This window comes from Rhodococcus sp. WS3 (assembly GCF_003797085.1).
GTDB classification, from domain to species: Bacteria; Actinomycetota; Actinomycetes; order Mycobacteriales; family Mycobacteriaceae; genus Rhodococcus_F; species Rhodococcus_F globerula.
The window spans coordinates 2,289,317-2,346,987 of sequence record NZ_RKMA01000001.1 but is presented as its reverse complement, the minus strand read 5'-3'; the positions used below and the strand labels follow the sequence as shown (position 1 = coordinate 2,346,987).

Sequence of the window (57,671 nt, the reverse complement as noted above, 5' to 3'; positions counted from 1 at the left end):
CGCACACCGTGTCTGTCGATGCTGCCGTTGGGATAACGACAGGTATAAGCGCAATCGACAGGGCTCGGACCGCGAGGGTGCTGGCTGATCCAGGTTCCACTCCCGCCGACTTCACGCGCCCTGGGCACCTCATGCCTGTCGTCGCTTCCGACGGGGGTGTTGTTGTCAATCCGGGGCGCATCGAAGCTGCGGTGGAACTTTGTCGCTTGGCAGGTCTGCCACCGGTCGCCCTTGCTGGGCAACTTGTACGAGACGACGGAGAAATTGTTCGTGAGGCAGACATAACGGATCTCGGTGATAGTCACGGCCATCCGATCGTCGATATCGCTGATCTCGTGACGCACCGCCTGTTTGTCGGTGAAGGTGCCCGAGGCCGAGTCACCCGCGCTGTCGGAACGCCATGGCATGCCATCCGCAGCGCCCTCGACGTCGTGGGCTTCGTCGATGAGATCACCGGCGCCGAGCACATTGTGGTGCGCGGTCCGGGTACACCTGTGCGCCCCGTTGTGTCAGTGCATGTGGAGTGCACGATGGGCGGCATCCTCGAGTCGGAGTCATGTTTCTGCGGGCGTGAACTTGCCAAGGCAACCGAGCGAATCGCGGTGGACGGAGGTTTGCTCGTCTACCTCAGGCGCCCCCATGGTCGCGGCGCTGTGCTACCGGTTGCACACGCTTGGACAGAGGCCGATGATGGTGCGCTCGCGGCTATTCTGCATAGTCTCGGTGCCACGTCCATAAGCCTGCTCGACGGGCCCGCCAGCCCGGATCGGCTTTCGTGGGCCGGTGTCACGTCACAGGATGCTACGCGAGTCGCAGCTGGGAATGACGAATTCTGAGATTTTCTGAACCATGATCGCACTGGTTGGTCGTTGGAATACTTTAATTACGTTGTGAAGCAACGGAACCGAGATTGTACGGGATGACGCACTGCGCATAACCCGCCGCATCATCACGATGCAAGGTGGTCGAAAATTGTTTCGCAACTACAACATTCACGAGTATGTAGACGTGCTGTTCGAAGTGGTCGAGTATCCGATCGATCGGCATGCACGTTTGCGTACCGGTGTGGAGAACACCCTGTCCGGGGCGATTCTGTGAACAGTTTTGCGGCGTACGGCCGAAAGTTGCGAATTACTCCTTCTTACTCCTGAATACGAGGCACCTCCTATGGCTGTTACTGCAACTCCGGCGCAGATCCGGGTCGGGCGTGCGCGCTGGTACCGAATTGGCTTGATGCTGTTCGTGATTTACCTCATCACGTTCGTGGACCAGACCAGTTTTCCGATTGCTACACCGCTTATCTCTACGGACTTGCAGCTCGCCGCGACAGCAACCGGGGTTCTGCTCAGCGCGTTCTTCTGGGGATACATCATCACCCAAATCCCGGGTGGCGTCCTGGCAGCGAGATTCGGACCGAAACGCGTAATGCTTGCGACCCTGGCGATCTGGGGGTTATGCGCCGTTCTCTGCGCCACTATCCCGAATTACGGTGCGCTCATAGCGATTCGTTTCGCCATGGGCCTTGCGGCAGGAGCCTTGTGGTCGACATTTGCCGTGATCGTTGCGAACTGGTATCCGACATGGGAGCGCGGACGGGCAGCCACGTTCACCGTGATCTCGATCCCGCTGGCCGCAGTCATAGCGAGCCTGTCCAGTGGATGGCTGACCCAGGCACTGACCTGGCACTGGGTGTTCATCAGCCTGGGACTGGCTGCATTCGTGATGGCAGCACTGTTCGCGGTTTTCGGAGCTGACTCACCCGACACCGATCGGCGACTCACCGAAGGGGAGCGCAACTACATTCTGGCGGGTAGGCGCTCCGAATCGACGCCAGGATCGTTCGCTCGGGGAGTTTTGCGGCGTCCGATGGCGTGGATACTCGGCGGCACCTTCCTCCTGTGGCAGTCCGCCTTCTACGGCATGGCTTTGTGGCTACCGAGCTTGGTCGCGCAGGCATTTGAAATCAGCGTCGCAACGGTCAGCCTTGTCTCCATCGTGCCTTTCGTAGTTGCCGTTCTTGTGATGCTGCTCAATTCTCTTCTGTCGGACAAGTCTCCGTGGAGTCGGGGATGGAACGCTGCAGTCCCACTGCTGATAGGCGGCGCAGCTCTGCTCGCGGGGGGATACGTCCACGGGGCATTCGGTGTCGAGTTACTTCTTCTCTACATCGCAGTTGCTGGGCTTTATGCCGGGCTCGGTCCCTGGTGGGCTTGGGTCATCGACAACTTCTCGCGAAGTTTGTCCGGCGGCGCCACGGGATTCGTCAACTTCTGCGGCAACCTAGGTCTCATTGTCGGACCGATCTTGGTCACTTCCGGGGGCGTCTCCGCCCAGCCTTCGTCAAGTCTGTCCATACTCGGCGGTTGTGCCCTGATATCGGCCATCGTGATCATCGTGCTGTCGACCAGGCGCAACATCAAACGAACAGCGGACGCGCCGGCGCGGAACGTACTCGCCGAACCTCGAGAGTCGGATCCCTCGGATGCCAACGCGTAGTGGGCAATGAGTGAACCACTGAGGCCGTGACCGAAGGCGCACAACTCTTCGCTCGAACACGTTGCTCAACGACGTGAACAACTAACCGAACCGGACCACAAACGATTGGAGTACACCGATGTGCGAGACGCATACGACCAGTACCCTGCCCGTCATCTGGCAATGCCCTTCTGCTGCTGGCGATCCCACCACGATCAGTGCGAAGCAGTGGCAAATCGAGGTCGGTCGATGACGCGCCGGAGCGCCGCAGAGATGAGGGATCTGGTCATCGATCAGGGATCGTGGCGGTGCTGGGACGAATCTCCGCGTGACGCTGTCGCCGATGACGAGTATTCAGCCGAATTGGGCCGTGCCCGTGCTACAACGGGAATGGACGAGGCCGTCACGACTGGTCAGGCTACCGTGCATGGCAGGCGCGTCGCTCTCGTATTCGGTGAGTTCGGATTCATGGGCGGCTCGATCGGTGTCGCGACGGGGGAGCGGATCGTCGCGGCAATCCGCCGCGCGACCGCCGCGCGACTTCCACTAGTCGCACTGCCGGCCTCGGGTGGCACTCGAATGCAAGAGGGCACCAGTGCTTTCCTTCAGATGATTCGGATTACCGCCGCTGTCAACCAACATAAGGCCGCACATCTGCCTTATCTGGTGTACCTGCGTCACCCCACTACAGGTGGTGTCTTCGCCTCTTGGGCATCGCTCGGGCATATCACGTTCGCCGAACCTGGAGCGCTACTCGGATTCCTCGGACCCCGCGTGTACGAATCCCTCTACGGTGAGTCCTTTCCGGCGGATGTGCAGGTGGCCGAAAACTTGTTCCGGCATGGACTGGTCGATGCCGTTGTGCCACCGCAAGAGTTGAGTCAGCTCATCGCCCGCGCCTTGTCGATCATCTCGTTGCCGAGACCTCCTCGGCTTGAACCTGCAGGCGGAGACGACCTACGTGCGCCCGTTTCGGATGAGGATGGTGACGCATGGGCGTCGGTGATTGCGTCGCGATCGACCAAGCGTCCCGGTGTGCGAGAACTACTCGAGCATGCCGCAACGGAGTCATTGGCGCTCAACGGCACCGGCCAAGGCGAGAATGATCCGGCACTGTTGCTTGCCCTAGTTCGCTTCGGTGACGTTTCGTGCGTGCTTCTGGGCCAGGATCGCCGCGGTCAAACAGTGTCGAATCCGTTGGGTCCGGCTGCCTTACGTGAGGCACGCCGGGGTATGAAACTCGCCAAGGAACTCCAGCTACCCTTGGTGTCGGTGATCGACACTTCGGGTGCAGCGCTGAGCAAGGCCGCCGAAGAGGGCGGCCTCGCCGGCGAAATCGCCCGTTGTATCTCCGACCTGATTGCCTTGGATGTCCCGACCGTATCGGTATTACTCGGACAAGGTACCGGCGGTGCTGCTGTGGCGCTACTTCCGGCCGATGCTGTCATTGCCGCACAACATGGTTGGTTGTCTCCTCTACCTCCGGAGGGGGCGAGTGCGATTCTGTTCCACGACATTTCCCACGCACCGGAGATGGCAGCGCGCCAACGTATCGACTCCACAAACCTTCGCGCGGTCGGTTTGGTCGATGTGATCGTGCCGGAGTATCCGGATGCGGCTACCGAGCCGGATTTCTTCAGCGTGCGGATGGGCGCCGCGATCGCGGCAGAACTCCGCCGATTGACCGCCATGGAAGACGGGTTGAGATGTCAACGCAGGATGGAACGATTCGACACCGTGGGAATCCTGAGCGAGAACGCAACACTCACCTGACCCTCATCTGAAGGCTCTGGGGCGCCGGAATATTCGATCTGATCTGACTGGCGCCACCTGGAGGAATCGAGCGGCGTGGACAGTACGGCGCCGCCGTCAAGGCGAAATTAATTCGACGATCATGAATCTATTGGCAGGGAATTCCCGTTCCTAACCTTGACAGAACCGCACTGTCTTCGATTATTATAAAATCATCAAATTAATTTCGCTGGTTCTGCACCTCGACGTATCCGTAACGCTCAGAGTTTCGCGTTACCAACGGCCGCTGCGAGGACGCACAACTGCATCGGTTCACCGTGGCTGACGCTCACTTTGCGGCCCAGCCAAATTGAAGCAGCAGTTGGCGCCCGCAGTGCGCGAGTTGATCTTTCACGACCACGAAAATCCATCCATCAGCTCTCCTAGGGGTCCACTTTGACCGAAGTACATGCCGTCGAATCCGCAGTAACTCCCATGGCGACCGAAGTACCTGTAGTCACGTCGATCTTCATCAACGGAAATTGGAGTCCCGCTCGGACAGAGCGAACTTTCACGGTGACCGACCCCTCTAGTGGACGGTCGATCGCAAATGTCGGCGACGCGGGTGTCGAGGAGGTTCGCTCAGCGATCGACGCGGCTCATGATGCCCTGGACTCGTGGAGCGCGCGGACAGCTTACGAACGCTCCGCCATTCTCTATCGTGCGCACCAGCTGATGTTGGAGCGCGCGGACGAATTGGCGACGCTGATGACAACGGAGCAGGGCAAACCGCTTCGTGCGGCGAGGACCGAAGTCCAGTATGCCGCAGACTTTCTCATCTGGTTCGCCGAGGAAGCCAAGCGAATTTACGGTCGAACGATCCCGTCGGCGCGACCTGATCAGCGTTTCGTGGTGCAGCACCAGCCCGTAGGTGTGGTCGGCGCGGTAACGCCGTGGAACTATCCGATCTCCATGATCACGCGCAAAGTCGCGCCCGCTCTTGCGGCGGGATGCACCGTCGTACTCAAGCCGGCCGAGGCTACGCCGCTCTGCGCGGTGGAGGTATTTCGGATCCTCGAAGAAGCCGGTGTTCCCCCGGGCGTGATGAATCTTGTGACGACATCCGACCCTCGGATGGTCGGCGAGGAGTTCACGAACAACGAGAAAGTTGCGAAGGTGACATTCACGGGTTCGACGGCGGTCGGCCGGAAATTGGCCGAGGGTGCCGGTCGTTCGTTGAAGCGCATTTCGCTCGAGCTTGGCGGGCATGCACCGTTCATCGTGTTCAGCGATGCCGATCCGGTGCATGCAGCAAAGGGTGCAGCGGCAATCAAGATGCTCAATACCGGCCAAGCCTGCATCGTTCCCAACCGGTACTTCGTACATTCGTCCATCGTCGACGAGTTCTGCGAAGTGCTGACGTCCAGGCTTGGCCGGATGAGTGTCGGTCACGGTCTCCAAGAAGGTGTTTCGGTCGGCCCCCTCATCAACGAGGCTGCGGTGGAGCGGATGGAACGGCACGTGTCGGACGCGGTGAACCATGGCGCGAAGTTGCGACTCGGCGGCCACCGTTTGACAGAGGGCGAGTTGGCCGCGGGCAATTTCTACGCGCCGACGGTGCTGTCCGGGGTGACACCCGACATGCTGATCTACCGCGAGGAAACCTTCGGGCCGATTGCTCCGGTGATCGCCTTCGACGACGACGACGACGTGATCGCGATGGCTAACGACACCAGCTACGGACTCGCGTCGTACATCTATTCCCGTGACATCAGTCGGGCGATGCGGACGGCAGAGCGTCTGAAGTTCGGCATGGTCGGAGTCAACGACATCAATCCCACTTCGGCGGCAGCTCCCTTCGGAGGGGTCGGCGACAGCGGACTCGGTCGCGAAGGCGCGCAAGAGGGACTTCTCGAGTACCTGGAGACGCGACTTCTGGGAATAAGCGTGTAACCGCACGTTTGTCGAAATTAGATGCAACAGAATGTAATTAGGCGATTCGTAGCAGATTAGAAAGGCACAGCGGTGACGCAGACCGATAATTACCTTACGGCGACTACAGGGGCGGACAAGACACTTCACAGGGTCCTGAAGCCGCGCTCCGTTGCCTTCGTCGGGGTCTCCGAGACCTCGACGTTCGCCCACAGCGTGCGCCGGACGATGCAGGGCGCGGCAGAAGTCCTTTTCGTGCATCCAAAACACGACACACTGTTCGGGCAGCCGTGCGTCCCTTCGGTTGCGGACCTCGGGCGCCCTGTCGACGCAGTCTTCAGCGCAGTCGCGGCGGCTCACACGGTAGGCATCGTCGAGCAGGCCGCAACAATCGGCGCTGGAGGATTGGTACTTGTTGCCGGAGGGTTCGCTGAGGCAGGTGATACCGGTGCCAAGCTTCAACAGCAAATAACGACCATCGCGAACGATGCCGGGATGCATCTGGTGGGCCCCAACGGAATTGGCATGATCAATGTACCGGACCAAGTCGACTTGACCGTGCTCGAAGAGTTCGGGCGCCGGCCGGGTGGACTTTCCGCTGTTACACACAGCGGCGCCATGATCGAGGCGATCGCAGCATCGGCATGCCGCCCGGGCGGCGCCGGCCTGAATCTCCTCATCTCGGCAGGCAATGAGGCCGTCACGGATTTGGCTGACTACCTGGATTTCTTGGTCGACGACGAGCAAACTACGGTCATCGCCCTTGCGTTGGAAAAGATCCGCCGACCAGATGCATTTTTCGCCGCAGCCGCTCGCGCACAAGAAGCGGGTAAACCGATCGTTGCGATCAAGATGGGCAGATCGGCACGAGGCCAACGGATGGCAGCATCGCACACCGGCAGTCTTGTCGGTGACGCCTGGGTCTACGAAGTGGGCCTACGCCAGGCTGGAATCGAGCTTGCCCACGAGATCGACGAGCTCGTGGATCGGGTCCAGTTTCTCGAACAACTGACCCCGCAGCGTTGGACTGAGGTCCGTGGTCTGGCTGTACTTACGGCCACCGGCGGGTTTGCCCAACTCGCAAGTGATTTGGCAGAAGATACAGGCATCGATATCCCGGCGCTCGAGCAGCTTCAGCCCTTCATCGACGAGAACATTCCCGGAAAGCCGTTGGCGAATCCGCTGGACGCTACCGGGTTCGTCGGTTCGGTTCCAGGGTTGTGGGAGTCCATTGTCGATCGATATGCCGCCGATCCGGAAGTCGACGCGCTGCTCTACACAAGTCAGCACGCAGGCTGGGACACGTACGGTCGGCAGCCGGCCGAGGAATTCGCCGAGCGCGCACAGCGTTGGCAGGGTAAGCCGTTCCTATTGGCTCCTCTTGCCGGAATCGGGGGCCAGTGGTTGGGGGACCTGCGGAGAGACGGTGTCGGGGTCGGAAACGGGCTGTTGGGATGCCTCCGTGGGCTACAAACCATGGGTAGATTCGTACGATCCCGCAACCAAGGCCCACGCACAGTCTCGCCAGCCGACTTACCTGTCCTGCGGATAAGCGATGAAGAAGTCCTGGAGGTCGCGGAAGGGCGCATGCTGTCCTTCGGTGCCACCATGCGACTGCTTACCGACGCCGGCATCCCGGTTGCGCGCTGGGCCGTTTTCGATGGCGCCGTCGAACCTGTTCCCTTTGCTGGCCCCTACGTCGTGAAGTTGGCTGATGTTGCGCACCGCACAGAACACAATGCGGTGCGGGTGAACGTGGCAGAGAAGGATCTGCAGGCTGTGACGACCGAGTTGCGGGAGATCGCGCGCCGCGACGATCTGCCGACAACCGTTGCGGTGCAGGAAATGGTCTCCGGTCACGGCGAGATCTTCATCGGACTGCAAGGGGCGTCGGAGCTTGGACCGTTGACCGTATTCGGTCTCGGCGGAGTGTTCGTGGAGATCATGAAGAAGGTCGGAGGGCGCCTGGCGCCCTTCGATCGCAGGGTTGCTCTCGAGCTGGTTGGTGAAGTCGACGACACCGGAATAATGGACGGATTCCGCGGTGCGCCGGCCTGGGACCGCGAACGTCTGGCAGAAATTCTCTGCGCTGCAGGCGATCTGGCCGCACGAGGTCGCGAATCGATCGACTCACTCGATATCAATCCACTGATCATCACGGCCGATGGCCCCGTCGCCGTCGACGGGCTATGCCTGTTGCAGCGGCCACAATAATCGCTTCCGGAAACCGGGTTCCATCTGCTCACGGATACAAAACTCGCGGCCGCGTGCCCATTACTTCAGCAGACCTAGCGCTGGCACCTGGCGAGTAGGTACGCGGCCGACCTTTGATTTGTCATGAGAGGAAACAACAAGTGATTCAGCGGAATCGGCCAGCGGTGATAGCTGGCATTCACCTCACAGAACAAGGTGACTTGTCCGACCGAGTCCAGTCGGAAGTGTGGTGGGAAGCGGTAGCGGGAGCCTGCGCGGACGCAGGCCTCGAGGTAGGCGATATTGATGGTCTGGTGGGGGAGGCCCCGCAGGGTACCGGCATCCGTGCCGCACTTCCCGGCGCTTCGCTCGGATACGACACGCTCGGAAAACCGTTGCGGTTTCATGCAACCGCAGCAATTGGCGCGGCATCCGCCGCCGCCAACGTGCACCTGGCTGTCTACGCCGTGTCAGCTGGTTTGGCGGATGTAGTGGTGATCGCGACGGCGGCGGCCGGGAAGGCTCCCGGCTTTGCAAGTGTGAACCGTGACGAAGCAGTCAAGACGATGGCGAAGCTAAGCGGCCCGTACGAGTATGTTTACGGAACGACGCGCGTATCCGATTATTCGGTATTGGCGATGCGGCATATGTATGAATTCGGCACGACGCCTGAGCAACTCGCAGAGATCGCTGTCGCACAGCGCCAAGGCGCTGTCTTGCATCCGCTTTCCGTATACGGGTCGCGAGGTGAACTCACAGTCGATGACGTCCTCAGCTCGCGGATGATCGCGGATCCGCTACACCTACTGGATTGCTGTGCGATCAACCAGGGTGGTGGTGCGATCGTGGTGACGAGTCTGGACCGTGCTCGCGACTTGAAGCATCGTCCAGTGCAGTTGATGGGCTACGGAGAAGGTCACAGTCACATCGATCCCAATGCCAGTCCGGATTTGGCCACCTTTCCCGCGGCGAAGTTGGCTGCCGACACGGCATTCAATATGGCAGGCGTTGCGCGTACCGATATCGATGTTGCCGGGATTGCCGATCACTTCACGATCAACGTTGTGTTCGGCCTGGAGTCGGCAGGGTTTTGCGCTGTCGGTGAGGGCGGCACCTTCGCGGAATCTGGAGCACTGCGCTTGGACGGCTCATTGCCCACCAACACCGCGGGTGGCTTCCTGTCGTTCAGCCATGCGGGATCCTGCAGTCTGTTTACCTTGATCGAGCTCGTCGAACAGCTCCGCGGCGACGCGGGAGGGCGCCAGGTGCAGAGTGCCGAGCTGGCGTATCTCAGCGGAGTCGGCGGCGCAATGCAGAATAATTTCTCCGCAATCTTAGGAAGGTCGTAGCGGCGATGAACACTTATGACAAGTTCCTACCCGACGATATCCCGGACTGGCAGACACCGTTCTGGCAGTCACTCAGATCGAACAAGGTTGCGGTGCAACGGTGTGAGGCGTGCGGTACCTACCGCTACGTGCCCAAAGAGCTCTGCCCGTCATGCCAGTCTGTCGCGGCGGTTTGGGCGCCGGTAGCTGGCGTAGGCACCATCTATACGTACTCGGTGATCCGTCGTGGGCCCACCGAAGCGTTTCAAGCCGATGTGCCATATGTGATCGTTCACGTCGAGATGGCTGAAGGATTCCGCATGGTGGGCGGATTGCTCGGTGTCGACCCAGAGGAAGTCAAGATCGGCGCCCCGGTCCGGGTGCGCTACGTCCACGCTACCGATGATTGGACGCTGCTGGCGTTCGAACCCGCCTGATTCGGTTCTTGCCCTTGCCATGTTCTCTTCCCCTCACATGGGAGGAAGAGAACATGGCAAGTCGTTTCGGATAGGGCTGGGGAACGTTACGGAGACTCTATGTGCGCGACGATGCCTTGGCCGTCGTCGCGAGTCCACCCCTTCTTGGTTGCGTAGTCCATCATTGCAGCCCAACGTCGTTCCCAATCCGGCGTCGAGTCGGTGCAGCGTGATCGTAGTGCTTCGGCATCGAGAACCACGTTGTTCTCTTCGCCCATGTGACCAAGCCCGGAGTTGCGCAGTGCGGTGTCGACAGCGGTGTGGTCGGAGTCGGATTCTACGTGCATGCGGTTGAGGTCGTCGCTCTCCTGAACTGTGACCTCTAGGTCTGAGATACGAATGATCATGTCGAACTCCTTTGTAATGGCGCCCGGTGTTGTCATCGGGTGCCGAGCTGCAAATTGGCCGGAATTGATGTGTAGTAAGAAATTCAAGCGAGCTGTTCGACAAAGGCGCCTAGTTGTCTGAGGTTTCGGCACTCGAAGACTCCACTGCAATGCTCACGGTATTGGCCGATGATTGAATCACCGGTGTCCCACATGGTCTTTGATTCCGGGTTGAGCCAGAATACATCGGCCGCGCGGCGACGTATGTCACCGACGATGCCCGTACGGGCAGCGTGATAGTTAGTCCGCGCGTCGCCCAGTATCAGCACGATAGAGCGCGAATTGATCTGATCCCCGAACCGTTGCCAGAACGTGTCGAGTGCGTTGCCGTAGTCACTGTGACCGTTGAGCCAAATGCCCAGTCCTTCTTCGTTTATTCGCTGGGTCGCACGCGAGATCGTCTCCGACTCCGCGAGGATCGAGGTTACTTCATCGAGTCCGTCCATGAAGACGAAGCTTCGCACCCGGCTGAACTCGGAGCGGAGGGTGTAGGTCAGTTGAAGTGCGAAGGCCGCGAACGTAGCGACTGAGCCGGAAATATCAGCGAGCACGTACAACTCGGGCTTGGCGAGTCGGGGGCGGCGAAATACGGGTTCGATCGGTGTCCCGCCAACCGACATCGACCGCCGGACGGTTCGCCGGATGTCCAGCGCGCCGCTGCGGCGACCGTGGCGCGCTAGCCGATCGGTGAGTTTTCTACTCATCGGAGTGATCACCGGTTGTAGCTCTTCGATGAGCTTGCTTGATGCGGTGAGGAACTCGACGTCCTCAGGCAGTGGCCGGCGCAGAGTCTTGGCGATGGCGTCGGCACCGCGGTCGGCTACGAGGAAGCGGCGAATCTCCGCCCCGATCTCCTGCTCGAAGGTTGTCACTCTCTGTTGGAACGTGTCGCGGCGTAGCCGATTCAGCAACCGATTATCGATGTTTGCGCAGTCGCGCGCGATCAACTCGGCCAGCAGGCGATTCGGGTCGACCGCCCGAAGGGTTCGGAACACGTAGTACGTGCCGGCAACTGCACGTCCGGGCTGGATGCCCGCATGCCGACTGATCATCTCTGCAGCAATCAACCTCAGTAGCAACGACGGCTGTGCCTCATGCTCGAGTGCGTCTAGCAGAATTTGTCGGAGGTCCGCTTCCACGACGTCCTCGAACGGCCTACTCCTTGTAGCCGATTCGTTGGAGAGTTTCGCGTCGCGCACGCCGAAATATATATCAAAGACCGTCGAGAATGCGGACTCGTGTGCGTTGCTCTTGACGAGAACACTTGCGAGCGAGAACTTTACTGCTGTCGGGTTCCCTAAATCGATGTGGCGTAGTACGCGCACCGCGTCGATGTGTTCGGACACAGAAACAGGTAGGCCAATGTTGCGCAACTCCCAGACCAGCCCTTCGACTGCCGTAATCATGAGATGCTCACTACCGTATAGGTTTCGGATATGCTGATTCTATGCCTCATGAACCGGTTTTGATGGTCCACGGTGTCGGATCGTCCTTCGACCACAACTGGCGGGCCACTGGATGGGTCGACATCTTGGAAGGGGAGGGCCGCAACGTCATTGGTGTCACGCTTCCCGGGCACGGAGTTGGCTCTGTACCGGCATCGGAAGATCCGGCGGATACTGTACTGCGAGGCTGTCCATCCAGTGGTAAACAGGTTGACGCGGTGGGCTTCTCGGCTGGTGGACATGCGCTGCTGAGGGCTGCTGCGCGGTGTCCTGCCGCGTTCCGGAGAATCGCTGTTCTGGGCGTTGGGGATCCGAATGAAGGCGACAACGGCGCGCAGCTCGGGGACATCGTAGATGGCCTCGAGGCAGACGACGAGCCTTCGTCGGGGACAGCTCGGACTATTCGCCGACTTGCTGCGGGCGTGGGCAATGACCGCTTCGCAGTGGCGCGCTTCCTGCGCGCGGAACGTCCGCCGCTGAGTGCCGAAGAGTTGGCCGAGATCAGATTGCCGACGCTTGTTGTGCTGGGCGAGAACGACTTTGCGCAGACTGCTGTAGGTCTGGTTGGTGCTCTGCCGGCCGCAACCCTGGTGACGCTGCCCAGAACCGATCATTTCGCCACACCGACGAATTTTCACGCGATCGAGGCGGTGGTGCGTTTTCTTGTAGAGTGAGCTGTGCTGGCGGTTCATCGAGGTGTCTCGGCGAGTTCTTTGGCCGCCAGTACGATGTCAGCCTGATTCTTCAGCAGCACAGGCAGAGTGTCGATAAGGATATCCACGTTGACCAGATCGACGTTGAGTATCGTCAAAGTGCGGGCCCAATCGAGCGTCTCGGAAATTGATGGTTTCTTCGAGAGGTTCATTGCGCGCAAGGAACGGATCACCTCGGAAACGGCGTCAGCGAGCTGCAGCGAGATCCCGGGGACTCGAGCGGCGATGATATCTCTTTCTCGCTCAGCACTCGGGTAGTCGATGTTCAAGTACAGACAGCGTCGTTTGAGGGCGTCTGACAGATCGCGACTGTTGTTGGACGTCAGAAACACCGCGGGGATGCGTGTTGCAGTGACCGTACCCAGTTCGGGTATCGATACCTGGTAATCGGATAGCAGCTCGAGTAGAAGCGCCTCTGTCTGGACGTCGATTCGATCGACCTCGTCGATAAGTAAGACGACTGAATCGGTGCTCCTGATGGCTTCGAGTAGTGGGCGCGTCAGTAGGAATCGTTCGTCGAACAGGTTTCGCTCGGATTCGGTCGGGATCGACTCCGATTCCTTCTGCCCGTGGGATTGGAGGTGCAGTAGCTGTTTGCGATAGTCCCACTCGTAGAGGGCCTTGGACTCGTCAAGTCCTTCATAGCACTGGAGTCGAATCAGTCGTGAATTAGTTGCCAGGGCAGTAGATTTGGCTAGTTCTGTCTTTCCGGTTCCGGCTGGACCTTCGACGAGAACCGGTTTTTGCAGCCGGTAGCTGAGATGAACGGCTTGTGCAATCCGAGGATCGGCGAGGTACCCGACAGTGCGCAGTGCATCGCTCACCTCTTCGGCGCTGTCGAACACGTTGTCGGTATCAACCTCGGGTGCCTTCATTACTCACCTTTCAGTCCGCAGCTTTGTCCAATAATTCAGGAAGTATCAAACTATGTGGCTCCCGAACTCTGGTCAAGTGGCAGTTTTTGGGTCTTGACGGCAGTGGGCACCCTCCATATATTGATGATATTCGAACATTCGATGCATCGTGTCGAGAGTGCTCGAATAGGTGTCACTTCCACACGCCGCGCTCGATAAACCCCCGACAATGCGAATGCGCTACTGGCCTAGGCCCCACAGCGGAGACGAAGAGATCTCTGTCGCAACAGTTTTTCAGGGGCTTTCGCGGCGGCAAGTGACAGGCGCTCGATGGCCGTACCGGCGAAGCCCGGACGGGTAGGCATTTAGGAGGAGACTCGGTGGAGTTCGAACTAACCCCGGATCAGCAACTGTTCCGCGGGACGACAAAGGATTTCCTGGAAAAGGAATCATCGCTGGAGAAGGTTCGTGAGCTGGCCGAAAACGACAAAGGCTTCGACCGTGACTGGTGGCAGCGGGGTGCCGATCTCGGCTGGATGTCGATGTTGGTGAGTGAGAAGTCCGGAGGCGACAGCATTTCGGGCGCTGGTCTGCTCGACATGGCGATCGTCGCGGAGGAGATGGGCCGCCTTGTATCGCCCGGGCCACTCGTTGTGGCAAACGTCGTGGCTGCCGCACTGTCGGAATCAGGCAACGTATCGGCACACGAGAAGATAATCGAACAGTTGATGTCGGGGGAGGTGGTCGCTACGTATGCCATGTGCGAGATCGACCGAGGCTGGGATCCCGCTGGTACTCAGCTGGTAGCCGTTTCGGACGGCGACGAAGTCGTGTTGACCGGTGTCAAAGATCGGGTCGAGTCTGCCGAGCAATCGGAGTACATGCTCGTGACTGCGCGTCGCGACGACGGACTTGCCCAGTATCTCGTGCCTGCCGACCTGCCAGGATTGACGATCACCCCTCTGACGGGTATCGATCTGGTTCGCCGGTACTCGCAGGTCAGCTTCGATGGCGTGCGGATTCCCACCTCGGCGCTGGTCTTTTCGGGTGATGAGACCGATCAGGCAATCGAAAGACAACTGCAAATCGCGGTTGTGCTTCAGTGCGCTGAACTGGTTGGCGTCATCGATCGCGTGCTCGAAGATACTCTTCAGTGGATGTTCGACCGGTATTCGTTCGGTCGTCCGCTCGCCTCGTATCAGGCGCTCAAGCATCGTGTCGCCGATATGAAGATGTGGCTCGAGGCTTCGCACGGTACTACTGCGGCCGCGGCGCGAGCGGTAGAAAACCGATCACCTGAGGCTGCCGAACTGGTGAGCATCGCGAAGTCCTACATCGGGCAGGTGGCAACCGACATCATTCAGGACTGCGTCCAGCTGCATGGCGGGATTGGAATTACCTGGGAACACGACATCCATCTATACCTGCGTCGCGCGACGGTGAATCGCGTCAGCTGGGGCACACCATCCGAGCATCGTGAGCGTCTTGCCACGATCATCGGCGTTTGACACAAGGGGAGAATTTCTAATGGGATCACCGACTGAGATTGACGCTATCGAGGATGTGGAGTCCTTCCGATCGCGAGCCAGGACATGGATCGTCGCCAACCTACCTCTGGCAAAGCCGGTTACCGGCGACGAGCAGGAGAGCGAAGACTACGACGAAGCCGCGTGGGAACGTGCGCGCGAGCTGCAGAAGTTGTTGTACAGCGGTGGTTTTGCGGGTTTGTGCTATCCGAAGGAATACGGTGGCCAGGGGCTCACTCCGGAGCACCAGAATGCCTTCAACGAAGAGGTCGTCGGCTACGAGATGCCGCGGTTGCTCAACTCGCCGACGTTGAGCATTTGTGGCCCGACCATCCTCGATATGGGTACTGAAGAGCAGAAGAAAAAGCACTTGCCGGCGATGATCCGTGGAGAGGTAGCGCTGGTGCAGTTTCTCTCCGAGCCCAGTTGTGGATCTGACCTCGCCGGGGTGGCCACACGCGCTACTCGTGACGGTGACGTCTTTATTCTCAATGGTTCGAAGATCTGGAGTTCGTGGGCCTATGCCGCGGATTACGCACTCTGCCTGACTCGTACGGACTGGGATGCCCCTAAGCATCGAGGCTTGACGATGTTCCTCCTCAAGGTGCACCAGCCTGGCATCGAGATCCGTCGCATCAGGCAGGTGAACGGAAATGAGGAGTTCTGTCAGGAATTCTTCGAAAATGTCGAGATTCCTGTCGAGAACGTGGTTGGCGAAATCAACGGCGGTTGGGCCGTGGCATCGCGTCAGATGTTCCATGAGCGCAACTCCGTGGGCGGTGGCTCGCAGTACGTAAGCGGAGAGCAGGTAGGGCCGAAGCGGCGTCCGCCAACCGAAGGAATGATCGATATCGCTCGCCGAACGGGTCGCGCGGAGGACCGTCACGTGCGGGAGCTGATCGCAGAGGCGCATGCGATGGCCAAGGTGCAGCAGCATCTGGTCGAGCGCGTTGTCGCGGGCATGCGAACCGAGAACCTGCCGGCGTCGTCCGCTTCGATCATTCGTTTGTTCCACGGTATGGGGCACCTTCGCGAAACCGAGATCGCATTCGAGATCGGTGGCTCGCACGGGATCGTTTCCCCGGTGGGCACAATCGGTGACCGCGCGATCGGCGAAACGTTCATCACGCGACAGGCAGCCTGTATGGGTGGCGGCACCACCGAGATCGCCCGCAATATCATCGCGGAGCGAGTACTCGGGATGCCGCGTGAGTACTCGGCCGACCGGGATCTCCCGTACAAGGATGTCCGTCGCGGTCGCTGAGGGTGCAGACATCACGGGCATTTCGGGCTTCCCAGACCGAACGGCACGACCATCGCCGGTACTAACCTTGTCGGCGAACTCTTGTAAAACGTTAGCCCCCAGTGGATCTGCCAATTTCTCATCGATATTGGGCAAGTTTCCCAGAGCGACTCTGTTCAGCCGGACACAGTCGGCCAATTTTTGACCCATGAGGAGTGAACATGAGCAATCAAACCATCGACCCGACAGCGGACGCTGAGAAGTTCATCGATGCCTACAACAGCGGAGATCTTGGCCGCCTCGAAGCAGTGTTCGGTGAGGATGCTGAGCTGACCCACCACAATCGAGGGGGGACGTTGGCGGGACGACCGGCGATCATGGCGATGTTTGAGGCGTCCGGGCAGATGATGCCGGGCAAGACCTTCGTAGACCGCCAATCACTGGACGTCCTCGGTCCCGACCGGGTCGTCGTTCGTCACACCTGGACAGTCACCCCGACAGTGGACGTTCCCGGCATGGCTGCTGCGGGCGAAAAAATCAGCCTCGATTTGGCCACATTTCTGACTTTCCGTGACGGTGTGGTCGTGGACTACCACGACTTCGGATGATCTGTTCGGTTCAGGGCTCGGCGCATGGCGTCCCGGCCCTGAACCGGATTTCCGTAGAAGATGGACTGGCAATGCCGTACGATCGAATAGCCTTGCAGCGCAGAAATTCCCGTAGAATTTGCCGTGGATGCACTTCCAGGACGGCAAACCCGATCACATCAACGCCGATGTGTTCCCCGACGGCCTCGAATCCATATCTCTGGTACTGAGTGGGCACTTCGAATCATCAATACCGAGATATCCGGTCGCCACCGGATGAACTCGAGATCGTTCCGTAGCCGCCAAATCAGCGCTGTAAGGGGCCCTCTTCAATACTGTCCCCCTGCAGATCTCGAGACTTTTCGTGGCTCGACAGGAAAAGGATAAGCAGAAAATGGATGGATCACCGGTGCCGACTACTTCGTCTGAGTCCCGTAGAAAGCCGTACTTGCTTGTTCTCATGGCGATGGTTGCCGCAGAGTCGACCGGCGCGTTCGAGGCAGGCATGCTTATCGCAGTAGTGCCGAAATTGATCGCTGACTTCAACGTCACGACAGCTGATATCGGATGGGCGTTTACCGGATTCTATTTGATGGTCGGAGCTTCCGCCGCGATCGGGGGCAGGCTTGGCGACCTCTTCGGTCGTAAGAAGGTTCTGATTATCGTCCTGCTGCTGTCCATTGTCGGCTCGGTCGTGAGCGTCGCCGTAGGAACCTTCGCGGCAGTGGTTGTCGGTCGCACACTTCAAGGAGTTTCTGGTGCGGTGCTTCCGCTCGTCCTCGGGATAGCGCGTGAGGCTGTCCTCCCGAGGCGTGTGCCGGTGACTCTTTCAGTTGTTGCCGGCGTTCAGACTTTGGCCGGCGCGGCTGGCTTTTATGTCTCTGGTCTACTGATCGAGCACGTCGGTTGGCAAGCGATCTTCATCGTGGCGGCGGCACTAGCCGCTTTCGCTGCCCTGATGTGCGCTGTCGGTATAGAACGTTCACCCGTTACCCGAGTAAGCGGAGAACGGATCGACTTCGTCGGCGGTGCCCTCTTTGTTCCTGCTCTTGCCCTAATTCTTTACGGCGCAACGTCTTCGCAGACCAAAGGGTGGGGGAACGTGACTGTGCTCGGCGGTATCGGACTCGGCGTCGTCATCGGAATCATCTGGGTCCTGTGGGAATTGCGCGTCGAGAACCCGCTGCTGAACCTTCGTCTACTTGCCAAGTCGCAGTACGCGCTGACTCTCGGCATCTTCGCGTTCGTCACATTCGGAGCGCTGGGTGGAATGCAATTGCTGCAACCGATTCTGTTTCAGGGGCCCACCTCTGCGCCGGTGGGTCTTGGGCTCACACCGTCTCAGTTCGGCCAAATAGCGCTTGTGCTTTCCATCGTAGGTTTCCTATTCACTCCACTGTCCGGCTGGCTCGCCCGGATATCGGGGGCGCGGACGCCCATCGGTATCGGAATTGTGATCCAGTTGGTAACACTGCCAGGCTTTTATTTCCTACGAGAAGACTTGCCAGTGATGATCGCGCTGTTGATTCTCGGCGGTGTCGGTGTCACCTTCATCCTGTCGGCGATTCCCAACTTGCTCGCAGAATTCCTTCCACAGGAGAACATGGGTGAAGGGATGGGTGTCGTCGTCGTCGTTGGAGCCATTTGCAAGAGCGTGGGCATCTCGGCGTTCGCAGTCGTGTTGTCGAGCGCGGTCGTTCCTGGCACACAGTTTCCACAAGTCAGCGCCTACGGCATTGCGATCGGTCTTGCGATCACTGGAATCATCATCTCGATGATCCTTGCCTTCCTGATACCTCGCCGCGCACCCACGCAGCGCACTTTCGCTACCGGCGACGGCGTCGGGACAAGTGCCCTGACCTCCGAATAGCTCGAATGTTGTTACACAACAGCGGTAATGAGGAAATTCTGAATCCAGTTTCCAGGATTACGAGGGCGTCGGGTCGCTCGACACTGTCCGCGCAACCACGCACGAAGTCCCACCAGCACTCACACCTTCCGGAGGAATCGAAAATGGCAACGGAATCTGCGACACCCCTGGAGCTTCTCGCCCACCGAGTTACCGAGTCATGCTCAACGCCGGACACGCATGGTCTCCCTCTCCGCGGTGGCATCTTCAATACAACAAAGGATTTGGTCTTCTCGGGCACTGTGCACGGCGTCGTGATCTACGGCGACCAGCGTGGTCGTCAGCTTGGTTTCCCTACCGCCAACGTACCGGTGGACGATCAGCAAGCTGTACCCGCGGATGGTGTTTACGCCGGCTGGTTGCGTCGGACGGATACTCGGGACATCTACCCTGCTGCGATCAGCGTCGGCACAAATCCGACATTCGAAGGCGTACGCGATCGGCGTATCGAAAGTTACGTGCTGGACCGCACCGATCTCGAATTGTACGGCGTCGCGGTTGAGATCGCCTTTGTTGCACATGTGCGTGATGTGAAGTCTTTCGACTCGATAGATGGCTTGATAGCGCAAATGGGTCGCGATGTCGAGACGATACGCAAGATTTTGGTCGGTGCTGACTACGTCACGCAGGACGCTTGACCGCAGGTAGGGAATCGGGAAACGCTACGTCGAAAAGGTAGCAGCCGAGAAGGATTCGGCGAATCCGTTCGGCTGTGTGATTCTGGCGCGTCGTAGTGCCATGCCATAAACAGGAGAGAGTCATCATGAGTAACGCTAAGGGTCGGATCGCCTTCATTCAGGCCACCTGGCACCACAACATTGTCGAACGTGCACGTAAAGGCTTTCTTGACGAGGTGACGACGCTGGGATACGGCAAGGAACGTGTGGAGTTCTTCGAGGTGCCGGGAGCGTTCGAGATTCCATTGCACGCCCAGCGGTTGGCTCGTAGTGGCCGATACGACGCGGTCGTGGCCGCGGCCTTGGTAGTGGACGGCGGCATCTATCGGCACGAATTCGTTTCGACTGCTGTCATTGACGGGCTGATGCGAGTTCAACTCGATACCGGTGTGCCGGTTTTTTCAATCGTGTTGACTCCGCACCACTTTCATGAGCACAACGACCACACCACGTACTTTACGGAGCACTTCGAGAAGAAGGGGGCCGAGGCGGCCAAAGCCTGCACCGCCACCCTTACGTCCTTGCGGTCTCTTCCCAGCTTGTAGGTGTTCACAGAAAACGCTCGACTGGGATGCCCCAGTCGAGCGTCAGTGCGATGTACTGAAACCAAGCAAACCTATCGTCGATGTTGTAAGAGCCTCTCGAATTCGCCGTTTCGGGTTCAATCGGGGTTGATCTCAGGTGATGGGTGCGAGTTCTGCAAAGACAAGGGGACGGTTACAGGCTCGCGTGGAAAGTGCTTCGTCACAGTCTATTCGAGCGATTCCACAAAGGGCGGATTGTGCTGGGCCATCTAGATCGAAGAACGTGAACTGAGGTCTACTGCTGTCGAGCAAAGATGGCATCGCCGCGGACAGTGGCATCAGCTCCGCCGTCGAGGAAGATAACTTGCCCGGTGACATGTGAGTTCTCTTCGCTGGCAAGCCAAGCCACCAGCTTTGCCGGGACGTGGGCGTCTGCTGGACCATTGAGGGGCATCGGAACCATGTCGAGAAGCGATTGACGACTGTCCTCATTCTCGAGGATTGAGAACGTCATCGGTGTTCGAATGATGCCGGGTGCCACACCGTTGAGGGGAATGCCGTTTCCTGCCCAATCGGGTGTGATGGACTCGCGTCGAAGCCACTGAGACAGAGCACGTTTCGAGGAAGGGTAGAGCAGATCAGTCCTTCCCGACGCGGTGATTCGTTCGGTTTCTGCTGCTGCTTTGCGTTCGTCTCCTTCGAGGTAGGCCGCGAGAAGACGGTCGTCGATCTCATTGAGTGCCGCGAACGAGGTGACGGCGACGGCTCGCGGCGCGGATGAACCTGCAAGGAGGGGGCGAAGTCCGTTCAGGGTAGCGATTGCCCCGAAGTAGTTGACATTCGGCGGGCCGCCGGCAATCGCAAGGATGGCGTCAAGGCCGTCTGGGGCTAGCTCAGCCACCAAATCTGGGAGTGCGTTGCGGTCCGTGGGGTCGGACAAATCTATGTTGATGTCAGCGTCACGAAGATCGATCCCGATGATTCGGTGGCCTGACTCGACGAGAAGATCGGCGGTCGCCTTGCCGATTCCTGATGCTGCACCGGTGATCGCGTAGGTCCTGCTACTCATGCGTTTTGCTCCGTTCGATGGACTGGTGATAGGTGATGGGTGTGGGGGTCTGGGGCGGGCAAGCGAAAGCCCTTCGGGGCGTTCAGAGTTTCGGCGTTCTTGTGCTGGCCCAGGTAGATGTTTGCCATTGATGAGAGCAGATCGAGGGGGCTCTGCACTTCCCTGTGGTAGCGGCACATGGCTCGCTTCGGGGTGCTGTTCGAATGCGGAGGATAATTCGTGATGTGATCCTGTCAACCGAGGGTCAATCGGGTCTTCTTCACGTATAACTGGTAGGGGAGGTATCCCGGTGTTACCCGCTGACGCCTCCTTGACTCTCGGTGACACGACGACAAACCTACAGTTGTCCGTTAACGAAAACAATCGTACAGTTGTTCGTTAGTTCCACTCATACGTTTCTCGGAGACCGGCCGAATCCTGAACAGGACAGAAGATGGTATCGATGGACATGATCGATCCGGAACTCGCTGCGGTAGTCGTAGCGATGACCGAGGAAGTGATGGCTAACGGCATCCCGACGCTCCCCGAGCGCGGCGATGCACTCGGCCTTCGAGAGTTGCTCGACCTCGGAATGGCCGGGATACTCTCACCTCCGTCGACTAGCGTCTTTGTGAGTTCGCATCTTGCCTCGACTCCCGATGGCAAGGAGCTTGAATTACGCTGGTATTTCATCGATTCCGCCAGATCGACTAGTTGTCCTGCGGTCGTGTACTTGCATGGCGGAGGGATGATCGGCGGCAAACTCGACTATTATGACGGGCTCGCGAGGCACTACGTACAGGAATCGACTGTCCCTATGCTGCTCGTGGGCTACCGGCTAGCTCCGGAGCGAACGGGAACCGGTTTGGCAGAAGATGGGTTCAGCGCCCTTCAGTGGCTTCTCGAGCATGCTGATGACCTTGGGGTAGACGGTACTCGCGTGGCTGTGATGGGCGACAGCGGTGGTGGGGGCGTGGCCGCCGGAACTGCGATCCTTGCGCGCGATCGAGGAGTGCGACTGGCGAAACAGATCCTCATCTATCCGATGCTCGATGACCGCACTATCGAGCCGGATCCGGGGTTGGAAGACGTGGTCGCGTGGACTTATGACAACAACTGGACCTGCTGGAAAGCTTTGTTGGGGGATGCTTTCGGAAGCGATGCGGTTTCCCCGGTTGCCGCGCCTGCTCGTCTCGCGGATTTCTCGGGGCTTCCTGCCTCGTACATCGAGGTGGGCGAACTCGACATCTTCAGGGATGAGTGCATCGCCTACGCGCAAAGTCTGCACAAGGCGGGAGTCTCTTGCGAACTGCACGTTCTCCCCGGAGTCCTGCACGGGTATGACCGTATGAGTTTCGAGATCGGGGTGTCCCGGCGAATGCTTGCTGATCGTTGCAGAGTTATCGGCAGCTTGTGAGACGGGCGTCGCCGTGGGCTTCTTTGTCACAAAATGAGTGGTCGAAAACCTGTGTACCAGATGGGGTATGGTCGAGAGTAATGCGCAGTCTGCGTGGAGTCGATGAGGGCATGGCATCCTGTGGTCGATCGGAATTGTACTCCGGGGCTTGTTCTTTCGGTATTCAATTGTGCCTGATAGTTGCTAACTCGATTCGTGTCATCGGTCGGGAGTTCGCTGCTAAGTCCGGGAGAGCTTCTACCAATTTTCCATCCGACCAAAGAAGCGATTGTGGTCCGCTACGGTGGTCATCTCACCCGAATTCCCTTGCCGGACGCACCGCTGTCTCACGGGAGACGCGCAGAAACACCAGCGCTGATTTCGAGGGTTGTTCCGGAGACGTGCCGGGCCTGATCTGAGGCGAGGTACAAGACTGCCGCGGTAACGTCGGATGTATCACTCCAGGGCACTCGCATGGGATTGAGGCCGGCGTATCGACTGGCCACCTGTTCTTTGGTCGGGTTGTCGATGTCAGGTGCGAACAGGGAGTACATCGCCTGGTTGTGAACCATATCCGTGGAGACGGTTCCCGGGCATACGGTGTTCGCGGTAATTCCGCTCCCCGCCGTCTCGAGTGCCAGGGTTTTCGTCAGCCCGATCACTCCCCACTTGGCGGCGGAGTAGTGCCCGAGATTTGGTGTGCCCGCTCTACCTCCCATCGATGCGACGGTGATGATGCGGCCGAAACCTTGCTCGATCATCGGGGGTGCAGCGGCCCGAAGGGTATTGAATACTCCGGTGAGGTTGATGTCGATCATAGTGGACCATTGTGCGTCGGTCAGGTCGGTGATCTTCCCGAAACTCACAACGCCCGCGTTCGCGATGCAGATGTCCAGCCGCCCGAATTCTGCGATACTTCTGCTGACAGCAGCTCGCATGCCGGTGCTGTCGCGGGTATCAACTTCGATTGTGATGCAACGAGATCCGGCTTCTTCGACTAGAAATTTCGTTTCGTTCAAGTCTTCCGTTCGGGCGAGTGGGTACGGGATCGTCTCCACGTCCGAGCAGCAGTCGAGCGCGATGATCGTCGCGCCGCCTTCGGCAAGGGCAAGGGCATGAGCGCGTCCTTGTCCTCGTGCCGCGCCGGTGATGAGCGCAACTTTCCCTTCGAATTGGGGCATGTGCACTCCATTCTCAAATTTTGTAGTAGCGGCGGGCATTCTCGGAGTAGAACGACTGAAGTTCCTGGTCCGATGATTCGCCGATAATCGAGCGCAGTGATTCGATGAGCTGGCCGTAGGAACCGGCGATTGTTTCGATCGGCATGTTCGATCCGAAAGCGACTCGTTCCCAACCGAATACCTCGATCGTGCCTTCGACCCATGGTCGGAGTGCCGACGCTGAAATGTCGGCGGTCACCATCCCTAGCCCGGAGATCTTGCACAGTGCGTTGGTCCGCTCAGCGCAGGCGCGTATCGCCACTTCCCAGTGGTCTCGATCAGCGTTCGTGGTCGATGAAGGCCAACCGCAGTGTTCCAAGACCACCACCACGTCTGGGTACCTCTCGAGAGTTTTCAGCCACGCCGACATGCCCGAAGGCTGCGTACCCAAGTCGAATACATAGTTCCGGTCGTTGAGCCACTGCAACACAGTGTGTGCCGCAGTGCTGTCGGGGTGGAAGTCGTAGAGCACACGTACTCCGCGGAATCGGTCACTGCGGGCCTGATGCTCGAGGTCGGCAATGATCTCGGACTCCGGCAGCGCGGGGTCGATGGTGCCGATCGTCACCATGTTCAGTGATGCGCGATCAGCGAGTTCTTCGACCCACGATTGCTCATCGAGGTATGTGCGGGCTGCCGTGGTGGCGGACACGTGCACGAAAGCGTCCACCTTGAACTCTCCGGCCGCATCGAGATAGTTGGCAGGCAGAAAGTCGCTGTACAACTCGGGTAGTTCAAGCTGACCAGCCATACGTTGTAGCGCCGGGTACCACGCGTTGTCGGTGACAGACCATAGATGCACATGCGCATCGACTACGTCATACGTCAATTGCTGGGTTCCTGTTCACGAAGGGGGGTAGGCACTCGACGTGAGCGCTCGGTGGGCGCGGGTCGTCGGTAAGCCTTTGGGCACCACAATTCTCAGCCCATTCTGACGAGATAACCAACGCTTAATCCGACTGGATCTAGCATGTGAGCATGCTAGATGTCAGCGTGCGCGATCTCGAGTACATTGCTGCGTTGGAGGCGGAACGCAACTTCACCCGGGCAGCGGAGCGAGTGCACATCGCGCAGCCCGCTTTCAGCCAAGCGATTCTGCGAATCGAACGCCGCGTCGGCGTGAAACTGTTCGATCGGACCAGTCGTACGGTCGCTCCTACGCCGGCCGGGACCCTGCTGGCCACGCGCGCACGCCACATACTTGTCGACATCGCGGACGCCATTGACGCCACCCGCCGAATCAGCGCCGCTAATCCGGCAGTGTACGTGCACGTCTCTGAGCCCTCGCTCACTGTCCCGCGCCGAGCGCTCTCGGCCCTCCGCCGATCATGCCCGGACCATGCCATCAACCAGACAACCCTGCCGCACAATCAGGTTCGTGACCGACTTGTCAGCGGATCCCTCACCCTCGCAATAGGCGAGGCTATTCACGGACCGGGATTGCAAACCCGGTTGCTCACCAATGAACCCGTGATCGTGGTGATGTCCGAGGATCACCCACTGGCGGCATTCGACGCCGTGGATCGCGCAGAGCTCGTCCAGTACCCGATCGTGTCTATCGACAGCGCCCTCAGTCGCTGGAACAGCTTCGTCGAGAGCATTCTGGTGATGACCGGTGTAGCACCAAAATGGAGTCGCACCACCACGTTCGGCGCCGCCACCGGTGCAGACCTCGTCGACGACTCCGAGACAGTCCTGATCTGCGTGGAGTCCATGGGTCATCAACCCCCGGGACGAACGTGGCGACCGATCTTGCCGGCATGCGTGACGGAGTGGTACGTGACCTGGCGAACCGATCTCGGTACACGTCAGATCATCGATGCCCTAGCAGCAGAGTTTCCCAACAGTTGAATGGAGGACTGTCTGATGCCACTGCTGCCGATGAATCGAATCTGCTGACCCGGGCGGGCTTGGCCGAGTCGGTCGATGTCGGCGTCGGCCACAACACCGACAACGGGATATCCGCCGGTGATGGGGTGATCGGCCAGGAAGATCACGGGTTGGCCGCTGGGCGGCACTTGGATCGAACCGAGCGCAACGCCTTCGGTGGGCAATTCGAGTCCGTCTGCCCGCTGCAGGAGTTCATGATTGCCGACGCGGTCGAGTCGGGCACCGATGCGGTCGGAGTCGGTCGACACTGCCCATCGTCCCTGCGTCAGGGTTTCCGGATTGGCAAAACGATCCGCGCGCGGCCCGAAGATCACCCGAATGTCGAGTGTTCCGTTTGTAACCGGCTGAACAGGTGCCACGTCCAGGAGCGGAAATGCGACTGGAGTGGGCCCGACCTCAAGCACGTCGTTGGGTTTGAGGGGCGCCGGACCGATTCCGGAAAGTGTGTCGGTACTGCGTGATCCGAGAATCTTGGGCACCGCGATTCCGCCCCGGATGGTCAGGTACGTCCGTAGGCCGGTGGGCGCGTACTCCAAGCGGACTACCTGACCGGGGTCCGCGACGACGACGCTCGAATGTCCGACGGGGATGCCGTCGAGGTACGCCTGTGCGGGGGCTCCGGTGAAGGCCAGGGTGATCTGCTCTTGCGCGCGAAGACTCAGGCCACCCATCAGAATTTCCACTCCGGCAGCGTCTTCGGAGTTGCCGACAAGTCGATTGCCGAGTCGCAAGGATCGTCGGTCGGCAGCACCGGACACGCCGACGCCGGAGCGCAGATGACCGGTTCGACCGAGGTCCTGAACCAAGCTCAGCGGACCGGTTTCGAGTATCTCCACCCCGGTCATCGCTTGTCCTCGTTCACGAATCGCACCCGACGCCCGGGCTGTACGGCGGCAGGCGGTGTTGCGTCCAAGTCCCACATCACGGCGTCGGTGCTGCCGATGATCTGCCAGCCGCCCGGGGAAGCTCGCGGGTATACCGCGCTGTATCCACCGGCCAGGGCAACGGCGCCGGCGGGCACCGCGGTGCGTGATTGGGCTCGACGCGGGACGTCGAGCCGAGCGTCGCCGGACGTCAGGTAGGCAAATCCCGGCGCAAATCCGATGAAGGCGCAGCGCCACTCCGCTGAGGTGTGAGCTGAAATGACCTCGGCGCGGCTCATTTTCAGGATCCTTGCTACGTCGTCGAGGTCGGGTCCGTCGTAGCGGACATTGACGGTGAAGGGAGTATCGTCGCCGCGCTCGTCCGGGATTGCCTCGGACATCGTGCGTGCCAGTTCGTTCAGTTCATGGAGCACCGCAGTGACATTTGCCGTGGGCATGCAGATCACGAGAACCGTGCGTGCGGCGGGCAGGAAATCCTCCACTCCAGCCGGAGTGTTGCGCGTGAGCGCATGGGTGAATGCCAGAACGTCGGCCTCGGTGTCGAGGTCCACCAGGAGCCCGTGTTCACCGGCCGGGAGGATAGTCGGGCGACTCATGTGAACGACTCCACCCGAATGCGGGAGTTGATCAGGCCGGCCTTGATGGCATTGGCCATGGCAACGGCGCCAGGCGAATCGCCGTGAACACAAATGCTTTTCACCGACATCGGGATGGCGATCCCGTCGGAGGTGAGAACAGTTCCGCTGCTGGCCAAGTCGATCGCCTGCGCCGTCGCGGCGTTCGGATCGGAGATGACCGCACCAGGTTCACTGCGCGGGGTCAGCGTCCCGAACCGGGTGTACGTGCGATCGGCGAATCCCTCGGCGACAAAGTCGACGCCGTGTGCTTCCGCAGCTTTCTGCAGATGAGACTGTGGTGGTCCCAGCAGCGCAAGGCGATTCGAGAATTCGGTCATGGCGGTCACGATAGCGTCGGCGAGTTCGGGACTCTTCGATGCGGAGTGGTAGAGCGCGCCGTGGGGCTTGACGTAGGTGACAGAAGACCCCGCGGAGTGAGCGAATCCTGCCAGTGCGCCGACCTGGTAGAGAGTTTCGTCCAACAGATCACCTGGTGTGATGTCGATGTGCCGTCGGCCGAATCCGACCAGATCCCGAAAACCGATGTGCGCTCCGATGGATACCGAATGTTCGACCGCCATCTCGCAGGTCCGTCGCATGGTGGCCGCATCGCCGGCATGGAATCCGCACGCGATATTGGCGCTCGTCACGATGTCGAGGAGCGCCGCGTCGTCGCCCATACGCCAGTCTCCGAAGCTTTCTCCGAGATCACAATTGAGGTCGATGTTCATGCCAGATCCAGGGTGTAATCGCTGTCCGGGGCGTCTGTGACCAGCATATGCCCGGGAGCATGAGTGATGGCGAACGGGAGTTTCGACGCCATGACCGCAGCTTGCGGAGTGACGCCGCAGGCCCAGAACATCGGTACGTCGCCCGGTTGGAGTTCCACAGCGTCGCCGAAGTCGGGACGGCTCAGGTCGGAGATGCCGAGTTTGGCTGGATCGCCGATGTGGATGGGTGCACCGTGAACCGCGGGCATGCGCGCGGTGATGGAGCGGGCCTGTTCGACCTGGTCTGCGGGGACGGGCCGCATCGAGACTACTGTCGGCCCGCTGACCCGTCCGGCGGGTCGGCATTCGCGATTTGTGATGTACATCGGGACGTTTCGGTTCTGCTCGACGTGGCGAAGAGGAATCCCAGCGGCCGTCAGAGGGTGTTCGAAGGTGAAGCTGCAGCCGATGTGAAATGCCACCAGATCGTCGCGCCAGTATTGCGTCGCATCCGGAATCTCAGCAGTCAGTTCGCCGTCGACCCACACGCGGTAGAGCGGAAAATCCGTCCTGATGTCTGCTCCGGGAGCGAGGATCGTCGTGAACTCCCCGGCGTCGGTGACGTCGAGTACCGGGCAGGGCTTGGGGTTCCGCTGCGCGAAGAGCAGAACGTCGTATGCCCAGTCCTTAGGGACCGCAATGAGATTGGTCTGGGCGAAGCCCGGTGCGATTCCGGACGTGGGGAACACGTCTCCGGCTCTGAATCCCGCGCGAGCCGAGCGTGGATCCGGGTTGGTGCGATTCTCGATCATGGTGAAGTCCAATCCTCATTCCTGAAAAGGCGCCGATCAGTTCAAAACACCGATCAGTTGAGTTGGCGTCCCAGGGTTTCGGGGAGTCCGAAGAGTGCCAGGACAGCGATGCCGTAGCCGATGGCGCCGAAGATCATGGCGCCGCCGATACCGAGACTGCTGGCTGCGAGGAAACCGACGATGGCGGGGAACACCGCACCGACTGCGCGACCGAAGTTGTAGGTGAAGCCCTGACCGGTACCGCGGTGCGCGGTGGGGTAGAGCTCCGAGAGGAACGAACCGAATCCGCTGAAGATCGCCGACGTGCAGAAGCCCAGCGGGAATCCGAGAATCATGATGAGGGTGTTGGCGCCGTCGGGAACCTGTGTGTAGAGCACCATGAACACGGCAGACAAGGTGGCGAACAGCTGCATGGTCCGCTTACGGCCGAGCTTGTCGGTGAGGATGCCGCCGCTGACGTAGCCGAGGAATGCGCCACTGATGAGGATCGCGAGATAGCCGCCGGTGCCCACGACGTCGAGGCCGCGTGAGTTCTTCAGGTAAGTCGGAAGCCACGACGCGAGTGTGTAGTAACCGCCCTGGACCCCGGTGGCGAGAAGTGAAGCAAACAGCGTGGTCTTGAGCATCGGGCCGCGGAAGATGGCGAGGAAAGAACCCTTGTCGGCCTTCTTCTCACGCTTCTCGGTGATTTCTTCCGGGTCCTTGAGGTTGCGGCGCACCCAGATGATGAGGAAGGCGGGGATGACTCCGGTCCAGAACAGAACGCGCCACGCGATGTCGGGATCGAAGAGTTGGAAGACGATCGTGTAGATGATGACCGACAAACCCCAGCCCACCGCCCAGGCGCTCTGGACGAAGGCGACCGCTCGGCCGCGGTACTCGGGCTTTGCGTATTCGGCCACCAGAATTGCGCCGGCAGCCCATTCGCCGCCGAAGCCGAGACCCTGGAACGCGCGGAAGATGAGTAGCGTCTCGAAGTTGGGTGCAAATCCGCACAGGACCGTGAAGATCGTGTAGGTCGCTACCGTCACCTGCAGGGTGCGGACACGTCCGATGCGGTCGACCAGGATGCCGGCGAGAACACCGCCGAGCGCGGAAACCACCAACGTGACGGTGGTCAGCAGACCGGCCTGTCCCGTCGTGATCGAGAAGTATGCGGCAATCGCGGCCAACCCGAGCGGGAGAACCTGGAAGTCGTAGGAGTCGAGACCGTAGCCGCCGAAAGCGCCGACGAATGCCTTCTTGCCCTTCGGTCCAAGCGTGCGGAACCAGTCGAACGGGCGCGGAGGGGCACCTGCGGTTTGAATCGGAGCGGTCATCGGTACCTCGCGTGAAGATGGAATGTCAGGACTCCCAACGTACAAAATCGTTCAACGATCCTGCAATCCCATGAAGGGATAATTAATGTGCTGGAAACTTTTGGGGGCAGCCGTAGGCCGTCCGGACGCCCCGCTCTCACTATGATGAGGGCAGCAACAAACCACTAGGAGTGCACTTGACCAGCCTGAATCCTCCGAAAGAGGATGCTAACGCCGCGTTGGCCGCCCATCGAGGGCTCCTCGAGCGCACCAGTCGAACAGCGCGGGTCGCCGGGATTCTGCGCGAGCTGATCATCGACGGAAGCTTTCGTCCGGGCGCACGACTGTCCGAGCCCGACATCTGCGCGGCGTTGGATGTCTCCCGAAATACCGTGCGCGAGGCGTTCCAGATCCTCATCGAAGACCGGTTGGTTTCACACGAACTCAACCGTGGCGTATTCGTTCGAGTCCCGTCGGCTGAGGACATCGCCGAGTTGTACATCTGCCGTCGGGTGGTCGAGTCGGCGGGAGTACGAGACTTCGATCCGGAAACAGGCAATCTCGGTGACGTCGCCGCCGCACTCGAGCTCGCAGAAGAACGTCTGGCCGCCGATGACTGGACCGGAGTCGGAACGGCCGACATCCATTTCCATCGCGCTATCGCTGGTTTGAGTAACAGCAGCAGAATCGACGAACTGATGGGCGGGGTGTGGAACGAACTGCGACTGGTCTTTCACGTCATGGACGACGCACACCGATTCCACTCGCCGTATCTCGCCCGGAATCACGAGATACACAGCGCGTTGAAAGCCGGTGACAATGCGACGGCGGTCGAATTGCTGCAGCGGTATCTGTACGACGCACGCGATCAGATCCTGGCCGACTATCCGGCCGCCGTCGAAAAGTTGTCAGGTCGAACGTAAAGCTCCTATTTCTTGGACACGCGGATCAGCTTCTTGTTGGCAAATTCGTCCATACCCCAAGGGCCGAGCTCACGTCCCACTCCGGACCGCTTGACTCCGCCGAAGGGAAGGCCGGGCAGGGTGGTGCCGTGTTCGTTGACGAAGGCCATTCCGACGTCGAGATCGGCGGCGACCGCACGAGCAGCGTCCAGGTCGGTACTCCAGACGGATCCGCTCAACCCGTACACCGACGAATTGGCAAGGTCAACGGCATCTTTCGCTGACTTCACCTTGTACACCACGCCCGCCGGCCCGAAGAGTTCTTCGCTGTAGGCGCGCATGTCCGGGGTGACATCGGTGAGCAATGTCGGTTGGACGTAGGCGCCGGGTCGGTCGATCTTCGCTCCACCGGTCAGAAGCGTTGCGCCCTTGTCGACGGCATCTTTGACCTGCTCGAGCAATGTATCTGCTGCGGTTTGGGACGACAGCGGACCGAGGACCGTATCCGCTTCCAGTGGATCGCCGGCCGTGACGGACTGGAACGATGAGGTCAGTTTCCGAGTGAAATCGTCGTAGAAGTCCTCGACGACGATGAATCGTTTGGCGGCGTTGCACGCCTGACCAGCGTTGGACAATCGTGCTTTGGCTGCCGCCTTGACTGTGGCGTCCATGTCGTCGGAGTCGAGGACGATGAACACATCCGAACCACCGAGCTCGAGTACCACCTTCTTGAGGTTGCGCCCCGCCGTTTCCGCAACACTGGTCCCGGCGCGTTCGCTGCCGGTCAACGAGACACCTTGCACACGGGGGTCAGCGATCATGTCGGCGATCTGCTCGTTGCTCGCAAAAACGTTTACGTATGCATCCTCTGGCAGGCCTGCCTGCTGCAGAATCTCCTCCATCAGCAGCGCCGACTGAGGGCAGTTGGACGCGTGCTTCAAGATGACGGTGTTTCCGAGCATGAGATTGGGCGCCGCAAACCGGGCGACCTGATAGTAGGGATAGTTCCAGGGCATGACGCCGACGAGCGCCCCGATCGGGCGTCGGTACACCACAGACTCTTCGGCACCGGGAACATCGAGTCGTTTTTCTGCGAGCAACGCCGGTCCGTGATCGGCGTACCACTGGTAGATCGCCGCGGACAGTTGTACCTCGCCCTTGGCTTCGCGAACGGGCTTGCCCATTTCCAGGGCGATCATGCGTGCCAGTTCGTCGGCACGTTCGTTGTACAGTTCGGCGGTTCTGGTCAGTATCTGCGCGCGTTGCGTCGGCGCGCTCTTTCGCCAGTTCAGATAGCCGTTATGAGCCTTTTCCAGTGCGGCTTCCACTCCGGCGTCATCCAAAGTATCGAATTCCCTGACGGTTTCACCTGTCGCGGGATTGACTGTTTTGTAGTTGGCCATAGTTGTTCAACGCGCGAGGGCCCTCGAGGATTCCGAGATATCCACATCGAAAGTGAATCCGTCCAACGGGTTTCAGGGAAACGTGACTGGGTATGCACGGCCGTTTGTCCGAAATCGGCATCGAGCGGGATCGGGTGCAGCGACGTATGGACGCTCGGGCGAGTAGCGATCGGTAGGGTATTGCCCCGGCGCCCTTGCCGAGCCCGACGATTTCGGAGTGACCGTTGACGAACGTGCTGATAGTTGTACTGATACTTGTTGTGATCGCGGCAGTGGCCTTCGTGGTTCTGCGTGGTCGTAAGAGCGCTCCGGTGGGGCGTGTAGACCCGCTTGCGGACTATCCGGAGGTATACGACCCCCACAAGATCGGTGTCGGAGACATCGTCACCTACGCGGGGATCGATCACGTGGTTCGCGGGACCATCACCCTCGACGAAGAGGGGTACATCTGGCGCGAGCACCTTCTCGACGGTTCGACCGGCCGCCGCTGGCTGACCGTCGAAGATGACGAGGGTGAACTCGAGATGACGCTGTGGATGCGGCGTGAGGGCACCAACCTCGAGCCGAGTGGCGACGTCATTCTCGACGACAAGGTGCACCGCAGGATCGAAAGCGGAACCGCACGATTCACAGCCGAGGGCACGACAGGAACCGCGCCGTCGGGCGTGATGGACTACGCCGACTATGCAACTGCTGACAAAACCGGGCTCATTGCATTCGAGAAGTGGGCGCGCGGCCAGTCGTGGGAGGTTTCCACCGGCCGCGCAGTCACCCGTGCAGAGTTGACCGTCATACATTCCGGCCCTCCGCAGTGAGTGTGCATCTCCTCGACGTGGAGCCCACCGACGTGGATGCGTCTGCGCTCGGCCTTGTGGTGGACGCACCTGCGCCACCGGCCTTGGCCCAGCTTGTTATCGAAACAGTCGACGGTGCTTTGACTTTGGGAGTGCTGGGGGCATCGCATGTGGTGACGGCACGCTCGGGTGGTGAGACCTTGACCGAGCAGGTGTCCTGCGATGCGGTCACAGCTGGTGGCGATCCACTGCCGGGTGCTGAAGTTCTGGGACCGTATCGTTTCGAATCTTCCACGCAGACTCTCGATCGAACCGAGTTCGTTGCCGAGGCTGCCCGCCTGAAAGTGCAGGCAGCGGCAGATGGTTGGATTTGCGGTTCGTTTCCCGGAGACGACACCGCTGTCACGGTGTTGTTCGGCAGCAGCCTGGGGCATGGATGGGCTTGGCAGAGTTGGCATTTGTACCCAGGGGAGGGGACCGGAGTGATTGTGAAGACCAGAAGTAGGTGGCATCCGTGATCGGCAGGAAATGGGTTGTTCCCGTCATGATCGCCATGGCATGTGTGCTGTCGTCGTGCGGCAACGCGGTCAAGGACTTCATTGCGGACAATTATTCCAAGAGTTCGCAAACCGGCGACGTCGCTGTGTATTCGTCGAAAGATCCTGTCGGTACGACGGTGTCGCGGATCGTCGATGCGGAAGAACCTGCGGCCCGCAGCGCCGACGGCGGCAACGAGTACCTGCGTTACGACGACGACATCGTTACCGTCAGCGCAGCAGCAGGGGGAAGCACCATCAAGGTCGAAGACATCAACGGCACATACCGCAGCGGCGGATATGCCTATCTGGGACCAGGATTCAATCCGGGATCACCGGCCGGTGGCGGCAGCGGCAGCGGTGGATCGGGAAGTGCGAAATGACCACATCAAGTGACAATCGGACCAAACTCAGGAGAGCTTCGTGAACGCCAACCTTGCTGCTGAAACTGTGGAAATCGGCACTGTTGACCCAGCTCTGCTGGTCGGTGGTGTTCTGGGGACGCTGGCGTACTTCGTAGTCGGAGTTGCAGTTCTGGCCACCGGATTTCTGGTTCTCGATCTTATGACGCCGGGCAATCTCCGCCACCAGGTGTACGTCGACAAGAATCCGAATGCGGCAATTCTTCTGGGTGCCAACCATCTGGCGCTTGCCATTATCGTCGTGACCGCCATTCTCACCAGTTCCGACGGATTTGCCCAGGGACTTGCGGATTCAGCCGTGTACGGTCTGTTCGCAATTGTTCTCCAGGCCATTGCGCTGCGACTGATGAATGCATTCCTGCCGGGTAAGTTGGTTGCGCTGGTACAGGATCCGAAGATGTGCGGTGCGGCCTGGGCGGTGGGCGTGACCCTGCTGTCCATCGGCTTGGTGAACGCCGCTGCTCTCACCTGATGACTGTCACCGATTCACACGCTGTGCTCACTGCTCGGGCGCGGGTGCTGCTCCTTGCCGCCGTCGCTGCCTGCGCTGCCTGCGGACTGATCTACGAGTTGGCACTGCTCACTCTGTCGGTCAGTCTCACCGGCGGCGGAATCACACAGACGTCACTGATTGTCGCCGGATTCGTTGCGGCGCTCGGTATCGGTGCCCTCGCCGCCAAACCGTTGTTGGGGCACGCGGCTATTTCCTTTGTCACAGTGGAGATTCTGCTCGGCATCATCGGGGGATTCAGCGCGGTCACGCTCTACGTCACCTTCACGTTCTTTGGTTCCAGCGGGGCAGTTCTTGTTGCTGCCACGGCACTGATCGGCATTCTCGTGGGTGCGGAAGTGCCACTGCTGATGACGTTGCTGCAATCCGGACGCACCGACAACGACGCACAAAGTGCCGGAAAAGTGCTCGCCAATCTGAATGCAGCGGACTACTTGGGCGCGCTGATCGGCGGGTTGCTCTGGCCGTTTGTCTTGTTGCCGTGGGTCGGGATGATCCGGGGCGCAGCAATTACCGGCATGATCAACCTCGTCGCTGCGGCAGTCGTTGCCTTGATTCTGCTGCGGTGGCAGCTCAGCTTGCGCGCCCGACTGATTGCCGTCGTGGCAATGTTGTTGGCCGCGAGCCTGATCGGATGGTTGTTGATCGCCGCTTCCGACATCGAAACCACGGCCCGTCAGCGCTTGTACACCGACCCTGTGGTCGCGGCATCGCGATCGCAGTATCAAGAAATTGTTGTCACGGAACGTAAGAACGACGTCCGGCTCTTCCTCGACGGAGATCTCCAATTCTCGAGCGTCGACGAGCACCGCTACACGGAGTCTCTGGTGTATCCGGCGCTCTCGAACAATCCGCAACGGGTACTGATCTTGGGCGGCGGAGACGGACTTGCGGCACGGGAAGTGTTGCGGATGCCCAGCGTTCAGGAAATTGTGCAGGTGGAGCTCGATCCTGCCGTCATCGAACTGGCGAACACCCGACTGCGATCGTTGAACGGCGGCGCACTCGAAGACTCACGCGTACACGTTGTGCTCGATGATGCTTTTCGGTGGTTGCGCGAGGCGCCTCAACCCGGATTCGACTCGGTGATCGTCGATCTGCCCGATCCTGATACCCCGGCATTGGGCAGGCTCTATTCGATGGAGTTCTACGGTTTGGCCGCGGCAGCGCTCAATCCGGGCGGATTGATGGTCGTCCAGTCGGGCAGTCCCTATTCGACGCCCGATGCCTATTGGCGAACAGTGTCTACGGTATCCGCAGTTGGTTTGGGGGTCTCCCCGTACCACGTGTTCGTTCCCAGTTTTGGTGACTGGGGATACGTACTTGCTCAGTCCGGGGGAGTGCCACCGGAATTGCGTCTGCCTGAAAGCGCTCCGGAATTACGCTTCCTCGACGGACCTACTTTGGCGTCGGCTTCCGTCTTCCCGCGGGACCGTCCGCGCCGCGACATGGAACCGTCGACGCTCGACCAGCCTCGGATAGTAGATGATATGCGCAAGGGCTATGAGCGCTAACTAACCGAGAGGACCCACGTGCTTGATGCGCTAGGTCAATCATTGCCCGTTGCAGTCGGCTTGGCGATTGTGTCCGTGCCGATGGCAGTTGTGGTTCTCATGCTGGTCACTGCAGACGCACGACGCTCGGTTGCAGCCTTCATTCTCGGCTGGGTCGTGGGCATCGGAGCTGTGGTGGCACTGACTATCGCTTTTGTCGACACCGCCGTACCCGAATCCGAGACCACGCGGTGGGCAAGTGTCGTCCGGATAGTGCTGGGGTTAGCCTTGTTCGCGCTCGCATTCAGACAATGGCGATCCCGGCCACGGGGCGACGCAGAAGCCACTCAGCCGAAGTGGATGTCGAGTGTCAGTTCGCTCAGCCCGCTGAAATCCCTGGGGATCGCGTTGCTCTCAGCGGCCAATCCCAAGAATGCTGCACTGGCCGTCGCGGGAGGCGCGGCCATAGCCGCCGGAACCTACGTTGTGGCTGAGCAAGCCATCGCCGCTGTTGTGTTCACGATTGTTGCGAGCGCCGCAGTCGCCGCACCGGTTGTGGTCAACCTCGTATTCGGCGAGCGTGCCGCGTCGATGCTTGACTCGGCAAAATCGTGGATGGCCGCCAACAACGCCGTCATGATGATGGTGATCCTGGCTCTGCTCGGCGCGATGGTGTTGGGTGAAGGGGTCAGTGGACTCGGCTAGTCGAGGCAGATTGGCGAGCCTGCGCGCTCGCCTACTATTGGGTGGTGAACGAAGTCGACGACAATGCCCTCGCTACTGCTGCGATGACCGCTCTGCGTGAGCGCGGTCCGCTCAGTCTCGAAGAATGGGCGCAGTGTGTCAGTGAGTTCGGCTCGCCGTCCGACATTGCCGAAGTGCTCGAGTACCTTGATGATCCGATGATCGGGTACCTCCCCGGCGGCAAGTATGTCGCTCTGGACGAGCTGCTCGAAGGGTTGGTGTTCACGCACAGGCTCAGCGAAATCGAGATCGCGTCGGAGGTGCTCGAGGCGACGCCTGACCTCGAACCGGTGTTGCGTTTCGCGTCGAGTATCGACGGCGAAGTTCGGGTTGTCGAGGCAGAGTTCGAACAAGACTTGTTGCGAGAGCGCGGAATCGACGCTGCTTTCAGTCGCCGTGTTGTTGCCTTGCCCCGCGGGACTTTGGCCAACTTCGCAGCTGGTGATCTGATCGCGATTGCCATCGAAGACGGTGAACTGACGGTGTGGCAGGCGGATGTCGAAGACGAGCCGGATCTGGCGCCGGCACTCGAGAAGATATTCGCCGAAAACGGTGTGGAAGCGCTCGAGGCGGTGGGTTGGCAACTTGCTGTCGACGACTCGTCGTTGTTCACTGTTCCCAGCACTCCGTTGGGCGAGATGTTTGCCGCGGCAGGATACGAGCATCAACGAGAACTCCTTGCACGCAATGGATTCGACTTCGCTGCTTACGCAGTTCAGATTCAGACCGCAGAGATTGCGTCGACCTACGATCTCACGCACGACGAAGCCGTAGCTGTTGTAGCTTTTGTCGACCTGGCTCAGCGCGGATATGTCGACGCCGAGATCGAGAATCTCGACCTTCGTGACTGGGCACGTCGACATGTCGGTGTTGTTCCTGATTCGTTTGCCGCCCTTGCGGATGCGGGCGCAGCTGTGGCGGCGTTCGATCTGGGATTCCGGAACCAGGACCCCACCGCAGACATGATCCTCGAAGCGCTTGGCGGCGAGCTGGCCGAACGCGGTCCGAAGGCCGTCAAGCCGGCGGCACACTGGTTGGCAGGTAAGGCGGCTGATCGTCTCGGACGCGTTCTCGACGCGGAAGCGCACTACGAGAAGGCATTGGAATGGGAAGCTGACTGGGGTCCGGCACTTTTCGAATTGGCTCAGTTCGCCGCAGACCGGAGCGACGCGACCCGAGCACTGTCTTTGCTGGGCAGGATCGACGGTGGATCCGAGGAAACCCTGTACGAAGTACTGCAGGAGTTCATTCCGGTAGAGCATCCCGAGCTGGGACGAAACGACAAGTGCTGGTGTGGATCCGGCCGAAAATACAAGGTTTGCCATCTGGGGAAGGTCGACGAGTCGGTTCGAGAAGACGGCCGCTGGCTCTACAGGAAGGCGTGCATGTTCGCGTTTTCCTCCGAATTTGCCGACATGGTGGTTCAGTTCGACGATCTTGTCGCCGCCGGCAGCGATGACGACGATCGGAGTATCTTCGACGGGCCGGCCTTGGACATCGCGCTGTTCGAGGGTGGAATCTTCGCGCAGTTCGTCACCCGCCGCGGAAATTTACTCACCGAACATGAGGTGGCGACGGCACGTCAATGGCTCGATGTCGAGCGTTCCGTGTTCGAGGTGACCGAGATGAACACGCTGCTGGATCGCCGGACCGGCGACACCGTGACTGTCAGTGGTGCCGCCGATCTCGAGCCCGGTGATCTGGTGTGTGCTCGCGTTCTGCCTGCAGGTTCGAGCGCCCAGGTTGTCGGCAGCGTCATCGTGTCTTCCGAGTTGCAGGCCGCCAATGTGCTCCAGGTTCTAGGGCGGGATCATCACGATGTCGCCGAGCTGATCAGAGTGCTGAGCTGAGGGCGTCGACGCTGGTCGATGCGGAATACTCGTGCCGGGGCCTACCGGATAAAGTTGGATAGGTGAGCGAACCTATGGACCCCAATGACTTGATCGCCGAAGCTGCGATGGAGTTGTTGCGCGAACATGGCCCCCAGACCGCTGCTGACTGGGGAAACTTGCTGGCTGACGCCGGGCATGGAACGCCGGACGACATGACGGAGTTCGTGGAGTACGTCGAGGATCCGCTGTTGGGCTATCTGACCGGGGCCCGCTACGCCGCGCTCGACACACTGTTCGAGCACCGGATACTCACGCATCGCCTCACCGACGCCGAGATCAGCTCTGGCGTTCTCGACGCAAACCCCGATCTCATGGTCTTGCGTGTTTTTCTCGACAGCTTCGATGACACCGAGGATCGGGAGATTCGCGTCGTACATCGTGGGCTCGACGACGCCGCCCTCGCCGAACGCGGAATCGACGACCCGACGTTCCCGGCTGACGAAGGTTTTCTGCTTGCCCCCGACGCATTGTCGGAATGCGCGGCAGGCGATCTGATCGGGCTGTTTGTCGCAGATCGTGAGTTGACGCTCTGTACCGTTGCCGACGTAGTCGATCCGACACTCGGTTTTGCGGACGCCCTAGCGAACATCCTCACCGATACCGGCGCTGAAACACTCGACGCGATTGTCTGGCAGTTGATGCTCGAGGAGCCGACACTGTTCCGTCAGCCCGCCGCTCCGCTGGGGGAACTGCTCGAATCGGCCGGCTATGTTCGCGACGGCGATTACGTCGCGATCGAAGGGTTCGATTTCGAGGCGTTCCATTTGGCGAACCGCGCGCGGATGCTCGAGATTCGCGACAACCTGCACCCCGACGAGGCAGCTGCGGTTATCGCGCTGGTCGATCTGGTGTCGGCTGCGCGTCTCGAATTCCCGGAAGACACGTCGGAAATCGGCGACTGGGCGCGTGCGCAGATCACGGAGAACCCGCAGATCTATGTGGCCGTTGCCGAACCGCCGGCAGCTGCTGCGGCGCTTGAATTGTTGTCCGAACTCGACGACCACGACGAGATCCTGCACGCGGTGGCTACGGCGCTGGCTGACAAGGGGCCGCGCCGGGTAAAACCCGCCGCGTACTGGCTCGCAGGTAAGGCAGCTGATCGTCTCGGCAAGGTCATTGTGGCCGAGGCCTACTACGAGAGCGCGCTCGATCGCGATCCTGATTGGGTACCGGCGATTTTCGAGCTTGCGTTGCTCGCGGCGGATCGGAGCGACGCAACGCGGGCGCTTGCGTTGTTGGGTCGGATCGAAGGCGGAGAGTCGGAGATTCTGCACGACGTTCTCGCGCGCTATGCGCCGGCCGAACATCCCGAGCTGGGCCGTAATGACAAGTGCTGGTGTGGATCCGGACGCAAGTACAAGGTCTGCCATCTGGGTAAGTCGGAGATCACCTTCGACGACCGGGCAAATTGGTTGTACATCAAGGCGCAACTCTTCTCCCGCAGTCCCGAGTACTTCGATGTTGTCTTCGACCTCGCCGAGGTTCGCGCCCAGCATTGGGATGACGACGACGCGTTGACTCGTGCGCTCGAGGGTGGATTGGCTGTCGACACAGCACTTTTCGACAGCAACATCTTCGGAGTGTTTGTCGAGCGACGCGGTGAACTGCTGCCGGCCGACGAACTGGAACTGGCGCAGCAGTGGTTGCAGGTACCGCAGTCGGTGTACGAGGTTGCGTCGACGGTGCCGGGTACATCGCTGACGTTGCGCGATGTCCGAACCGACGTGGCGTACGACGTCGCCGACGAGTGGGGAAGCCTGAACCTCGAAGCTGGTTCGTTGGTCTGTGCGCGGGTGTTGCCCGCCGGCAGCGCTATGCGAACCTTCGGGGGAATCGAACCGATCGCTGCTGCCGACAAGGACGGACTGATTGCCTTGCTCGATTCGCCGGACACGGAGCCATGGCAGTTGGTCGAGTTTTTGAGCGCTCGGTTCGCTGCACTTCGGTAGCGCTTAACTGGTAACTTTGCCGCTTTCGGTGCTGGTATCAGAGCGGCATCATTCGAATATGAGCAAGCAGGAAGCCGTGATCAGGGCAATTGCTGATCGAGCGGCACGTCTGTGTCAAGATACCGAAGTTCGACGAGCTGCCCGCGCCGCCATTTCCGAGTACGGCCCGTTGCTCGACCGTCTCTCACAGTGATTCGGTATCTGACGGTCGACGATCTTTTAGTGCTTTGTGATGAGCTCGGCGGTCTGCAGGTTCGGGATGTCGGCTTGCTCGAATCAGCCGCGCATCGACCGAGTGCAACGGTCTTCGGTGACGAGGCTTATCCGGACATTCATGTCAAAGCAGCTGCGCTGCTGCAGTCCCTCGTCCGGAATCATGCATTGGTCGACGGAACAAGCGATTGTCGTGGGTTGCTGCTTTTGTCTTCTATTCGATCAACGGGCTACATCTCGATGCGCCCGAAGATGATGCGTACGACGTGGTTATCGACGCAGCGACTGGTGTCGCCGACATAGCGCAGATCGCGCCTCTGCTCGGCAGTTGGGCTGCGCCCGTGCGCCTTTCCGGTCGCGGCGACTAGCGGAAAGGCGCACAGGGGCTGTGCCCCTAAGGTGTGACCTGAGCGAGCATCATCTGCTCGAAGCTGTCACCGTACGGCGGCAACATGCCCCACTCGCCGCGCGGATCATGTTCTGCCGCTTCGAGAACCGTACGTGCGTGGCTGAACTCGAGGAATCCTTCGCGGCCGTGGTAGTGGCCGATTCCGGACGCGCCGACGCCGCCGAACGGTGCGTCGGAGAGACCTGGGTGCGCCATCGCGTCGTTGATCGTGACGCCACCGGAATTGGTGCGCTCGAGCACCGATTCCTTCTCGTCGAGATCGGTACCGAAGTAGTACAGAGCCAAGGGCTTCGGGCGCGAGTTGATATCGGCGACAACGGCATCCATCTCGTCGTAAGGCAAGATCACGACGGCCGGCCCGAAGATTTCTTCCTTCATGATCTCGGCATCGGCCGGAGGATCGACGACCATCCGCAGTGGGCGTCGACGCGTGTCGGCCGAAAGTTCTTCGTCGGGAACGGTAATGATGCGTGCCCCACGATCCGCGGCATCGGCGATGTATCCCTCGATGCGGGCGAGATGGCGGTCGTTGACGATGGAGACCATGTCGGTGTTGTCGGCAACGGTGGGGAAGAGGCCGGTGAACGAATTTGCGAACGCGGTGATGAAGCGTTCGATGCCTTCACGCGGAACGTAGATCAGGTCGGGGGAGACGCAGAGCTGACCGCCGTTGGTGGACTTAGCAATAGCCAGTCGGTGTGCAGCTTCGGCGAAGTCTGCGCTCTTGCCCAGGACGCTCGGCGACTTTCCGCCCAGTTCGAGGGTGACCGGCACGAGGTTCTTCGCGGCGTTTGCCATCACGAGCTTGCCGACGGACGTGCTTCCGGTGAAGACCAAGTGGTCGAAGGGCAGTGACGTGAGGTTGTCGGCGACATCGGGTCCGCCTGTGACAACGGCGATTTCGAGTGGATCGAGGGTGCGCGCCGCGGCGTCGGCCAGGACGGCAGCGGTATGCGGCACGATTTCTGAGGGCTTCAGTACGGCACGGTTACCGGCACCGAGTGCGCAGGCGAGGGGGCTCAAGAGTGTGAAGAGGGGTGCGTTCCAGGTGCCGATGATGCCGATGGAACCCTTGGGCTGGTACGCGACGTAAGCCTTGGCGCCCAGCTGATCCTGGACGGCGCCGGTGGAGCGCGGAGAGCGAACCATCCAGTCTTCGAGGGAATCTCGGACGTGCTTGAGTGAAACCATCGATCCGAGAACGTCATTCATGACCGAGTAGGCCGGGAGGCGTCCACCGAAGTCTTCGTTCATGGCTTCGGTCAGATCTTTGTGGTTCGCCACGAGCAGGTCGATCACCTGTTGAATGCGCCGGCGACGTTCCTCTGCAGTCGGCGCTCCCGCGGCGCGGGTGGCGTCGTGTTGCGCCTGCAGGATCTGCGCAAGGTCGGTGGTGATGATGGCGTCGGTGCTCATGGGCACTCCTCGTAGTGGCGAAGTATTAACTGAAAAGGTATCGACGCTTCGGTACGAGCTGCCCGTTTCGTCTCGTTGACCGGGACGGATTCGATTGGTAGAGAGGACGCATGTCGAAGACGCAGATAAACGAGAGTGCGGTAGCTACATCAGTCGAAGAGTCGACGGGCATCGGATTTCTGACGCTCGATCAGCCGCAGCGGCGCAATCCGCTCTCGGCGCAGACCATGAGCGAGGTGACAGCGGGACTTCGGGAACTCTCCGCCGATCCGCGAGTCCGCATCGTTGTCGTGCGGGCCGAGGGGCCCGTGTTTTCGGCCGGCCACGATCTGACGGAGATGATCGGCCGCACCCTCGATGACGAGCGCGCGATATTCGACGGCTGCACCGAGATGATGGAAACGGTCCAGCAGATCGCCCAGCCGGTGATCGCTGCCGTGCAGGGACCGGCAATCGCGGCAGGATGCCAGTTGGCGGCGTCCTGCGACCTTGTCGTGGCGGCGTCGAATGCTGTCTTCGGTACTCCCGGAGTGAAGATCGGGTTGTTCTGCTCCACACCGATGGTGGCCCTGAGCAGGGCAGTTGGCCGCAAACGGTCGATGCAGATGCTGCTGACGGGCCAAACCATCGATGCTGAGACGGCGGCTGATTGGGGGCTGGTGAACTTCGTGGTCGACCCGGCTGACCTCGACCGGGAAGTGCGCGACTTGGCTGCGAAGATCACGACCGCCAGCCCCCTGACGGTTCGGATCGGTAAGCAGGCGTTCTATCAGCAGATCGATCTGCCCCAGGCGCAGGCGTACGAGGCAATGGCGGAAACGATGGCAACAAACGCCGTGACCTGCGACGCTCAGGAAGGTATGCAGGCGTTTGTGGAGAAGCGGGCGCCGGAGTGGCAGAACAAATGAACTACACCCTTTCGGATTAGTTGGACGTCCGATAATCTATCGTTCATGAGCCTGGACCCGCGTACCAACACCATCGACGGAGTGCTTCGGCGCTCGGCAGCCAAGTACCCCGATCGGGTGGCCATTGTTTTCGAAGATCGCTCGCGCACCTATCGAGAACTCGACGAGGCGGTAACGCGGGTCGCGGCGCACCTCGTCGACCTCGGCTTGGAGCACGGCGATCGTGTGGCCGCGTACGGAACCAACTCCGACGCATATGTCATCGGGTTCCTCGCGAGTTGTCGGGCAGGATTGGTCCATGTTCCGGTGAATTACGCGCTCAAGGGTGATGAACTGCGCTACCTGGTTGCGCAGTCCGGCGCTCGGGCCGTTCTGGTGGATCCGGCATTGCTGCCGACGTTGGACTCCGTGCGCGGCGATCTCGATATCGACCACGTTGTGCCGCTGCGGGACGACACGAATTCAGTGGTCGCCATCAGCACGTCGGGTGAGGTCCCGGACTTCGAACCGCGAGCCTCGTCGACCGATCTCGCGCAGTTGCTCTACACGTCGGGAACGACGTCGAAGCCCAAGGGCGCGATGATGACTCACGCCGCTCTGGTCCACGAGTACGTGTCGTCGGTGATCGCGCTCGGGCTCGACAAGGCAGATAACCCCTTGATCTGCATGCCCATGTACCACTCTGCGGGAATGCACGTGTTCATGCTTCCGTACCTGTCTGTCGGCGCGACGGTCAACGTGATGGCGGCACCGGACATCCCGGAGATTCTGCGCCGCATCGAAGCCGACAAGATCGGCTCACTTTTCCTCGCTCCCACCGTCTGGGTGCCGCTGGCCAATCATCCCGATCTCGAGACCCGGGATCTGTCGTCGCTGAAGAAAGCGCAGTACGGTGCGTCGATCATGCCGGTCACCGTGCTGAACCGTCTGCGCGAGCGCTACCCCGACATCGGTTTCTACAACTGCTTCGGACAATCCGAAATCGGCCCGCTGGCAGCAGTTCTGCAGCCGGACGAGCACGCGGATCGGCCGTCGTCGTGCGGTCGGGCAGTGTTCTTCGTGGAAACCCGTGTTGTCGACGCCGAGGGTAACGATGTTGCGGACGGTGTCTCTGGTGAGGTTCTCTACCGTTCACCGCAACTCTGCAATGGCTACTGGGAAAACCCGGAAGCAACCGCAGAAGCCTTCCGCGACGGCTGGTTCCATTCCGGCGACCTCGTCGTGCGTGACAGTGAAGGGTTCATCACCGTCGTCGACCGCATCAAAGACGTCATCAACACGGGCGGGATTCTCGTCGCATCCCGTGAAGTCGAAGACGCCATCTACACGCATCCCGGTGTTGCCGAAGTTGCCGTCATCGGAACACCTGACGAGAAGTGGATCGAAGCGATCACCGCAATCGTTGTTCTCAAGGACGGTCAAGACGCCATGACGCCGGAGGCGTTGATCGCCTACGTGAAGGAAAAGATCGCTCCCTTCAAGGTGCCCAAGCACATTCGATTTGTGGAGGAACTTCCCCGGAATCAAAGTGGGAAGCTGTTGAAGCGGGAACTGCGCACGGTCTAGTAGACCTGCTTGCCGCCGATGATGGTTGCGAGTACTGACGGCAGCTGCGAGCGGGAGATCAGAACCAGATCGCCCGCTGCGCCGACTTCTACCCGGCGCGGTGGGCCGCCTGGATCCCCAGGACGGCCGAGATAGGCGTCCAGTGCGGTGTTGTAGTCGATTGTCTCCGCATCGCCCAGAACAGTGCCCGCGGGTGTCAACCGCGCCTGTGACGCTGCGATAACTGCCCACGGGTCGAGTGGTCCGTACGGTGCGTCGCTCGAAAACGCCACCGGAACAGATGCATCCAGCAAGGATCGGCAACGGTACAAATCCTGGTGGTCGATGGCAGCAACATGTTCGAGGTAGTCGTCACCGCGATCGGCAATGAACCCCGGCTGGGTTACGACAGACAAACCGAGGCGGTTGATCTCGGAAATGGATTCGATCGGAATCAATGCGCCGTGTTCGATCCGGTCACCAGGGATCGTGCCGATTTCGCCGAGTACGGAGAGCAAGATCAGCAGAGCTTCGCGGCTGACACTGTGTGCTGCAATCGCTCGCCCGATGGAGTGTGCGGACTCGATAACGGCGGCAAGCTGTTCGAGATCGGGAAGTCCGGAATCGGCAAGCACGATCTTGTACGGGCCGACGGTTGGTTCCGTCGACGGCAGTGAGACACCCAGTGGCACGCCGAGGAGATGAACCCGTTGGGGTAGTTCGCGCGAAGACATTGCTGCGCAAATGGTTTCGATGCTCTCCGGAGCGAGGTCCGGCGTTGCATCAGTTACCGCAGTGACGCCGAGTCTCGACAGTTCGGTCGCCACATCGCGTAACGGCGGTGGGGCATTTCCCGGAATCTGCGCTCGGAGCCAGGAATCTGCGCGCCACACTCGGCCGGTTGGTTTTCCGGCTGCATCGCGTTCGATACCGGGATGGTCAGCCTGTTCCAATCCGGCTGCAACGACGCCCGCTGTGTTGAGCACCCACATTGCGCCACTGCGATGTTGGATACGAACAGGTCGTGATGCGTGAAGATGATCGAGGGCATCGCGATCGAGATCGCCCGCTACCGATTCGAAGTATCCGACACCTCGCACCCAGCCGTCGGAACCTGGTGAAACCTGTAGTGCGGCAGCTAGTTCTCCGGAATTTCGGACGGCCGGCGGGCCACATTCCACGGAACTGCGTCGGGCAGCCAGCGCATGTAGGTGGATGTGGTGATCACACAGGCCGGGAATGATCTGATTGCCGTCGGCGTCGAGGACGTCCTCGCCGTGGCGAGTCAGTCCGCGGCCGATCTCCGTGATCACGCCGCCCGTGATGCGAATGTCGAGGCTGTGACGGCCACCGACAGAACAATTGGTGATCAGCAGATGGTTCACGGGGCGACGATTCCGAGGCCGCGGAGAACGGCGTGTGTGTCAGAGCCGGAGGTGGACGCACTGCCGACGTACTGGCGTTTCTCCGGAATAGCCACAATGCACGATGGGGGCAACGGAGCATCGGTTCCCTGGGTGAGCGTCGACGCGACGAGGTCGGCCATCGAGAGGTCCCAGAGGTATCCTGCGCCGGTGGGCGTCTCCGACATGGCGAGGGCGGCTGCCATGAGTCCGCTCAGGGGATCGGCTATCGCGTCGCCGACAAATACGGGCGCACCTGAATTATCTTGTGCAACAAGACCACTTGATGCTGCGATGTCGTCACCGAATCCGATGCGAGCGGAGTTTCTTCCTGCCGCAGTGATGGAGATCCAGGTGGTGCCGGATGCGGCCGCAGCTTCTGCGTCGAGCCCGAAGCCCGCGAGTGCGCGTGGCCGCGACGCCTCGATAACGATGTCTGCGCGTTCCACGAGCTGCGCCAGCGCCGACCTGTCGGGAGAGGCACTCGGATCGAGGACGACGGACTCGTGCCCGGCATGCAGTAGTTCGTAGAACTCGCTGTTACCGCGACGTGCTCCGTCCGGCCTGGTCGGGGTCTCCACCTTGACGACCCGCGCGCCCGCGGCTCCAAGTAGGTGTGAGCACAGAGGACCCGCCCACAGTGCACTGAAGTCGACAACAAGCAGATCCTTGACCGATCGCCGGGTAGTGGGCGCGGGAACTGACGCAGTTGGGCGTGCGACCGGGGCAGCCGCCAACCCGAGTAGGGCTGCGCGCTCGGCCAACTCGGCTCCGGGGTGTTCGGCTAACCAGGCACTGACCGCCGGCCAGGGATCATCATCGATCTCCGCGGAGATCAGTGCACCGAGCAGAATCGGGTCGTCCGGTCGGGCACAGGACACGGCTGCCCAGCCGTCCTGTGTAGGGAGGAGGCGGCAACTGCCTCCGAGAGAGATTGAACCGCTGCGGGTGAATCCGGTGAATGCCGCGCGTTCGGAAAGAAAGCGGGCTCCGTCTTCGTTGCCGTTGATGAATTCACCGAGGTGCCGTGCCAGGGTGGCGGCGTTTCCCGGGGGAATTCTGGGAGATTCGTCGGGGGAGCCGGTGAGTGGCACTATCCCGCTGCCGAGCCAGTCGAGGACGCGGCGGTCCTCGTCCGCGTCGTCGGGCCAGGCAAACATTCTCCGATGTTACACTCCGAAAAGTATTACCGGAAAAGGTATCCCGCGTGCAGAACTGCCGTCGGGTGCAGGAAGCCGAGCAATGATTCGGCGCTCGAGAAGGATGAAGATGGTCAACCAGATGCACGCGCTGTCGCCGCAGGACATTCTCGACGGCAGGATCGATCTTCCACTTCTTGCAGACGGTGGCGCACTTGATAATCCAGTGGTCGTGGTCGACCTGGACGAGGAGTTCTCAGAGGACGATGCCCGTGCGGTGTCGGCAAAAGTTCTCGGATCCGACCGTGTTGTTCTCGGGCGGTACACGGGCCGTACACCGGATGCCGCAACAAGAACACTGGCGCGGTCGCTCGACTCGACGGTGTCGACGGTATTGACCGAGAACGTCCGAGAGTTTGTGGGTGTCGAAGATCCGGACGCTGAACTGGCGTCTGTCTTCGATCGCTTCCAAGAAAATCCTTATGCGTCAGTTGTTGCCTCGCAGGTTCTGCGCTTGGGTGAAAATCTGTCCATCCCTGCAGCGCTTGACGTGGAATCTCTGGCCTACTCGACGCTGTTGGGCACTCCGGACTTCAAGCGGTGGCTCACTGGTCGAGGACCGCGGCCGCTGCCGCCCCCAGCTCCGCAGGAACCGGTGCTGATCGAGCGTCGAGACGGGTTGTTGCACATCACGCTCAACCGCCCGGAACGTCGGAACGCTTACGGGGCGCAGGTGCGTGACGGGCTGGTCGCAGCATTACAGGTCGCCGTGATGGATCCCGGTATCGAGAAGGTTCTGCTCGACGGCGCTGGGCCGTCGTTCTCCGCGGGAGGTGATCTGGACGAGTTCGGCACCACTCCGGATTTGGCTATCGCGCATTTGATTCGAACCCGATCGGGAGCTGCGCGGCTGATGGCCCGGCTGTCCGATCGAATCGAGGTACAGGTTCACGGAAGTTGCGTGGGAGCGGGCATCGAGGTGCCGGCCTTTGCCGCCGATGTGTGTGCGCACCCGGATACGGTGTTCCGCCTGCCTGAGATCTCGATGGGCTTGATTCCGGGAGCGGGTGGCACTGTGTCCATCCCGCGCCGGATCGGGCGTTGGCGCTCCTACCACCTGTTTCTCTCCGGTGCTGCGATCAATACGGAGCGTGCGCTCGACTGGGGCCTGATCGATTCGATAGCGCCGATATAGGCATCGCCTTACCTTCGGTTCGTTTTCAAGTCTTTGACTCATAATGCTCGACCGGATTGACTTCGGAAGACGCATTAACGTGGAACGAGCAAGGTGAGTGGTGGGTATGCAGGTCGACGCGGACGACTTCGCCGATATCTTGGCGACGGCAAGGGAATTCATCCGGAAGGAAGTTGTCCCTCGTGAGCAGGAGATAGCCGATACCGATGCAATTCCGGAGGACATCCGGAAGAAGGCCGCCGATATCGGACTGTTCGGTTACGCCATTCCCCAGGAATGGGGTGGTCTGGGCCTCGACCTCACGCAAGACGTCGAACTCGCGATGGAGTTCGGGTACACGTCGCTTGCTCTGCGCTCGATGTTCGGCACCAACAACGGCATCGCCGGACAGGTACTCGTCGGCTTCGGCACCGATGAGCAGAAGGCGGAATGGCTCGAACGCATCGCGTCGGGTGAGGTAGTCGCGTCCTTCGCACTGACCGAACCGGGCGCGGGATCCAACCCCGCCGGCCTGCGGACCAAGGCAGTCCGCGCCGGGAGCGACTGGGTGATCAACGGCAACAAGCGGTTCATCACCAATGCCCCGACAGCGCAACTGTTTGTCGTGTTCGCACGCACGCGTCCGGCCGACTCCGACGGTCCCGGTATCGCTGTCTTCCTGGTCCCGGCCGATACCGAAGGTGTCACGGTGGGGCCGAAGGACAAGAAGATGGGTCAGGAAGGTGCCTGGACCTCCGAGGTCAGCTTCGACAACGTGCGCGTCCCTGCATCGGCCCTGGTCGGGGGCGACGAAGACACCGGATATCGCGCTGCCATGACTTCCTTGGCACGCGGACGCGTTCATATTGCCGCATTGTCGGTGGGAGCAGCCCAGCGCGCCCTCGACGAATCTGTCGCCTTTGCCACTGTCACGGAACAGGGTGGGACTGTGATCGGTGACTTCCAATTGGTCCAAGCGATGCTCGCAGATCAACAAGTAGGTGTGATGGCCGGTCGGGCAATGGTCCGTGAGGTTGCGGCGCGCTACGTCAGCGGCGAGGACCGTCGACTCGGACCGTCTGCGGCAAAGCTCTACTGCACCGAGATGGTCGGAAACGTAGCTGACCTCGCTGTCCAGATCCACGGTGGCAGCGGGTACATGCGGGGCGTTCCTGTCGAACGGATCTATCGGGAAGTGCGGTTGCTGCGCTTGTACGAGGGAACCAGTGAAATTCAGCGGTTGATACTCGGCGGCGGTCTTGTGTCGCAAGCGAAGAAGCAAGCTAAGTAATACAGCACGTACTTTCTTCAACTGACGAATGGAGTGGACATGGGACTGTTGGACGGCAAGGTGACAGTAGTGACCGGCGGCGCACAGGGTATCGGGTTCGAAATTGCCCGAACCTTTATCAAAGAAGGCGCCACCGTGGTGATCGGCGATATCAACGAGACTGTCGGCGTCGCTGCCGCAGCTGAGCTCGGTGGCGACTCCGTGGCGCGGTTCATTTCGTGCGACGTTCGCCATTCCGACCAGGTCGAGGCAATGCTCGATCTAGCTGAAAGCGCTTTCGGCCCAGTCGATGTCATGGTCAACAATGCCGGCATGACACGTGACGCGACAATGCGGAACATGACGGAGCAGGACTTCGACGACGTGATTGCCGTCCACCTCAAGGGTGCCTGGAACGGAACTCGCGCAGCCGCGGCCCGCATGCGCGAGCGTGAGACGGGATCGATCGTGAACATCTCGTCGATCTCCGGCAAGGTCGGCATGTTGGGCCAGACCAACTACTCGGCCGCCAAAGCCGGAATCGTCGGTCTCACGAAGGCTGCTGCCAAAGAGGTTGCGTTCAAGAATGTTCGGGTCAATGCCGTCCAGCCCGGACTGATTCGCACAGCGATGACCGAAGCGATGCCGGAGCGCGTCTGGAACAGCAAGCTGGCCGAAATTCCGATGGGTCGTGCCGCGGAACCGTCCGAGGTTGCGTCCGTGGTGGTGTTCCTCGCGAGTGATATGTCGAGCTACCTGACCGGTACCGTCCTGGAAATTACGGGCGGGCGCCACATCTGAGGCGCGTGCTTCAATTCAGGAATGGACTCTGACATGGGACAGTCGCATTCGGATCTCCCACTCGACGGGATTACCGTGGTGGCGTTGGAACAGGCCGTTGCGGCGCCGCTCGCCAGTCGGCATCTCGCGGACATGGGTGCTCGCGTGATCAAGATCGAGCGGGTGGGTGAGGGCGACTTCGCTCGTCACTACGACGACGCGGTGCGCGGTCAGGGCTCGCACTTCGTGTGGCTCAATCGTTCCAAGGAATCGATTGCCGTCGACGTCAAGTCGGAGTCCGGCCGTCGAGTCGTGCTCGATCTCATCGCGGAAGCCGACGTCTTCTTGCAGAACCTCGCCCCGGATGCTGCAGATCGACTGGGCTTCGGTGCGGACACGCTCCGAGCAGAGTTCCCTCGGCTCATCGTGATCAACATGTCGGGATACGGCAGCGCCGGACCACGTCGTGAGCGCAAGGCGTACGACATGTTGGTGCAGGCCGAGACCGGAATGATCTCGGTGACCGGAACACCCGAGACGGCTACAAAAACGGGTGTTCCGGTTTCCGACATCGCAGCCGGGATGTACGCGCTGACATCGATACTGGGTGCCTTGTTCCGTCGGGAGAGAACTGGCAAAGGCGCAACGGTCGACGTGTCGATGTTCGACGCGACCGTCGAGTGGCTCGGCCACCCGATGTACATGAAAATGTATGCGGACAAGCAGATTCCGCGAGTCGGGCTCGGGCATGCGGCCATCGTTCCTTACGATTCGTTCCCGACGGCGGACGGTGAGATCCTCATCGGAGTCCAGAACGAGCGCGGATGGCGGACGCTCATGGTCGACGTCTTCGGGCGGGAAGATCTGGTGGATCATCCGCGATATGCCACCAATATCGTCCGGGTCGAGAATCGAGCCGAGGTGGATGAGATGGTCGGATCACTCACGCGGCTGTATTCGACCGCAGAGCTGGATAAGCGTCTGGCCGCAGCGGGTGTGCCCGCAGCAGCGTTGAACGACATGGGCGGATTGCTGAAACACCCTCAGCTGGACGAGCGTTCGCGGTGGCGATCAGTGGGAACGGAAGTTGGGCCCATCGACGCTGTGCTACCCCCGATGACCTTCTCCGACGTGGAAATGAAGATGGGTGATGTGCCCTCCCTTGGTCAGCACACCGAGTCGATTCTGACGGAGTTGGGGCGCACGGCCGATCAGATCGCCGACCTTCACCGAGACGGATCGATCGGATAGCGCCCCAACGTCTTATCGTCGTAGGTTTTCGAAGACCGCGGCGATGCCCTGGCCGCCGCCGATGCACATGGATTCGATTCCGTAGCGGCCCTGGCGACGGTCGAGTTCACGCAGCAGGTTCGCGAGGATTCGTCCGCCGGTAGCGCCGACGGGGTGGCCCAGCGAGATGCCGGAACCGTTGACGTTGAACCGTTCGAGGAGATCCGTCTCGCTCAGACCCCAGGCGCGGGCGCACGCGAGGACCTGAGCGGCGAATGCCTCGTTGACTTCGATCAAATCGATGTCGGAGAGTTGTAGATCGACCCGTGAGAGCGCTTTTGCCACCGCAGAAACGGGGCCGATGCCCATGCGGTTCGGTTCGACGCCGGTGACGCCCCAGCTGACCAGCTTCGCGAAGGGGCGCAATCCAAGTCGTTCGGCATTGGCGGGCGTGGTGACGATGGCCGCCGCGCCGCCGTCGTTCTGCCCGCAGGCATTTCCGGCGGTAACGGTCGCGTCCGGGTCGACGCGGCTACGCAGCGGGCGCAGTGCGGCGAGGTCGGACAGTTGCACATCTCGACGCGGATGCTCGTCCTGGGTAACAACTTTTGCGTCGCCGCGGCGGGATGGGACGGTGACAGGAATGATCTCCTCGTCGAAGTATCCCTTGTCCTGTGCGTTCACGGCACGCTCGTGCGAGCGAAGCGCGTAACGGTCCTGTTCGTCGCGCGAGATCGCATATTCGCGTCGCAGGTTTTCGGCCGTTTCGATCATGCCGCCTTCTACCGGGAAATTGACGCCTCCCGAGTTGGTGCGGGGTTTGGCCAGGCGGTCGTGGAACTCGACCGACGGTTTCTTCGTACCCCAACGAATGTCGTTGGAATAGAATTCGACCCCGCTCATGCTTTCGGCACCGCCGGCGATCACCAGATCACTCATGCCGGTCTGAATCTGCATGGCCGCGTAGATGATTGCCTGCAGACCGGATCCGCAACGGCGGTCGAGTTGAATGCCGGGAACCGAGATATCCAGTCCGGCGTCGAGTGCTGCGATGCGCCCGATGGCAGCGGCCTCGCCGTTTGCGTAACCCTGACCGAAGACGACGTCGTCGATATCGGCGGACTGGAGTCCGGTCCGCTCGATCAGTCCCCGCATCACGGTGGCCGCAAGCGTGGTTACCGGAACGTCTTTGAAGACCCCGCCGAAACCGCCTACTGGCGTACGAACGGGTTCACAGATGACTGCGTCATACATGGAATGCGCCTGTCGGGAGAGTGTGGACGGGGAAGGTGCGTTTAGAGAAATGCGAACGCGTGCCCTCGAATATTCAGCATGCGCGCCGTGGTTGTCAACAGCGGTAGAAGTGCTGCTCGGACATAGTTTTTCCCTAACCATTCGTATGGTTGTCGAACTTTGACACCCCTGCGTTTCGGGGATTGAATGGTCGGAGGATCTCCCTCGAAGAACAGGTGGAACAGTGACGCGTTTGGCGCAGACTGCGGGATTGACCGAGACGCAGAACGACATCATCGGTGCCGTGCGGGAATTCGTCGATCGTGTGGTGATTCCCGCCGCGCAAGAACTCGAGCACACCGACACGTATCCCACGGACATCGTCAAGCAGATGAAAGACATGGGTCTGTTCGGTCTGACGATCGACGAGGAGTTCGGTGGCATCGGAGAATCCCTCCTGACGTACGCGCTGTGCGTCGAGGAATTGGCTCGCGGCTGGATGAGCGTGTCCGGTGTCATCAACACCCATTTCATAGTGGCACACATGATTTCGGCGCACGGGACACCGGAGCAGAAGGCGAACTACCTGCCGCGGCTGGCTACCGGGGAGCTCACCGGTGCTTTCTCGATGTCGGAGCCGGCACTGGGTTCCGACGTTGCCGCCATCTCGACCAAGGCGAAACGCACCGAATCCGGCGACTACGTGGTGAACGGGCAGAAGATGTGGCTGACGAACGGTGGTTCGTCCACTCTGGTGGCTGTGCTCGTGAAGACGGACGAAGGCGCGGAGAAGGCGCACAACAATCTGACGACGTTCCTGATCGAGAAGCCTGCGGGGTTCGGTGAAGTTCTTCCCGGCCTGACCATCCCCGGCAAGATCGAGAAGATGGGCTACAAGGGAATCGACACGACCGAGATGGTCTTCGACGGTTTCGAGATCAGCGCGGACGCGGTTCTCGGTGGCAAGCCCGGCGTCGGGTTCCGGCACATGATGGATGGTGTCGAGGTCGGCCGGGTGAATGTGGCGGCGCGTGCGTGCGGTATCGCGCAGCGTGCTTTCGAACTTGCGGTGACGTATGCAAAGCAGCGTGAGACATTCGGTAAGCCGATTGCCGAGCATCAGGCCATCGCGTTCCGTATCGCGGAGATGGGTACCAAAGTCGAAGCGGCCCATCTGATGATGGTGAATGCGGCTCGGCTCAAGGACTCGGGCGAACGAAACGACGTTGCTGCCGGTATGGCGAAGTACCTGGCCAGTGAGTTCTGTGCCGAAGTCACTCAGGACAGTTTCCGTATTCACGGCGGTTACGGGTACTCCAAGGAGTACGAGATCGAGCGCTTGATGCGTGAGGCGCCCTTCCTGCTGATCGGTGAGGGCACCAGCGATATCCAGAAGCAGATCATCAGCAAGGGACTGTTGCGCTCGTATAACTGAACCGCGTTTTGGTGTCCGTCGTAAAGTCGACGGGTGGACCTACGTCAGATCGAGTATTTTCTCGCCGTTGCAGGCGGGGAGTCCTTGGCGAGCGCAGCGCAGCCCATGTCGTTGGCGACGGCGGCGCAGTCCATGTCGGTGACCAAGCCGTCGTTGTCGCAAGGTATTCGCGGTCTCGAACGTGAACTGGGCGTCGAACTCTTCCACCGCGTCGGTCGGGGTCTTGTCTTGACGTCGGCCGGACGCGCACTGATCGGGCCCGCTCGGCAAATGATGCGAAGTAGCGCAGCTGCGTCCACTGCTGCGATCGGGGTTGATATCGAACCAAAGGGCCGCCTGGACATCTGCTCTGCCGCTCAGGGACTGGAGGGGCCGGTGGCGCGGATCGTGGCCGATTTCCGTCGACGCTGCCCGGGAATCACGGTGCGTGTCAGCGAGCTCCCACGCGGCGATACCGCCGAACAGGTATTGGCTGACGGGGTGTGCGAGCTGGTTTTCAGTTATTGGCCACCGGAGATGTCTGAACTGTCGACACACGTCATCGGAGTGAACGACTACTGGCTTGCTCTTCCCCCGCAGGCGCCGCTCTCGGTCTGGCCACGTGGAATTAAACCTACTGTGGGAGAGCCTGTCTCGTTGACCGCGCTTCCTGATCTTCCCGTGGTCGGGGTGCTGAAGCACTCACAGGCCCGGATCGTCATCGAGTCTTCTTTGCATGCTGCTGGTGCCAGAACGCGGATGTCGACGGAACTTGCGCAGCGGGAAACCGTCGGGGAATTTGTCCTCGCCGGTTTGGGTATGGCGTTCATGGAACGTTCGCTTGCCGAGCGTGCAGCTGCGTCGGGGGCCGAGATTTTCCCGTTGAATCCAGTGATCTCGCTGACCTACGGCATCGAGTTCGATCCGGAGAGATTGTCGCCGTTGGGAAAGTTGTTTGTCGAAGGACTCTGAGCGGTAGGGAGATTCGAAACCAGCGCCGCCGCAGCCGGTGACAACGGACCGTCACGAAAGACGATGCGTGTCCGTCGGATGACTGGTGGGTCCAGCGATCGAACGCTCGCCGCGGGGGAGTCCTGCTCGGCGATGGAACGGGGTAGCAGTGCGGCGCCGACACCGTGGCCGACCATCTCACGAACGGCCAGGCGATCGGGGACCTCGGCGACGACGTTGACGAGGCCCCAGTCGCCTCCGATCGGGTAGCTGCGACGGCTTGTCCGTGTTTCGACGATCATGGGCAGGGCCCCGATCGACGTGCGGGGCACCGGATCGGGAAGGTCGGCTGCAAGTGCCGGTGGGATCGACAGAACCATCTCCTGAGCGCTGGTCTCGATCTCGAGAAGGCCGTCCGACGGTCCGTCCGCGAGATCGCGTTCGAGAAAACCGAGTTCGCACCTGCCCGACCGGACCAAGGCCAGCACCTCGTGGGCGCTGGGCGCCGCGGTTGTGGAGAAGGTGATACCCGGAGCGGTGCGGTGAAGCTGACCAGCCAGATCGGCGACCGAGTCGAGCGCAAGGTCGGATTGAACAGCGATGGTGAGTTCACCCGATTGCAGTGCGATTACCGCAGCGACTGCGGCCTCGGCCTTGGCGACGTCACGCAGTAGTGTCCGAGCAGCGTCGGCGACGGCTGCTCCGGCAGCGGTGGGGATCAAGCCTCGTGCAGTGCGCTCGAACAGTGTGGAACCGAGAGTCCGTTCGAGATTGCGCACCGCCTGTGACAGCGACGGCTGGGAGATGTGCAGTGCGTTCGCGGCGGCGGTGACACCGCCGTGATCGACAACGGCAACGAGGTACTGCGCGCTGCGAATGTCCATCCCGGGTGCCTGCATCTGACGAATTCTCCCAGATGATGCCGTCTCGACTGTGATGACATCCTTCGACCTGCCGATATAGGTCTGAGCTATGGCTCGGTGCGCCTACTCGTCTTTGTGGCGCGGGCCATAGCGATGGTCGACTGTTCCAGTACCGCCGAATCTCAGGAGCATGATGTGAGCGAGCTTCACCTGCCCAACCGGATACGTCACTCGGCGTTGGCGCGACCATCCGACCCCGCGATCACGTGCGGCGACCGGGCATTGACGTGTGCCGATCTCGATGCCGAGACCAATGCGTTGGCGAGTGCACTTGTGGGGGTTTCCAATGGCGGTGCTCGTGTCGGAGCACTACTGCGAATGGGCCTCGAAGGCGCGGAAACTTTCATCGCGTGTGCAAAGGCGGGCGCGGTCTTCATTCCGTTGAACTGGCGGCTCAGTCCGCGGGAGCTCGTGGACGTCGCCGAGGACGCAGAACTCGACGTCTTGATCGTCGACGACGAGTTCGCAGTAGGGGCCGCCGCGATCTCCGCAGTGTTGCCGGAGGTGACGGTTGTTACCGTGGGAGATGAAGGGGGCGTGACAGATTCGCGAACCTGCGCAGAGTTCGTGGCGTCCGGGACGGGTATCGACCCCGGACTGGGGCACGATCCGGACACCGCGGTTCTGCAGCTGTACACTTCCGGGACCACCGGCCGCCCCAAAGGCGTCGTGGCCACACACCGGAATTTGTACAACGAACCCGTGGGGTTCGAGGTGTACGAATTCGGTTCGAATGCAGTGGCTCTGGACGCACTTCCCCTCTTTCACATCGCTGGTGCCGGCTGGATGAGTACGTGTCTGTCGGCCGGGGTGCCGATGGTTCTGCTCGGCGACATGGCGCCGGCCCGGGTGGCTGAAGCCATTGCAACACACCATGTCACCCACGCATTTCTGGTACCGGCGGTAATTCAGACACTGGTCGATCTGCCCACTCTCGAGGGTTTCGATCTGTCCAGCTTGGAGGTGGTTGCGTATGGGGCGTCGCCGATCACGCCGGCGCTCCTCGCTCACGCTATGAATGTCCTGAACTGCAAGTTTGTTCAGCGCTACGGGATGACCGAAACAACGGGGTCTGTGTCCGTACTTCGTGCCTACGACCATCACGTCAGTGGGCCTCGCTCCGGGTTACTGCGGTCCGCGGGA

Annotated in this window: 53 protein-coding genes and 1 pseudogene (2 of these 54 running past the window's edge); 37 read left to right on the top strand and 17 right to left on the bottom strand. The window is 60.5% G+C overall.

Features of this window, described 5'->3' with window-relative positions; genetic code table 11:
• The 8 genes from EEB13_RS10625 to EEB13_RS10595 form a co-directional block, all read left to right on the top strand.
• Positions 1–836, top strand: partial view of a 3,4-dihydroxy-2-butanone-4-phosphate synthase gene (locus tag EEB13_RS10625; protein WP_141485198.1) — the 3' portion only. Its footprint begins 289 nt before the window's first position; the window shows 836 of its 1,125 coding nt (coding positions 290–1,125); its start codon lies off the left edge, out of view; the stop codon is at positions 834–836.
• Between the two features lie 136 nt (positions 837–972).
• A complete protein-coding gene (locus EEB13_RS32005; RefSeq protein WP_261984494.1) occupies positions 973–1,098 on the top strand; it encodes a hypothetical protein in 126 nt (41 codons plus the stop codon).
• 69 nt (positions 1,099–1,167) lie between these two features.
• Positions 1,168–2,496 carry an MFS transporter gene (locus tag EEB13_RS10620; protein WP_095887218.1) on the top strand — a complete coding sequence of 443 codons (1,329 nt, stop codon included), beginning with the start codon at positions 1,168–1,170 and terminating at the stop codon, positions 2,494–2,496.
• 228 nt (positions 2,497–2,724) lie between these two features.
• Positions 2,725–4,248 carry a carboxyl transferase domain-containing protein gene (locus EEB13_RS10615; RefSeq protein WP_141485197.1) on the top strand — a complete coding sequence of 508 codons (1,524 nt, stop codon included), beginning with the start codon at positions 2,725–2,727 and terminating at the stop codon, positions 4,246–4,248.
• Positions 4,249–4,662: 414 nt separating this feature from the next.
• The gene (locus EEB13_RS10610; protein WP_261984493.1) at positions 4,663–6,159 is read left to right on the top strand and encodes an NAD-dependent succinate-semialdehyde dehydrogenase; all 1,497 of its coding nucleotides are present in this window, start codon (positions 4,663–4,665) and stop codon (positions 6,157–6,159) included.
• Positions 6,160–6,231: 72 nt separating this feature from the next.
• On the top strand, positions 6,232–8,352 hold the full coding sequence (locus tag EEB13_RS10605) for an acetate--CoA ligase family protein (RefSeq protein ID WP_141485196.1): 2,121 nt from the start codon (positions 6,232–6,234) through the stop codon (positions 8,350–8,352).
• A 200-nt stretch (positions 8,353–8,552) separates the two neighbouring features.
• Positions 8,553–9,680 carry a thiolase C-terminal domain-containing protein gene (locus EEB13_RS10600; RefSeq protein WP_141485195.1) on the top strand — a complete coding sequence of 376 codons (1,128 nt, stop codon included), beginning with the start codon at positions 8,553–8,555 and terminating at the stop codon, positions 9,678–9,680.
• Between the two features lie 5 nt (positions 9,681–9,685).
• On the top strand, positions 9,686–10,096 hold the full coding sequence (locus EEB13_RS10595) for a Zn-ribbon domain-containing OB-fold protein (RefSeq protein WP_141485194.1): 411 nt from the start codon (positions 9,686–9,688) through the stop codon (positions 10,094–10,096).
• Positions 10,097–10,182: 86 nt separating this feature from the next.
• On the opposite strand, the gene EEB13_RS10590 is transcribed toward EEB13_RS10595, so the two are convergent.
• Complete coding sequence (locus EEB13_RS10590) at positions 10,183–10,482, bottom strand: hypothetical protein (protein WP_141485193.1); 300 nt, start codon at positions 10,480–10,482, stop codon at positions 10,183–10,185.
• 83 nt (positions 10,483–10,565) lie between these two features.
• On the bottom strand, positions 10,566–11,927 hold the full coding sequence (locus tag EEB13_RS10585; RefSeq protein ID WP_141485192.1) for a VWA domain-containing protein: 1,362 nt from the start codon (positions 11,925–11,927) through the stop codon (positions 10,566–10,568).
• A 41-nt stretch (positions 11,928–11,968) separates the two neighbouring features.
• Here EEB13_RS10585 and EEB13_RS10580 point away from each other — a divergent pair, with 41 nt between their 5' ends.
• Positions 11,969–12,640 (top strand): alpha/beta fold hydrolase, encoded by a 672-nt coding sequence (locus EEB13_RS10580; RefSeq protein WP_141485191.1) that lies wholly within the window; start codon positions 11,969–11,971, stop codon positions 12,638–12,640.
• Positions 12,641–12,654: 14 nt separating this feature from the next.
• On the opposite strand, the gene EEB13_RS10575 is transcribed toward EEB13_RS10580, so the two are convergent.
• Complete coding sequence (locus EEB13_RS10575) at positions 12,655–13,554, bottom strand: AAA family ATPase (RefSeq protein ID WP_141485190.1); 900 nt, start codon at positions 13,552–13,554, stop codon at positions 12,655–12,657.
• A 359-nt stretch (positions 13,555–13,913) separates the two neighbouring features.
• Between EEB13_RS10575 and EEB13_RS10570 the strand changes: the two genes are divergently transcribed.
• The 6 genes from EEB13_RS10570 to EEB13_RS10545 all read left to right on the top strand — a co-directional run bounded on the left by EEB13_RS10570 (position 13,914) and on the right by EEB13_RS10545 (position 20,020).
• The gene (locus EEB13_RS10570) at positions 13,914–15,041 is read left to right on the top strand and encodes an acyl-CoA dehydrogenase family protein (protein ID WP_141485189.1); all 1,128 of its coding nucleotides are present in this window, start codon (positions 13,914–13,916) and stop codon (positions 15,039–15,041) included.
• Positions 15,042–15,060: 19 nt separating this feature from the next.
• A complete protein-coding gene (locus EEB13_RS10565; RefSeq protein ID WP_095887207.1) occupies positions 15,061–16,323 on the top strand; it encodes an acyl-CoA dehydrogenase family protein in 1,263 nt (420 codons plus the stop codon).
• A gap of 200 nt (positions 16,324–16,523) precedes the next feature.
• Positions 16,524–16,910, top strand: coding sequence for a nuclear transport factor 2 family protein (locus tag EEB13_RS10560; RefSeq protein WP_095887206.1), 387 nt, complete (start codon positions 16,524–16,526; stop codon positions 16,908–16,910).
• 373 nt (positions 16,911–17,283) lie between these two features.
• Positions 17,284–18,759 carry an MFS transporter gene (locus EEB13_RS10555; protein WP_141485188.1) on the top strand — a complete coding sequence of 492 codons (1,476 nt, stop codon included), beginning with the start codon at positions 17,284–17,286 and terminating at the stop codon, positions 18,757–18,759.
• A 143-nt stretch (positions 18,760–18,902) separates the two neighbouring features.
• Positions 18,903–19,436, top strand: coding sequence for a riboflavin kinase (locus EEB13_RS10550; RefSeq protein WP_261984492.1), 534 nt, complete (start codon positions 18,903–18,905; stop codon positions 19,434–19,436).
• Positions 19,437–19,561: 125 nt separating this feature from the next.
• The gene (locus EEB13_RS10545) at positions 19,562–20,020 is read left to right on the top strand and encodes a 6,7-dimethyl-8-ribityllumazine synthase (RefSeq protein WP_141485186.1); all 459 of its coding nucleotides are present in this window, start codon (positions 19,562–19,564) and stop codon (positions 20,018–20,020) included.
• A gap of 274 nt (positions 20,021–20,294) precedes the next feature.
• Here EEB13_RS10545 and EEB13_RS10540 read toward each other — a convergent pair whose 3' ends face one another.
• Positions 20,295–21,068 carry an SDR family oxidoreductase gene (locus EEB13_RS10540; RefSeq protein ID WP_095887202.1) on the bottom strand — a complete coding sequence of 258 codons (774 nt, stop codon included), beginning with the start codon at positions 21,066–21,068 and terminating at the stop codon, positions 20,295–20,297.
• 442 nt (positions 21,069–21,510) lie between these two features.
• On the opposite strand from EEB13_RS10540, the gene EEB13_RS10535 reads away from it, so the two are divergent.
• A complete protein-coding gene (locus EEB13_RS10535) occupies positions 21,511–22,464 on the top strand; it encodes an alpha/beta hydrolase (RefSeq protein WP_095888022.1) in 954 nt (317 codons plus the stop codon).
• A 326-nt stretch (positions 22,465–22,790) separates the two neighbouring features.
• On the opposite strand, the gene EEB13_RS10530 is transcribed toward EEB13_RS10535, so the two are convergent.
• Positions 22,791–23,624 carry a mycofactocin-coupled SDR family oxidoreductase gene (locus tag EEB13_RS10530; protein ID WP_141485185.1) on the bottom strand — a complete coding sequence of 278 codons (834 nt, stop codon included), beginning with the start codon at positions 23,622–23,624 and terminating at the stop codon, positions 22,791–22,793.
• 13 nt (positions 23,625–23,637) lie between these two features.
• The gene (locus EEB13_RS10525) at positions 23,638–24,492 is read right to left on the bottom strand and encodes an amidohydrolase family protein (protein WP_141485184.1); all 855 of its coding nucleotides are present in this window, start codon (positions 24,490–24,492) and stop codon (positions 23,638–23,640) included.
• Between the two features lie 149 nt (positions 24,493–24,641).
• On the opposite strand from EEB13_RS10525, the gene EEB13_RS10520 reads away from it, so the two are divergent.
• Positions 24,642–25,514, top strand: coding sequence for a LysR family transcriptional regulator (locus EEB13_RS10520; protein WP_141485183.1), 873 nt, complete (start codon positions 24,642–24,644; stop codon positions 25,512–25,514).
• Here EEB13_RS10520 and EEB13_RS10515 read toward each other — a convergent pair.
• The 5 genes from EEB13_RS10515 to EEB13_RS10495 are packed head-to-tail and all read right to left on the bottom strand — an operon-like array spanning position 25,472 to position 29,895.
• Entirely contained in the window at positions 25,472–26,398 is a 927-nt protein-coding gene (locus tag EEB13_RS10515) for a biotin-dependent carboxyltransferase family protein (RefSeq protein ID WP_141485182.1), read from the bottom strand. The two genes, EEB13_RS10520 and EEB13_RS10515, sit on opposite strands and share 43 nt — an antisense overlap.
• The gene (locus EEB13_RS10510) at positions 26,395–27,033 is read right to left on the bottom strand and encodes a 5-oxoprolinase subunit B family protein (RefSeq protein ID WP_141485181.1); all 639 of its coding nucleotides are present in this window, start codon (positions 27,031–27,033) and stop codon (positions 26,395–26,397) included. Before EEB13_RS10510 ends, EEB13_RS10515 begins: the two co-directional genes overlap by 4 nt.
• Positions 27,030–27,785: a LamB/YcsF family protein gene (locus EEB13_RS10505; RefSeq protein WP_045065051.1), complete on the bottom strand. Its 756-nt coding sequence runs from the start codon at positions 27,783–27,785 to the stop codon at positions 27,030–27,032. The genes EEB13_RS10510 and EEB13_RS10505 overlap by 4 nt, the downstream gene beginning before the upstream one ends.
• Positions 27,782–28,576: a putative hydro-lyase gene (locus EEB13_RS10500; protein WP_141485180.1), complete on the bottom strand. Its 795-nt coding sequence runs from the start codon at positions 28,574–28,576 to the stop codon at positions 27,782–27,784. The genes EEB13_RS10505 and EEB13_RS10500 overlap by 4 nt, the downstream gene beginning before the upstream one ends.
• Positions 28,577–28,629: 53 nt before the next feature.
• On the bottom strand, positions 28,630–29,895 hold the full coding sequence (locus EEB13_RS10495) for an MFS transporter (RefSeq protein WP_033233390.1): 1,266 nt from the start codon (positions 29,893–29,895) through the stop codon (positions 28,630–28,632).
• Between the two features lie 170 nt (positions 29,896–30,065).
• Here EEB13_RS10495 and EEB13_RS10490 point away from each other — a divergent pair, with 170 nt between their 5' ends.
• The gene (locus EEB13_RS10490; RefSeq protein WP_045065048.1) at positions 30,066–30,797 is read left to right on the top strand and encodes a GntR family transcriptional regulator; all 732 of its coding nucleotides are present in this window, start codon (positions 30,066–30,068) and stop codon (positions 30,795–30,797) included.
• A gap of 5 nt (positions 30,798–30,802) precedes the next feature.
• Here EEB13_RS10490 and EEB13_RS10485 read toward each other — a convergent pair whose 3' ends face one another.
• The gene (locus EEB13_RS10485) at positions 30,803–32,179 is read right to left on the bottom strand and encodes an NAD-dependent succinate-semialdehyde dehydrogenase (RefSeq protein WP_141485179.1); all 1,377 of its coding nucleotides are present in this window, start codon (positions 32,177–32,179) and stop codon (positions 30,803–30,805) included.
• Between the two features lie 224 nt (positions 32,180–32,403).
• Here EEB13_RS10485 and EEB13_RS10480 point away from each other — a divergent pair, with 224 nt between their 5' ends.
• The 10 genes and pseudogenes from EEB13_RS10480 (at position 32,404) to EEB13_RS10440 (ending at position 41,101) form a co-directional block, all read left to right on the top strand.
• The gene (locus EEB13_RS10480; RefSeq protein ID WP_033233388.1) at positions 32,404–32,994 is read left to right on the top strand and encodes a DUF4178 domain-containing protein; all 591 of its coding nucleotides are present in this window, start codon (positions 32,404–32,406) and stop codon (positions 32,992–32,994) included.
• Positions 32,991–33,491 carry a DUF2617 family protein gene (locus EEB13_RS10475; protein ID WP_033233387.1) on the top strand — a complete coding sequence of 167 codons (501 nt, stop codon included), beginning with the start codon at positions 32,991–32,993 and terminating at the stop codon, positions 33,489–33,491. The genes EEB13_RS10480 and EEB13_RS10475 overlap by 4 nt, the downstream gene beginning before the upstream one ends.
• Positions 33,492–33,526: 35 nt before the next feature.
• A complete protein-coding gene (locus EEB13_RS10470; protein ID WP_371851334.1) occupies positions 33,527–33,892 on the top strand; it encodes a DUF4247 domain-containing protein in 366 nt (121 codons plus the stop codon).
• Positions 33,893–33,932: 40 nt separating this feature from the next.
• The gene (locus EEB13_RS10465; protein WP_033233385.1) at positions 33,933–34,403 is read left to right on the top strand and encodes a DUF350 domain-containing protein; all 471 of its coding nucleotides are present in this window, start codon (positions 33,933–33,935) and stop codon (positions 34,401–34,403) included.
• Positions 34,403–35,956, top strand: a complete 1,554-nt coding sequence (locus EEB13_RS10460) for a polyamine aminopropyltransferase (protein WP_045065045.1) — start codon at positions 34,403–34,405, stop codon at positions 35,954–35,956. Before EEB13_RS10465 ends, EEB13_RS10460 begins: the two co-directional genes overlap by 1 nt.
• An 18-nt stretch (positions 35,957–35,974) precedes the next feature.
• Entirely contained in the window at positions 35,975–36,640 is a 666-nt protein-coding gene (locus EEB13_RS10455) for a GAP family protein (protein ID WP_045065041.1), read from the top strand.
• 44 nt (positions 36,641–36,684) lie between these two features.
• A complete protein-coding gene (locus EEB13_RS10450; protein WP_084702657.1) occupies positions 36,685–38,529 on the top strand; it encodes an SEC-C metal-binding domain-containing protein in 1,845 nt (614 codons plus the stop codon).
• Between the two features lie 62 nt (positions 38,530–38,591).
• Complete coding sequence (locus EEB13_RS10445; protein WP_261984491.1) at positions 38,592–40,520, top strand: SEC-C domain-containing protein; 1,929 nt, start codon at positions 38,592–38,594, stop codon at positions 40,518–40,520.
• A 58-nt stretch (positions 40,521–40,578) separates the two neighbouring features.
• Positions 40,579–40,713, top strand: coding sequence for a hypothetical protein (locus tag EEB13_RS32000; protein WP_255285234.1), 135 nt, complete (start codon positions 40,579–40,581; stop codon positions 40,711–40,713).
• Positions 40,710–41,101: pseudogene (locus EEB13_RS10440) on the top strand (type II toxin-antitoxin system death-on-curing family toxin). Before EEB13_RS32000 ends, EEB13_RS10440 begins: the two are co-directional and overlap by 4 nt.
• A gap of 26 nt (positions 41,102–41,127) precedes the next feature.
• Here the strand turns inward: EEB13_RS10440 and EEB13_RS10435 are convergent.
• Positions 41,128–42,558: an aldehyde dehydrogenase family protein gene (locus EEB13_RS10435; protein ID WP_045065038.1), complete on the bottom strand. Its 1,431-nt coding sequence runs from the start codon at positions 42,556–42,558 to the stop codon at positions 41,128–41,130.
• 110 nt (positions 42,559–42,668) lie between these two features.
• On the opposite strand from EEB13_RS10435, the gene EEB13_RS10430 reads away from it, so the two are divergent.
• Together EEB13_RS10430 and EEB13_RS10425 are read left to right on the top strand one after the other, a co-directional pair.
• Complete coding sequence (locus EEB13_RS10430) at positions 42,669–43,466, top strand: enoyl-CoA hydratase (protein WP_045065036.1); 798 nt, start codon at positions 42,669–42,671, stop codon at positions 43,464–43,466.
• A 45-nt stretch (positions 43,467–43,511) separates the two neighbouring features.
• Complete coding sequence (locus tag EEB13_RS10425) at positions 43,512–45,032, top strand: acyl-CoA synthetase (protein ID WP_045065034.1); 1,521 nt, start codon at positions 43,512–43,514, stop codon at positions 45,030–45,032.
• On the opposite strand, the gene EEB13_RS10420 is transcribed toward EEB13_RS10425, so the two are convergent.
• Together EEB13_RS10420 and EEB13_RS10415 are read right to left on the bottom strand one after the other, a co-directional pair.
• The gene (locus EEB13_RS10420; RefSeq protein ID WP_045065033.1) at positions 45,029–46,396 is read right to left on the bottom strand and encodes an amidohydrolase family protein; all 1,368 of its coding nucleotides are present in this window, start codon (positions 46,394–46,396) and stop codon (positions 45,029–45,031) included. The genes EEB13_RS10425 and EEB13_RS10420 overlap by 4 nt on opposite strands.
• Positions 46,393–47,574 (bottom strand): CoA transferase, encoded by a 1,182-nt coding sequence (locus tag EEB13_RS10415; RefSeq protein ID WP_141485178.1) that lies wholly within the window; start codon positions 47,572–47,574, stop codon positions 46,393–46,395. Before EEB13_RS10415 ends, EEB13_RS10420 begins: the two co-directional genes overlap by 4 nt.
• Positions 47,575–47,683: 109 nt before the next feature.
• On the opposite strand from EEB13_RS10415, the gene EEB13_RS10410 reads away from it, so the two are divergent.
• The 4 genes from EEB13_RS10410 (at position 47,684) to EEB13_RS10395 (ending at position 52,028) form a co-directional block, all read left to right on the top strand.
• Entirely contained in the window at positions 47,684–48,748 is a 1,065-nt protein-coding gene (locus EEB13_RS10410) for an enoyl-CoA hydratase/isomerase family protein (RefSeq protein WP_141485177.1), read from the top strand.
• Positions 48,749–48,854: 106 nt separating this feature from the next.
• Complete coding sequence (locus tag EEB13_RS10405; protein WP_045066720.1) at positions 48,855–50,018, top strand: acyl-CoA dehydrogenase family protein; 1,164 nt, start codon at positions 48,855–48,857, stop codon at positions 50,016–50,018.
• 39 nt (positions 50,019–50,057) lie between these two features.
• Positions 50,058–50,798 (top strand): 3-oxoacyl-ACP reductase FabG, encoded by a 741-nt coding sequence (fabG, locus tag EEB13_RS10400; protein ID WP_033233311.1) that lies wholly within the window; start codon positions 50,058–50,060, stop codon positions 50,796–50,798.
• A 33-nt stretch (positions 50,799–50,831) separates the two neighbouring features.
• Entirely contained in the window at positions 50,832–52,028 is a 1,197-nt protein-coding gene (locus EEB13_RS10395) for a CaiB/BaiF CoA transferase family protein (protein WP_141485176.1), read from the top strand.
• 12 nt (positions 52,029–52,040) lie between these two features.
• Here the strand turns inward: EEB13_RS10395 and EEB13_RS10390 are convergent, their stop codons facing one another.
• Positions 52,041–53,261: an acetyl-CoA C-acetyltransferase gene (locus tag EEB13_RS10390; protein ID WP_141485175.1), complete on the bottom strand. Its 1,221-nt coding sequence runs from the start codon at positions 53,259–53,261 to the stop codon at positions 52,041–52,043.
• Positions 53,262–53,484: 223 nt separating this feature from the next.
• On the opposite strand from EEB13_RS10390, the gene EEB13_RS10385 reads away from it, so the two are divergent.
• Both EEB13_RS10385 and EEB13_RS10380 read left to right on the top strand, forming a co-directional pair.
• Positions 53,485–54,675 carry an acyl-CoA dehydrogenase family protein gene (locus tag EEB13_RS10385; RefSeq protein WP_141485174.1) on the top strand — a complete coding sequence of 397 codons (1,191 nt, stop codon included), beginning with the start codon at positions 53,485–53,487 and terminating at the stop codon, positions 54,673–54,675.
• A gap of 33 nt (positions 54,676–54,708) precedes the next feature.
• Complete coding sequence (locus tag EEB13_RS10380) at positions 54,709–55,626, top strand: LysR family transcriptional regulator (protein WP_141485173.1); 918 nt, start codon at positions 54,709–54,711, stop codon at positions 55,624–55,626.
• Here EEB13_RS10380 and EEB13_RS10375 read toward each other — a convergent pair.
• On the bottom strand, positions 55,560–56,504 hold the full coding sequence (locus tag EEB13_RS10375) for a LysR family transcriptional regulator (protein ID WP_141485172.1): 945 nt from the start codon (positions 56,502–56,504) through the stop codon (positions 55,560–55,562). The two genes, EEB13_RS10380 and EEB13_RS10375, sit on opposite strands and share 67 nt — an antisense overlap.
• A 159-nt stretch (positions 56,505–56,663) precedes the next feature.
• Here EEB13_RS10375 and EEB13_RS10370 point away from each other — a divergent pair, with 159 nt between their 5' ends.
• Positions 56,664–57,671, top strand: the 5' portion of a protein-coding gene (locus EEB13_RS10370) for an AMP-binding protein (RefSeq protein ID WP_141485171.1). Its footprint extends 552 nt past the window's final position; the window shows 1,008 of its 1,560 coding nt (coding positions 1–1,008); its start codon is at positions 56,664–56,666; its stop codon lies off the right edge, out of view.

Excerpts from the sequence above, each read along its gene's own strand:
- EEB13_RS10620 (WP_095887218.1), top strand. The coding sequence starts at position 1,168 with ATGGCTGTTACTGCAACTCCGGCGCAGATCCGGGTCGGGCGTGCGCGC.
- EEB13_RS10615 (WP_141485197.1), top strand. The coding sequence starts at position 2,725 with ATGACGCGCCGGAGCGCCGCAGAGATGAGGGATCTGGTCATCGATCAG.
- EEB13_RS10595 (WP_141485194.1), top strand. The coding sequence starts at position 9,686 with ATGAACACTTATGACAAGTTCCTACCCGACGATATCCCGGACTGGCAG.
- EEB13_RS10590 (WP_141485193.1), bottom strand. The coding sequence starts at position 10,482 with ATGATCATTCGTATCTCAGACCTAGAGGTCACAGTTCAGGAGAGCGAC.
- EEB13_RS10585 (WP_141485192.1), bottom strand. The coding sequence starts at position 11,927 with ATGATTACGGCAGTCGAAGGGCTGGTCTGGGAGTTGCGCAACATTGGC.
- EEB13_RS10580 (WP_141485191.1), top strand. The coding sequence starts at position 11,969 with ATGCCTCATGAACCGGTTTTGATGGTCCACGGTGTCGGATCGTCCTTC.
- EEB13_RS10575 (WP_141485190.1), bottom strand. The coding sequence starts at position 13,554 with ATGAAGGCACCCGAGGTTGATACCGACAACGTGTTCGACAGCGCCGAA.
- EEB13_RS10565 (WP_095887207.1), top strand. The coding sequence starts at position 15,061 with ATGGGATCACCGACTGAGATTGACGCTATCGAGGATGTGGAGTCCTTC.
- EEB13_RS10560 (WP_095887206.1), top strand. The coding sequence starts at position 16,524 with ATGAGCAATCAAACCATCGACCCGACAGCGGACGCTGAGAAGTTCATC.
- EEB13_RS10555 (WP_141485188.1), top strand. The coding sequence starts at position 17,284 with ATGGATGGATCACCGGTGCCGACTACTTCGTCTGAGTCCCGTAGAAAG.
- EEB13_RS10550 (WP_261984492.1), top strand. The coding sequence starts at position 18,903 with ATGGCAACGGAATCTGCGACACCCCTGGAGCTTCTCGCCCACCGAGTT.
- EEB13_RS10545 (WP_141485186.1), top strand. The coding sequence starts at position 19,562 with ATGAGTAACGCTAAGGGTCGGATCGCCTTCATTCAGGCCACCTGGCAC.
- EEB13_RS10540 (WP_095887202.1), bottom strand. The coding sequence starts at position 21,068 with ATGAGTAGCAGGACCTACGCGATCACCGGTGCAGCATCAGGAATCGGC.
- EEB13_RS10535 (WP_095888022.1), top strand. The coding sequence starts at position 21,511 with ATGGACATGATCGATCCGGAACTCGCTGCGGTAGTCGTAGCGATGACC.
- EEB13_RS10530 (WP_141485185.1), bottom strand. The coding sequence starts at position 23,624 with ATGCCCCAATTCGAAGGGAAAGTTGCGCTCATCACCGGCGCGGCACGA.
- EEB13_RS10520 (WP_141485183.1), top strand. The coding sequence starts at position 24,642 with ATGCTAGATGTCAGCGTGCGCGATCTCGAGTACATTGCTGCGTTGGAG.
- EEB13_RS10515 (WP_141485182.1), bottom strand. The coding sequence starts at position 26,398 with ATGACCGGGGTGGAGATACTCGAAACCGGTCCGCTGAGCTTGGTTCAG.
- EEB13_RS10510 (WP_141485181.1), bottom strand. The coding sequence starts at position 27,033 with ATGAGTCGCCCGACTATCCTCCCGGCCGGTGAACACGGGCTCCTGGTG.
- EEB13_RS10505 (WP_045065051.1), bottom strand. The coding sequence starts at position 27,785 with ATGAACATCGACCTCAATTGTGATCTCGGAGAAAGCTTCGGAGACTGG.
- EEB13_RS10500 (WP_141485180.1), bottom strand. The coding sequence starts at position 28,576 with ATGATCGAGAATCGCACCAACCCGGATCCACGCTCGGCTCGCGCGGGA.
- EEB13_RS10495 (WP_033233390.1), bottom strand. The coding sequence starts at position 29,895 with ATGACCGCTCCGATTCAAACCGCAGGTGCCCCTCCGCGCCCGTTCGAC.
- EEB13_RS10485 (WP_141485179.1), bottom strand. The coding sequence starts at position 32,179 with ATGGCCAACTACAAAACAGTCAATCCCGCGACAGGTGAAACCGTCAGG.
- EEB13_RS10470 (WP_371851334.1), top strand. The coding sequence starts at position 33,527 with ATGGCATGTGTGCTGTCGTCGTGCGGCAACGCGGTCAAGGACTTCATT.
- EEB13_RS10460 (WP_045065045.1), top strand. The coding sequence starts at position 34,403 with ATGACTGTCACCGATTCACACGCTGTGCTCACTGCTCGGGCGCGGGTG.
- EEB13_RS32000 (WP_255285234.1), top strand. The coding sequence starts at position 40,579 with ATGAGCAAGCAGGAAGCCGTGATCAGGGCAATTGCTGATCGAGCGGCA.
- EEB13_RS10435 (WP_045065038.1), bottom strand. The coding sequence starts at position 42,558 with ATGAGCACCGACGCCATCATCACCACCGACCTTGCGCAGATCCTGCAG.
- EEB13_RS10430 (WP_045065036.1), top strand. The coding sequence starts at position 42,669 with ATGTCGAAGACGCAGATAAACGAGAGTGCGGTAGCTACATCAGTCGAA.
- EEB13_RS10425 (WP_045065034.1), top strand. The coding sequence starts at position 43,512 with ATGAGCCTGGACCCGCGTACCAACACCATCGACGGAGTGCTTCGGCGC.
- EEB13_RS10415 (WP_141485178.1), bottom strand. The coding sequence starts at position 47,574 with ATGTTTGCCTGGCCCGACGACGCGGACGAGGACCGCCGCGTCCTCGAC.
- EEB13_RS10410 (WP_141485177.1), top strand. The coding sequence starts at position 47,684 with ATGGTCAACCAGATGCACGCGCTGTCGCCGCAGGACATTCTCGACGGC.
- EEB13_RS10405 (WP_045066720.1), top strand. The coding sequence starts at position 48,855 with ATGCAGGTCGACGCGGACGACTTCGCCGATATCTTGGCGACGGCAAGG.
- fabG (WP_033233311.1), top strand. The coding sequence starts at position 50,058 with ATGGGACTGTTGGACGGCAAGGTGACAGTAGTGACCGGCGGCGCACAG.
- EEB13_RS10395 (WP_141485176.1), top strand. The coding sequence starts at position 50,832 with ATGGGACAGTCGCATTCGGATCTCCCACTCGACGGGATTACCGTGGTG.
- EEB13_RS10390 (WP_141485175.1), bottom strand. The coding sequence starts at position 53,261 with ATGTATGACGCAGTCATCTGTGAACCCGTTCGTACGCCAGTAGGCGGT.
- EEB13_RS10375 (WP_141485172.1), bottom strand. The coding sequence starts at position 56,504 with ATGCAGGCACCCGGGATGGACATTCGCAGCGCGCAGTACCTCGTTGCC.